This is a genomic window from Pseudoalteromonas sp. GB43 (assembly GCF_054923805.1).
Window position 1 is genome coordinate 576,715 of the sequence record NZ_JBPCHJ010000002.1, and the last position, 57,671, is coordinate 634,385.

Here is a 57,671-nt window from a genome sequence, read left to right on the forward strand (position 1 = left end):
TAATCGTTGGAGGGTCGGTTTTTAATTGCGTTAAACTCTGCTCTGCTGCTTCTGCACTTTCAAGGCTGGCGGTGAGTTGCGAAAGCGAGGTTTCGAATTGGCTGGCTTTTATTGCTTCATTAACGACAGCAGTAAATTTTTGTTCTCCAGCATCTTTTGATTCGGTCCAGCGTACATCGGTGACTGTCATATTGCGAACGGTGACGGTATCGTTTTCGCGGTCAGTATCTAATTTAGCTCTAAACCAAAATACGCCAAACACTGCGTCATTACCTGAAACCGAAAATGACATTGCTGCACGGGCTGTTAAAGTATTACCGTTTAGTTTCTCGGGTTGTGGCTGGTAAACAATGAGTGTGCCTTGGTTTGTTTTTACTTGTTGAGGCCACTCAATAGCTTTGCTAAAAAATGAACATAAACATAAAGAAGAGAGTATTAATACCCTGAAGGCAGTGATAAAAGGTAGGAAGAGTTTCATGGTCAATCCTTGGCTAACGTAACTCTTTAAAGTATAGCCAATGGCATCGAAAACGCTTGAAAACAGCGCCTATTTTTAAAGCGTTAGCTTAGGCGACTTGAGTTAAAAATTGCGAGCCCGCATTTAAGCCCATTTCATAGCCTGCACTGAGTTTTTCAAATGATTTCGTTGTTCGACCAACAGCAAAGTCGGGTGGTGGTGCAATAATATTAATTTTACAATCGCTTGGTGGGTTAGTAATAAAATCAATACTTTGATTGTAATTTTCTGCACGTCTTAAGGTGGCTTCTGCTAATGCCGGGGTGTTCTTATAAAGACGTTTAACAAACCACGGCGCTTTTGAAGGCTTTTTCTTATAGCCAAGAGGTTGAGATAAAATCACGGTGATTTCTTTATTACCCATTTCGTATGCTTTACGAATTGGAATCGAATCTGCCACGCCGCCATCAGTGAGTTGTAAATTATCGATAACGGGAAATTCTCGATAAGCAATGGGTAGTGCGCATGAGGCTTTTAATTGCTCTTCAAGAAGTGTTGTACTTGCTTTTAAATACTCAGCCTGACCAGTTTTTATATTGGTTGTGACAATATAAAACTCACTAGCTTGTTTTTCGAAAGTGTCGAGATCAAGGCGAATATCCTGCATGGTTTCTTGCCACAGCCAGTCTAAATCAAATAGGTGGCCACCTCTAATAAATCGAACAAAGTCGATGAACTCAGGTCTGCAAGAGTAATCGGTGATCACCGCATGGTTACGTTTGTATTGTGCGCACAAATAAGCGGCAATGTTAGTGGCTCCGGCAGAAACGCCATAGCATTGAGTAAAAGGTTGGTAATTAGCTTGAATAAAAGAATCCAGTACGCCAGTGGCAAAAATACCACGCATTGCGCCACCTTCTACAACGAGAGCCCTGTTATTGTTCATTTTCGCAACCTTGCTTGTAACCGTGAATGCTTCTAACCATAGCAAACACGGTTACAAAACGAAATAGAGTTTTGACTCTAAGTGAAGTTTGACGCTAGCTGAGTTATATCGCCTCTACCCAAAGTACACCGACTTGTTTATCGGTGACTTTTACTGTGCTACCCGCCGCAATGGGAAAGTGACTTTTCAATTGCCATGTAATACCCGAATATTGATGCGTGGTTAATCCTTTATCATCCACATCAGCGTTAACGACAAAGGTGAGCTCAGCAAAGTCACTATGTATCGGCTTAGTATCGGTTTTATCTTGCATGCGTTTGAGTGGTTTCCAAAGCACGAGTGCAAAACCAAGAGTAAACACGATATTGCTCCAAAGCGCGGTAGTGTAACTCGTATCAAGTAGACCTATATTCATTAGTAAGCCACTGGCAAATAAAGATAAGCCTAAAAACAGTAATACATAGGTACTCATACCCAGTACAGCAACTTCAACAATTAGCGCGATAATACCTATAATCATCAGTGCTTCGGCTAAATGGGTATCTAAAAATGCCATTAGTTCACCTAACTTTGTTGCTTTTTATTCAAAGAGTTAATAATAGACATGCCTTGAGCTACAAGCGAGCTTGCATCTGTGCCACTCTCTGGCAGTAATACTACAGATGACTCACGGGCAATGGCCTCTTTAGCAGCAATAGCTTTAGTAGCAAGGTCAAGTTGAATTGCTTTTTGGTCTTGCTCTGTATCGGCGGCTTCACCTACTTTACGAAGTGCATCAGCTTGTGCTTCAGCAACGGCGATAATCGCTTTTGCTTCACCTTCAGCACGTAAGATTTGCTCAGCTTTTTCAGCTTCAGCTGCAAGAACTTGGGCTTGCTTTTTACCTTCTGCCACATTGATAGCAGACTGACGATCACCTTCTGATTCTAAAATTTGTGCACGTTTTACACGTTCTGCTTTCATTTGTGCTTCCATCGCTTCCATGACAGAGTTAGGTGGCACAATATCTTTAATCTCGTAACGTAAAACCTGAATACCCCAAGGCTCAGAAGCTTGGTTAATCGCGGTAACTATGTTGGTGTTTAACATGTCGCGCTCTTCAAAGGTTTTATCTAGCTCCATTTTGCCAAGCTCGGAGCGCATTGTTGTTTGTGATAGTTGAGTAACCGCAAACACATAGTCATCAACACCATAAGTAGCTTTATATGGGTCAAGCACGCGGAAATACAGCACACCATCGACGATGAGCGAGATATTATCTTTCGTGATCGCAGACTGCGAAGGCACATCTTGCGCTTGTTCTTTTAAACTGCGATCAGCGGCAATACGGTCGATAAATGGAACAATAAAGTTTAAGCCGGCTTCTTTAGTTGAATGGTACTTACCAAAACGTTCGATTAACCAAGCACGGTTTTGTGGCACAAATTTAACGCTGCTTTTAAGAAGCACTAAAACAAAAATTAGAAGAAAGACCTCTACATTTAACAACAGGTCTAAAATGCTAGAAATGGGATCCATGTACTTTCCTTAATACAATTAATATTATTTTTCACAGCTCAGATTACCACCACAAAGCAACCTGCGCCAATGATTTGTAAGGCTAAATTAGCGAGTAATAGTAACTGCATATGTCACTACATTCAGAAAGCTATACATCAGATAGATAGATTTTCAGCAGTTTATAGTCATTAACTACATTGGTACTTTGCTCGCATATCTGCCACAACTTTAATTAAGAATTGCTCAAGCGCATTTAGATCTATATCGCTGAGTTTATTAATGTAAAGGCATGATTTAGCTTGCTTTATTTTTCCTAGCGTTAAAAGTTCATCGCTGTAAGTGCTAAACCCTTGCATTACATATAGGGTTAAATTGCTTTTTCGCGGCGAAAAGCCAGTCATCAACCAGTTGTATTCCCCTTTCGAGTTGCGATAACTGTAGTTACCAAAGCCAATGATTGAGTCGCCCCACATGACGGGAGTTTGTTTGGTTACTTTACTAAAGAGTTCGAGTAACACGTTTGCATCTGCCTTTCTGGTTGGATGTTCAATACGGCTAATAAATGTATCTACATTGGCATCATTGGGCTGTGTTTTTAATTCGCTCATTAAATTTTTGTCCTAAAAACTAACAATTAGCATGGTGAGGCAAAGTTCGTTTTATAAGGTACATTTTTTGGTCAGCTTGTGCGACAATTTCATTGGCCGATTTCTGAGTTCCAAAAAACATAGTAACCCCAACACTCGCAGAGCCGAAGTAATTGACATTTTGGTATATAAATTGGGTTTCAATTGCTGATTGTAGTTTATTGGCAACACGATGAGCGTTTTTTTTGGCGGCTTGTTCATCACGGCCAAGCCTTTCAAGCATGATTACGAATTCATCCCCGCCGATGCGCGCTAAACAGTCTTTGTCGCGAACGACCGCTTTCATCCTGTTAGCAACTTCTATAAGGTATGCATCTCCAATGAGATGACCATATTGGTCGTTTAACTCTTTAAACTTGTTAAGATCGATAAAGATGACAGCACCATAGTTTAGGTCTTGTTTACTAACTTGTAACGCAAGTGATAGGCGAGAATAAAAATATCGGCGGTTTAAGAGTTTTGTTAAAGGATCTGTAGATGCATCATAGAGGAGCTGTTTTTCAAGTTGTTTTCGTTCAGTAATATCTGTCGAAATACCTAAAATCCCAATAACCTTATTTGGCTCTGTGTCACAAAAAATTGGAGTTTTTACTTCCCAAAAAATATATTTGTTTCCATCAGGGAAATTTAACTCCACTTCTTCTCGGGTTCGCTCTCCTTTGATCACACGCGAATCGATTTTAGCTAGTTTCTTAACATCATTAAGCGCAAAGAAATCTTTATCGCTTTTGAATTGAAGTTCCTGCTCTGTGCACGCCAGTAGACTGAGTGTAAGTTTATTAGCATATACATAATGGGATAGTTCGTTTTTTATATAAACGTATGCAGGTACGTTATCAAGTGCAAACTTTAATTCAGCAATATGGACAGGCAGTTTAGTGTTAGTAAGTTCGGCCACAATATGTCCTTATATGACAAGCCATAAATTGATAGTGAATGAAAAAATGCTATTAAACAAGACTGACCACAGTGTTAATCTCACAACTAATAATTTAGGTATAGTTTTGAAAAATAAATAGAAAGTTATTAGTTAAGATGGTTGATGAACTTTGTTATTACTTTTGGGTGATGTGCTCTTCATGCTAAAAACATCCTTGTTTTTAGTCATCACTTTTGGCTTTTAAGCTTTGTTGAGAATGGCAAGCTGCTTTGTATGATGCGCGCTAAATAAGCGACAAAAAATATAACCCGTTACAAACATTGATAAGCTATAGGTTGCACCAGGAATTGCCATAGCGGCATTATTGATTAAGGTACTCGCAATTAAAATGGCAAGAGTGCCATTTTGTAGCCCAACTTCAACCGCAATGCTCATTTGTTGCTTGTGATCTAAGCCTGATATTTTTGCAAAAAACAACCCTAGTAACAGCGTGCTGAGGTTTAATGTCAACGTTGCAATGCCGCTAGTCGCAAAATAGCTCAGCATTTGGTCGGCATTTTTATGAATAATGCTAAGCACTATCACAATTAAGAATACACTCGAAAAACGACGTATAAAGGGTTCTATTTTCAAGCTGAAATGGGGTTTAAAGTGATTAAATACCATTCCTAAGCAAACAGGAAGTACCGTTATCATCAGCATTTGCACTATGGTTTTAATCACTGGCAAAGCAAATTCGTGGCCCGGCACACTCAAAGTTTGCATGGCAAAATGCATAATTAATGGCAAGGTAAAGGGTGAGATAAATGTGGCTAGCGTTGTTAGACTTATTGACAGCGCAACATCCCCTTTGAATAAATAGGTATAGAGATTTGAAGTCACACCGCCTGGGCAGCAAGCCACTAAAATCAAACCTATAGCGAGCTCTGGGGTCAAGGTAAAGCTCATTGCTAATACAAACGCAACGCTTGGCAATAACAGTAGTTGGCAGCTTAAGCCTATTGAAAGTGCTTTGGGGCTAATAAATAATGCCCCAAAGTCTTGCTTTTTAAGCCCTAACCCCATGCCAAACATGATGATAAATAGTGCTAAAGGCAGCACTATTTTAGTCATGATATCAATTTGCATGGTGTATCCTTATTGATCGTAACCCGGGCTTTTATTGTCGAGTAAGCGCAGCAGGGCAGGCCAAGCAATTGCGCCACCCAATCCCTTTGTAGCAACTTCAGTTTGCCCTTTGATACCCTCAATAATCGCGCTAGGTACTAGTACGAGGTGCTCGGTATTTTGTGAAGTACGAGTTTGTACAGCACATGCAGCTTCAAAAACATACATAAACAAAAATGCATCAGCGACCGTTTTACCCACAGTTAATAAAGCCATGATTACGTAGCATTAAAAAGTTATTAGAACCTAGGTCATTCACTAAACGGTCTTGTTCTGCAGGATTAAGAGCAATGCCTTCGTAGTCGTGATAACCCAGACCTGAGTGCACAACAACAGCTTGCTGAGAGATAGGCAATAAGCCGTCTTTGTTGGCAGACACTGCCGTGCCATTGAGTGAGTGGGTGTGAATAACGCAATGGGCATCATCACGCGCCATATGAATACAGCTATGAATATTAAACCCCGCAGGATTAACTGGGTATTCGCTCTCATGCAGCTTATTACATTGTTGATCTACTTTAATAAGACTAGATGCGGTAATTTCGTGAAACATCATGCCATACGGGTTTATCAAAAACTCGTTGTCTGTGCCGGGAACGCGCATTGAAATATGGGTAAAAATTAAATCATCCCAGCCATATAAAGCCACTAGGCGATACGCGGCAGCGAGCTCAACACGGGCTTGCCATTCTTGTTCTGATACTGTGTGTTTCATGGTCATGGTGTTTTCCTAAAATGGTACTTTGCGAATAATAATGTCTTTAAACATCACCCAATCACCAATAAAGCTATAAAAAGGGTGTGTAAAAGTAGCGGGGCGATTTTTCTCAAAAAAGAAATGACCAACCCAAGCAAAGCCATAGCCCACAACAGGGCATAAAATTAACCAGCTATATTGCTGCTGATAAATAGCGGTAAACAAAATAGCCAAAACAACCCAACTGCCAAAGAAGTGTAAGCGTCGACAGACTTTATTTTTATGTTCTTGTAAGTAGTAAGGGTAAAACTCTTTAAAGCTCGCGAACTCGCGTTTACTTGCTACAGTGCCCATATTGTTGTCTCCGTTGTTAATTACAGGTTAACAATAGGCTTTTATTCTTTTATTTACTTGATAGTATAGGTCATTAAATTGTTTATTTAGGACGCGCATGAGAACCTTATCAAGCTGGTGGCTTCGTGCTATGGCTGAGTCGTTTAAGTGGCAGGGCTTACCAATTAATGAGTTGTTTACAGCGGCAAATATTCCTTTAGCAGAGTTAAGTAGCCAAACAGCCCGTTATCCACAAGCCAGTGTCAGTATGCTTTGGAAGCAGGCGCAAGCGATGTTACCAAACACCCATTTAGGTCTTTATGTTGGCAGTAACATGAATGTACGTGCAATTCCCGTAGTAGGCATGGCGATTATTCAGTCAACACAGTTATTGAGTGCTTTTCGGTTGATATTGCGTTATCAAAAATTGATGGGCGATACACATAATGTGTCTCTAATCGATCACGGTAGTGAGTATGAACTTCGCTTTAACTTTAGTGATGGCGAGCGGGATATGTCACTGCTAAGCTACGAAGCACCCATGGCGTTTTGTGTGAAAATAGCGCGCACTGTGAAGGGAAAAGATTGGCACCCAACGCGAATTTGCTTGCAACGTAAAGAGCCTCATAGTGAGATTAATGCGCACTTTAATTGCAAAATTGAATACGGCGCTACGACCCATAGCCTATTTTTTAGCGAAAAAACCGATAGTGAACCAGTGTTGTCAAGCCAGATGAAACTGGTGACGCAAACGAATGTGACGCAGGTGCTGAGAATTTTACTTGAAGAGCATTTAATTCAAGGCCAAACCACCAATAAAGCAATGGCAAAAGCACTTAATATGAGTGAAAAAACGTTGCAACGGCGTCTTGCAAAAGAGGGCACAAATTTTAGTAAAGAATTGGCAAGATTAAGACAGCTAAAAAGTGTGTCATTGTTAAACGAAACAGACTTATCAGTCACAGAAATAGCCTTTTTATGTGGCTACTCTGAAATTAGTGCATTTCATCATGCATTTCATCGCTGGTATGGCATGTCGCCAAAAGTGTACAGGCAAAATAATTAATGCCATAAGTCGAGTGCATTGCTGCACTCGACAAGGTTTTAAAAACTAATTAGAAGCTATAACTAATGCTTGCAGAAATACTACGACCAGAACTTTCGAGCCCTTCTAAACTATCTGAAGCTGAATGGTTCGCAAGGCTGCCATGCTGATAATAAGTTTTGTCGAACAAGTTACGAATAGCTAAGTTTAGATTAGCTTGACCAAAGCTTGCTCGTGCTAACCAATCAACCGTACCATAGCCTGGTGTTTCGTAATTGCCTTCGTTCACTTTGGTCATTTTTTTAGCAAAGTTAACGATTAAATCACTACCCAATGTGTCACCTTGGAAGCTAACACCCAAGTTACCTGATAGAGGGTTGATTGAGCTGATGTATTCATCGGTTTCGTCATTTTTACCGTCTTGATAACTGGCATTTAAAAACACAGAAATAGCATCTGTTGCATAGTAAGTTGTAGAAAACTCTGCACCTTTGATGGTTACTGAGTCAATGTTCTGATACTGATATTTATCGTGGATATATCCAAATGAGCCGTCGTCATTAAATACGGTTTCACGATCTATTAATTCGGTTGCTAAAAAGTCATCAAACTTATTGTGAAATACCGCTGCTGTAACCGTAAAATCGCCTATGTGGTCACGTAAACCAAGCTCGAAAGTATCGCTTTTCTCTGGATCTAAATCATCCGCAGGTAATACTTCATAAATGTATTCAGCGGTAGGTTGGTTATAATGCTCAATGTAAGCTAGGTCATAAGCAGGTACTTTAAAGCCTTGCCCGTATTGCGCATAAGCGCTCAACATATCATTGATATAATATAAGCCACCTAAATTAAATGAGAGGTTGCTTTCATCAATTTTAGCGTATTCTTCACCATCTGTTTTTAAAGCGCCGTTTGGATCCATACTGTAATAATCTAAACGAACACCTGGCGTTACCACCAGTTTGTCGTTTAGTAATGAGATTTCGTCATTGATGAATAAACCAGCACGAAGAGTATCATTTTTAGGGAACTTATTGGTGGTATCGTCTTTGGTTGTTTCGCCTTCAACTTCACGATATTCATGCACAGTGCGTAAGCTTTCGGTTGTTTCAACATCAATACCATAACCAAGAGTGTGTTGTTTGTTTAAGGCTTTACTAGCATGGGAGATCAGGCCATAGGTTGTTTGCTCGTAGGTGCCTGTTTTCCACATGTCACGCATTTCAACGGTACCAAACATTGGCGCATTGATGTCTAATAACGCATATTCTTGGTCGTCTTGGCGGTTATTAGTATAGTAAAGGTTAAACTGAGCGCTATCCCATAAGCGATTGGCTGAATTATTGTTGTAACTAAAGCGATATGAGTCGCTGTCTTTTTCGGTTTGCGTGTTTTCGGTGGCAATATTGTAGCCATATTCTGCTAAGCCACGGAAATAGGTAAGAAGGCCATCAGCACTGTCGCCGTTGACATCTTGGCGCCACAGATCAGCAGAGAAGTTAATGTAATCTTTATCGTTTATGTTGTATTTAAGTTTGTAAAGAAGGCTTTGTGAATCAATTTCGAATGGCGCATTGCTTTGGTGTTTATTTTGCTCTTCCTCGCCATCACGAGCGGTTACACTTAATAGGTGATCAAAGTTACCATGCTGAGCATACAGTGTTGCACCTAAACTGGTTTGATCATCTAAGTCGCTGTAACCTAATTTCACACGGCCGCCAAACTGCTCACCGTCTTGTAAATAGTCGCTTGCATCTTTAGTTGTAAACACCACGATTCCGCCCAGTGCATCTGAGCCATAAAGCGAAGATGCAGCACCCTTTGCTACTTCTACCTGCTTTAAAGTATCGGTATCAATAAAGCCACGACCCACAATATCGTTCAAGCCGTTTGCACCGTAGCCTTCGTTCATTCGCATGCCGTCTTTAATCATCAGAATACAATCAGAACCCATACCTCGTACTTGAATGTTTTGTGCACCGCCAACACGATCAGTTACCTGAATACTTGGGTCATATAAGAATAATTGACTCATATCAGTAACAACTTGTTTTTCAATATCGTCACTCGTGATTACAGAAATACTCGCAGCAACATCTTTTAATGGTTTTTCAGTACGCGAGCCACTAACAACAATTACTTCTAAATCGTCAGCTTTGATTGATTCATCGGCAATGGTAGGTGTTGCATAAGCTGCAAGAGTCGCAGCGATTAAAATGCGTAAAGTATGTGTTTTAGCTAGGCGCATTATTGGTTTCCTTAGGAGCTTTATATTATTTGTGTACAAAGAACTGTTTAATTTTTGCCAGAATAATACGCCTATTTTTATAAAGATCAATATAAATGCAAATTGTTCCTATTTGCATTGTTGTAATGGTGTGTGTTTTCACGTACATTTGAGCCCGTCAAATTTACTGGGGCAATAATGTGAATATCCAAATAATCGAACAACTTATGGCTGATGTGTCAGCTCTTCTAATGGCACCTGTGATTTTAGTGATTGCAGTGCTTTTCGTTTATGCGTTTTTCGCAGCAGGGAGGTTTGTATCTGAATATCTAATCAGAAGAAGAAATCAGCTTGCGTATCAGCGAGATATAGATACTAAAACGGCCACGAATTACAGAGGCTTTTATGTCCATAATTACTATGTAGCGAATCCAACTGCATCTGAGGATGAGCTTGAAGTGTTTGCGTTAAAACAACTAGAAGTACTTAGAGTTGTTACCCGTATCGCACCTATGCTTGGTCTAATTGCGACGATGATCCCAATGGGACCTGCATTAAAAGCCCTTGCCGATGGCAACATTCAGGGGATCAGCGAAAATTTAATCATTGCCTTTGCAGCGGTTATTTGGGGCTTGGTTATTTCGACCCTAACGTTTTGGCCAGCTTCGGTTAAAAAACGTTGGTGCGCTCAAGAACTTATCAATATTCGTAAATTAAGAGGGCAATAACATGCGCTTTTTAGACGAAGATGAAGAATTAAACCCAATTGTCAGTGCCGTTAATCTGGTTGATGTATTTCTGGTGATTATTGCTGCACTTCTTATTGCAATTGCACAAAACCCACTCAGCCCTTTTACTGCAGAAAACGTGACTGTTGTTAAAAATGCCGGTGAGCCAAATATGGAAGTAATTGTTAAAGAAGGCAAAGAAATTAAACAATATAAATCTAACGGTGAAATCGGTTCTGGCGAGGGCATGCGCGCTGGTGTGGCTTATAAAATGGCAGACGGTAGCTTTGTTTATGTCCCCGAAAGTGATGGCTCAGCAACGGGCAAACAAGAGAATACACAATGATAAGAATAATAACGTTTGCGCTGCTTTTGTTGAGCGCACTGACTTCACATGCAGCACAAAAGCCTGAAGTGCTTATAATGATGTCGGGTCATGTGGCTAAATCGAAAGGGGCATTGCTAACAAGCCTTGCTGAAGATCAACCGTTCACCTTTACTAACTTTAGTACTAAAGGCAAAACAGACGAAGAGATTAAACAAGCTTGGCAAAATGCCGAGCTGATTTTGTTGGATGGCATCAACCCTGCGCTTTCAAAATATATGTTTGCTAAGTATCAGCCATATTTAACTGAGTACCCCAATGTGCCAGTGATCTCACTCGGTGATATGGAAAACTCAGCAATGAATAGCGGTTTATCTGAGCAGCAACATACTCACCTTGGCGGTTATTACAATAATGCTGGGCGCGATAATTATCGTAATATGATGCTTTATATTGCAAATGCCATTTTTAAACTCTCTGATGTGCCAGCAGAGCCAGTTAAAGTCATTCCAAACGTTGGTTTATATCATCCTGAGTTTGACGGTCATGTTAGTGCTGATGAAACGCAGTTTTTTAATTGGTTAGATGCTAAGCCAGCTCAACCAGTTATAGCGATAGCGATTCATCGTTCAGTCATTGATTACGAACAGCAACAAATAGTTGATGCATTAATTACAGGTCTTCAGAACAAAGGTGCGAAAGCATTGGCGTTTTTCTTTGAAGGCAATGACGAAGCACTAACTTACCCAGAGTTACTAAGTGATGAAACCGGTTCACGGGTAGATTTAATCATTAACTATCGTTCATTACACTATGTTGAAAAGCGTCGCGCAGAGTTTATGCAAATTGGTGTGCCTGTTATTCATGCACTTAACTATACCGAAGGCGATGAACAGGCTTTTAAAGAAGATCATGCGGGTGTATCACCAGCACTCACTCCGTTCTTTCTTGTAATGCCAGAAGATACGGGTAGCACCGACCCAATTATTATTGCCGCTAATGAAAAGGGCAGTAAGGTGGCAATGCAAGCGCAACTTAATGCGTTGGTTGAGCGTGCATTTAACCATGCCAATTTAGCGCACATTAAAAACACAGATAAAAAAGTCGCCAGTTTTATATGGAACTACCCGCCGGGTGAGAAGAATATTGGCGCTGCATTTTTAGATGTACCGAGTTCGATTGCTAACATCGCAAAAGCGATGAACGACAAGGGTTACCAAGTAAAACAAACGGATACAGCCACGTTAGTTGAGCAAGCGGGTAAATTGCTTCGCCCTTATTATCGTGGTGAAGATGCTGAGGCTTTGGTAAAACTCGGACTCGCAGATTATTTACCGCTAAGTATCTATCAAACTTGGTTTGATAGCCTACCTCAGCATGTCACTCAGCCAATTATTGATAAATATGGTCAACCAAGTGAAAGCGCTATGTTGCGTATGCACAATGGCGAAATGATGTTTGTCATTCCGCGCATGGAACTGGGTAACATGATTGTACTTCCTCAAGGTGTGCGTGGTGAAACGGCAAAGCAGCATGCTGCCCAGTATCACAGCACTAAATCGGTCATCAATCATAGTTACTTAGCTATTTATCTATACGCACGTGATGTTTTTAATGCTGATGCGGTGGTGCATTTAGGTACTCATGGTTCACAAGAGTGGCTAAGTGGTAAAGAGCGTGGCTTATCGGTTTTTGATGCGCCAAACTTAGCGATAGGCAATATTCCTGTTTTCTATCCGTACATTATTGATAATGTCGGTGAAGCGATGCAGGCAAAGCGTCGTGGTCGTGCCACCATGATCAGCCACTTAACCCCAGGCTTTGCAAAAGCAGGGCTATACACTGAAGTGGCAAAATTAAACGAACTGATCACCAACTATTTAATGTTGGATGAAGGGCAAACAAAATCAAATACGCAGCAAGAAATAATTAAGCTTGCTAAGCAATTGAATATGTTAAAAGACCTTGATCTTGATGAAGCTACTTTAGCTGCTCAATTTGCTGACAAGATTACCGTCTTACAAGAATCACTTGAACACACTGGCACAGATGAGCCAGCCGCTGGGAGTTCATATTTTTGGTGAGCTACCAATCAATGCCCATCTTTACAGTACTATTTTGCAAATGCTTGGTGATGATTTCACTAAACAAGCAGGTGAATTTGAGCGAGAAATAGGTATTGCTATTGGCGAGTCTGAACGTGAAGACGAACGTAAGGTTGTAAAGTTAGAGGCATTAGAAGGATTTCAGTTACTAGCGCGAGTGCTGGGTGAAAATAGTAACTTAGCCATCCCTGAGTCGTTACAAAGTGATATTGCGACAGCAAAAGAGTACTGGCAAAACTTTCACAAAAGTGAAGAAATCACCGGTTTGCTAAATGGTTTAAATGGTCAGTATATACCAGTAAGCCACGGTAATGACCCTATCCGTAATCCGGCGGCTGTACCAACAGGTCGAAACTTAATAGGCTTTAACCCAGCGAAAGTGCCTTCGAAAGAAGCTTATCAGGCGGGGGTTAAGATGCTTGAACAAACTGTACAGCAGTATCAAGCGGAACATGACCGCTACCCACAGAAGCTTGCTTTTTCACTTTGGTCACTTGAAACAATGCGTCATCAAGGTGCATTAGAAGCACAAATTCTCCATGCAATGGGGATAAAGCCGAAGTGGAATAATCAGGGCAACATTGTTGGCACTGAAGTGATCCCATACTCAGAGCTTGGCAGGCCACGTATTGATGTAGTGGTTTCTGCGACAGGCTTGTACCGTGATGCATTTCCTAATGTCATGCTTTGGATTGCCGAGGCAATAGATAAAGTGGCAAAGATGAAAGAAGACAATAACTTTGTTTATCGTCACTCAATGACCCTTAAGCAAACACTATTAGACGAAGGTAAAAGTGAAGAAGATGCAGATTACTTATCTTCTGTGCGTATTTTTTCTAATGAAAGTGGAGCATACGGTACAGGGCTTGCGGGGGGAGCGCTTGACTCTGATAGCTGGGAAAATGACAGTAAGCTGGCTAATTTGTATTTAGAACGAATGGGCTTTGGTTTTGGTAAAGATGAGGCTCGCTGGAGCGAAAATTTATCAGAAACAGGGCTATACAAAAAGGTGTTGTCGGGCACTGATGGGGTGGTGTTTTCTCGTTCAAGTAACCTTTATGCACTCATGACAAATGATGATCCGTTCCAATACTTTGGTGGCATCGGCCTAGCGGTTCGTAGTATTGATGGTAAAACACCACAAATGTATGTCTCTAATTTGCGCCGTAAGGGGCAGGAGAAAATTCAAACTTTAGATCAGTTTATCAGTAACGAGATGCGCAGTCGTTATTTTCACCCTCGCTGGATTAAAGCGATGCAAGATTCAGGTTATGCTGGGGCTACTGCTATTTTAGACCGTATGAACAACATGTGGGGCTGGGAAGTTATGACCCCCGACGCGGTAAGAGATGATCAATGGCAAGAATTCTATGAAGTGTATGTTGATGATAAATACGATATGCAAATGCGAGAATTTTTTGAGCAACATAACGCTGAAGCATTAGCACAAATCATTGAGCGAATGTTAGAGGCTGTTCGCAAAGGTTATTGGCAAGCTGATGCCGAGACACTTAAGAAAATGCTTGAAACCTACACTGAAATTGCTAATCGACATGATGTTGTTACAGACAATGAAACATTTACTGAGTTCGTAAAAGAGCAAAATTCTGGCTTTGGTCTTGCACCTTTAGTACCTGGGCAAGCGGCACCAGAACTTGCCAACAGTGTAAGTTCAGCTAGCCAGCAAGTGAGTGGCCAAAAACTCGAACAGGTTGAACAAGGTAAACCGACAGAATCTGACTATACATTATGGTGGCTATTAGGCGGGATTTTCTTCACAGGGATTATAAGCCCGCTATTGCAAAGAAAGGAATAGTCTAGGTTTGGCAAGGTAGTAAGTGATGGCGCTTATTACCTTTGTTTTTATTTGTGCCCGCAGTGGGTGCAAATATGACGCTTAGCATAACTCATATTATAGTTTTTGTACTTTGTATTGGTTTTTTCAATTATTAAGCGATTAAAAGCTTAAATAGCAATTGCTTAACACAGACTTGTTACCTAAAATTACAGATAGGACGCAAGGATGATCTAAAACCAAAACTCCACTATTAAGTATGAGGCTTGCTGAATGCGAAACCTATCGCTGCGCACTATTTTTATTAGTTTTGTGTTAATTGCATTGTTTGTTGTCACTGTGGTTAGCGCCTTAATCAATACCAGCCAATTCTCTCGGCTTTATTACCAACAAACAGAAAAGCAGTTATTGCCTGACGCGGTGGGTAAAGTTGCTGCCGAAATTGACGCTCAAATGCGTTACCCCATCTCTGTGTCACAGTCGTTAGCTGAAAACCAAATTCTGCATACGTGGATGAGTGAAGGTGAGAAAAGCTCGCCAATTCATCAACGTGTTATGGCGTACTTTGCTGACTTACAAAGAAAAAGCGGTGCGTCATCGGTGTTTTGGGTAAGCAAAACCTCAATGAGTTATTACACACAAGACGGCTTTTTCAAATCAATTTCACAAAGTGAGCCAAGAGACAGTTGGTTCTTTGACTTTATTAGCTCAGATAAACGCCAAGCGCTCGCTTTAGATGTGAGTGAGCAGGGTGGACACCTCACTTTATACGTTAACACGCTAGTTGAAATTGCAGGGCAACGACTTGGTGTTGCGGGGCTTGGTTATGATATTTCAGATATTTCTAGCATTGTCACCTCGCGTAAAATTGGCGAGCAAGGGTATTTATTCTTAATTGATGACAGCAAGCGAATTATTGCACACGCAAATGATGCTTATATTGGTAAACAAGTCACAAGCGTGGCGTCATTAAGCGCATTACAAGGCTTTTTGAGCAGTAAACACACAGGCTTTACATTATCGCAAGTCGAGCTCGCAGATGAAGATGTTTACGCTGGTGTTATGCCAATCGAAGGTACGGGCCTTACTCTTGTGGCGGTTCAACCAAAGCAAGAGATCTCAAGTGCGATTAATACAGTCGTTTGGATGTCGATTATCGTGAGTGTCGTGCTTGCGGGTATCTTCTTAGTGTTGACGCTTTATTTTGCGAATTGGCTGAGTAAGAAAATACGCAGTGTGGGCGACGAGCTACTCGGTATGGCTGGCCACGGCGGTGACTTAACAAAACGTTTAGATGACAGTGTTGATAATGAACTGGGGCATCTTGCTAAGGGCTTTAATGCCATCATAGGTAAAGTAGCTGAGTTGGTAGATGAAATCAGTGTCACCGAGCAAGCGATGCGAGAGGGGATTGATGACCTTGCGAACTTTGCCAACAAAACCTTTGTTGCTACCGAAGATCAGCGGGCGCAAACCGATCAAGTTGCCACAGCTATTACAGAAATGGGGCAAACTATTAATGAGGTGTCTGATATTGCTCATCGCACCGCAAGCGACACGGAAGAAGCAGTACGAGAAACCGTGCAAACCAATCAAAGTATGGCTGCTACAGCACAAACCATGAATGAGCTGAATGATATTTTGATCACGGTTGATAAAAGTATCGGTGAGTTTGCTAATCAAGCCGCTGAGATCAACTCGGTTGTTGAAGTGATCAATGCAATTTCAGAACAAACTAACTTATTAGCACTGAATGCGGCAATTGAAGCGGCAAGAGCGGGTGAGCAAGGCCGTGGCTTTGCTGTCGTTGCTGATGAAGTACGCTCACTTGCAAAGCGTACGCAAACATCGACTTCTGAAATTAGAGAACAGATTTCGCGTTTACAAAGCTCATCCTTGCAATCACAAGAAGCAATTGGCGAAGGTACGCAAAGTAGTCAAAAGGTCACAGAACTTACGCACGTTGCAGTGTCTGCACTTCAGTCTATTCAGCAGAAGTTTGAAATTATCAGCCAAGGGAATCACCAAGTTGCTGCTGCGACAGAAGAGCAGGGCACGGTGGTTGATCATATCAATCAGTCGGCTCATGATATTTCAGACAGTGCAATGCAGATACATGATAATGCTGAGCAACAACAGCGTGGTACGCAAAGCTTGTTATCGCGTGCTCAGCACCTCAAAGATTTAGTCAGCCAGTTTAAAGTTTAATTGCCTGCTTTTTAAATCTGCTTCGAGTAAAAAGCGTTAACAACATGTATTGTTAACGCTTTACTGCTTTTTAGCTTACAAATGAGTGTTTCAGTTTACTTGTTTGCTGCTAATTCCTTTCTTATTACTAACACATCGTGCAAAAAACTTTCAAAAAGGGACTATTAACTAAGTTTTTAGTGCGTTTAAGTGCGCTGCGTATTACAATTGAGACTTTATATCATTACCGCACTTCCAGCTGATAGGTTTTTCACTTCTTCATGACAGATATTACAACACACCAAGCTTCTAGACGCCGCTTGTTAATTGCTTTAGCCATAACGTGCTCGTTTATGGTTATTCAGATCATTGGTGCCTATTATTCTAATTCGCTTGCTGTACTTGCTGATGCTGGGCATTTGTTTGTTCATAACAGTTCTTTATTTATTGCACTTATTGCTTCAAGCATGGCGATTTACTTTGCAAAAAACTTTAACGATGGTTACCAACGAGCTGAACTGACCGGTGGCTTGATCAATGGTGTTTTGTACTTAAGCATTAGCTTAGTTATTCTTTACGAAGGTGGAGAACGTTATTTCCATCACAGTGATGGGCATGAACTACAAATCAATAGCTATTTGATGTCAGTTATATCTGCTATTGGATTTTTGTTTCATGGCGCAGCTGCATGGGTTTTGTATAAAGGGCGTAAGGCAAGCATTAATGTATATGCGGTATTTCTCCATTCGTTCTTTGACTTAATTTCGACAGTTTCTACTTTCTTTGCTGGAATTTTAATCTACTTAACCGGGTGGGCAGAAATCGATATTATTTCGAGTATGCTCATAGCGATCTTTGTATTGTTCACTGGGGTTAAAGTGATTATTCGCTGTATTAAAGGGTTACTGGAAAACCGTAGTAAGCTTCCTGATGTAGCAGCTATTGAGCAAAGTATTGCATCAATAGAACACGTTCAAAATGTGCATAATGTAACGGTAATGCGCCAAGACAAAGATATTGTTGTGGGAGCACATGTGGTGTTAAAGCAGCATTGTACCGTGGAAAAGCATGATGAGGCGTGTCGACTTAAAGTAGAACAGCTATTGCTTTCACGCTTTAAAGTAAACAAAAGTGTTTTACAAATCGAAAGTCATGAATGCCATTATGTTAATTAAAGTGGCAAAATGTTTAATTTTCTTTTAATTTAAAGGTATCGCTAGGGTGTTAGGATGCCTTTTTTGCTTCAAAATAAGCCATTTTATATTAACTTTTTAGCTGCGCTGTTGCTTGGTTGCATTGCAGGTCTAGTTAATTTATTGCCAGTATTTTTTTTGGATAGCTCTGAGTTTCTGCTTGGGCAATTTTTTGTCATTTTAAGCCTGCTTTTACTCGGTTGGCGCTATGCAATTATCACCTTTATCATTAGTACTGGCTTCATATTTTATCGCTGGGGCCATGCTTGGGTCATCCATTGTTTTTGCCTTAGAGCTTATATTTTTACAATTATATTGCCTGTCTAAGGCGCGTCCTGTCTTTTTGAGAGGGATGCTTTTTTGGTTTGTTATAGGTTCACCCATTCTTTGGGTATTTGGGCACTATTTTTTAGCATTACCCACACTCACTCTGTTGATAGCATTGGCTAAGTACTGTTTAAATGCAGTTATTTACTTGTCTGTAATAGATTTATTGAGCTTTTTCTTTAGTCGATACTCTTGGCACAAATATTATTCCTCTTTGGATAAAATACTTAATTACGTGGTTAGCTTGTTAGTCATTTTAGTGGTAATACTCACTTCAATTGTTTTGACTAACAATCACTATGCTCGCATAGAGTATGAGGTTAACGCTCAACTTAATGAAAAAGCGAATGAAATAGCGCGAGTTATCGATTCGCATTTAGAGCACCATAAAAAAGGAGTGGTTCTAACCGCAAAAAGTATTGCTCATGGGCTACCCAAACAGGTTGCACTTGAGAATATGGCTAATCTGTACCCAGATTTTAGAACTCAAATCATCACTGATGCTTTTGCAGATGTTACTCATTTTTACCCCCAATCATTAGCTGTAAGTTTGCAGCAGTCAAACATTCGCGCAAATGTTTCAGATCGTGATTACTTTATTCATGCACCGTCCAATAAGCAGGGTTATATCTCGACTATTTTTAAAGGGCGTGGTTTTGGTTCTCTGCCCATTGTTGCGGTTTCAGCGCCTATTTATATTGAGGATACGTTTACTGGCGTGGTCGAAGGCTCGCTGATGTTTGATTACTTTGCTAGTTTACGTCCAAGTTTATTTAGTCATCAAGGTGATTTACTAATACTCGATGCGGCTAATAAAGTTGTGTTTAGCACCATCGATGATTTCAAAGAGATGCAACAACTAAGCAATGAAGAGATTGATTCATTTGCGAATGAAGAGCGTTTTATCATATTTGATGCACAAAATGAGCAGCAATATTATGCTAAGCAAGCGCGCTTAGCTGACCATAATTGGATGGTTATGACCATGCTAAACCGAAAACACGCGAATGATGTCGCTGTAAATGCATGGGGACAATCATTGGTTATGATCATTTTTATTATTTTACTGACAAGCGTTTTTATCACTCAACTAAGTCGTTGGCTCACAACTCCGATACGCAAACTTGCTGAACAAATTGATAAATTTGAGCCAGAAAATGCTGATACTGACACGTATTTACCGCAAACTTGGTTAGAAGTGAGCCGCTTGCAATCACAATTTTCGAGCCTTGCGAATAAGCTCGCACTGAGCTTCAATCGTCTACATCAAGCGAACCACGAAAATGAATTACTAAACGTAAGACTGAAAGACTTTAATGCACAACTAGAAAAACAGGTTGATGATAAAACCAATGAGTTGGTTGAAGCAGTACGGGCTGCAAATAATGCTAACCGCACTAAATCTCAGTTTTTGGCTAATATGAGTCATGAAATTCGAACTCCGCTAAATGGTATTTTAGGGATGACTCAGCTGTTACTAGATAATAAAGATTTAGCAGAAGAAGAACACGAAGAATTAGTGATAATCCATCAAAGTGCGAATAACTTACTGCTGATTTTAAATGATATTTTAGATTTCTCCAAAATAGAGGCGGGTGCTTTAAAGTTAGAGTATCGTGCAGTTGAAATAACTAAGTTACTTGAACAAATTGCCAAGGTGTTTAGTAGTACAAGCGTAAAAAAAGGGGTGACATTTAAGCTTAACATTAGTGACTCTGTACCAAGTTGTATCAGTTTAGATCCTTTAAGGTTTAGCCAAGTTATAAATAATATCTTGAGTAATGCCGGCAAGTTCACAGAGTCGGGCGACATTACCATGAGCTGTACTATGGTTAATGACCGAATGCAGATCAGCATTCGTGATACAGGCATCGGGATTTCAAGTGAGCAGCAGGCAAAACTGTTTACCGAGTTTACTCAAGCCGACATTTCTACCACACGTAAATATGGCGGAACGGGACTTGGGCTAACCATTAGTAAGCGAATTATTGAGTTAATGGCAGGGGAGCTTAAGCTAACAAGTCAAGAAGGCGTTGGTAGTGAGTTCACCATCACGATGCCTGTAATTATTAGTAATTCAGCCTCAGTGGATAACCAAAGCGCTACGACGCCCCAATTGGCAGGTTTGAATATCTTACTAGTTGAAGATAACCCTGTTAATCAAATTGTATTGAAAAAGATGCTGCATTCCACTGAGTGTAATCTCAAACAAGCAAATGACGGCCTTGAAGCACTTGAGATACTGCAGAGTTATCAAGCTGATATTATCCTTATGGACTGCCAAATGCCAAATATGGATGGCTATCAATGTACAAAAGAAATAAAACAGAACCCGCACTTGTATGGTCAGGCTATAATCATTGCCATCACTGCGAATGCATTTGAAGAGGATCAGCAGCGTTGCCTTGTTGCTGGCATGGATGACTTTATCTCAAAGCCAATTAATAAAGACCAATTATATGCGTGTTTAAACAAATGGCTTAAAGTTCTTTTAAACGAGCAACAATAGATTGCAAGTTTTGTTCTGCAAGTAGGTCTTCAGAAAGCATAGGTTTTGCAAAGTAGTAACCTTGAAAGTCATCACAGCCCATGTGTTGTAAAAATTTAATTTGCTCAGTAGTTTCAACGCCTTCGGCAATACAATAAAGGCCTAAATTAGCGGATAACGCATGGATTGTTTTGATAATTGATTCGTTACTTCGATCATGCCCAATATTGCGCACAAAACTTTGGTCTATTTTAATGACGTCAATTGGAAACTGACTGAGGTAAGTCAGTGAAGAATATCCGGTACCAAAGTCATCAAGTAATAGTTTAAAACCCGCATTTTTTAACTTTCGTAGCTGCTTTGAGGCTTTATCTTTGTCTTCTAGTAAGGTGTTTTCAGTAATCTCTAAGCGCAATTGCGCAGGCTTAATGCGAAAATTATTCAGGATCAACAAGAGTCTTTCGGTTAAGTTCGCCTTTAATATGTGCGTTGGCGATACATTTAAAGAAAGGTAAAACCGAGGGTTTGATCTTAAAATTGGCTGCAATTCTGTTAAAGCTCGATTTAAAGCCTGTTCTGTAAGTACATCGATTAAACCAATTTCTTCTGCAATAGGGATAAACTCAGCAGGTGAAATAAAACCTTGTTCTGTCTTCCAGCGCATTAATAATTCAACACCATTAATTTGCTTCGTTTTAGCATTAACAATTGGCTGATAATTATTAAAAAGCTCATCATCTTTAAAGGCATCTTTTAACGCATTTTCGAGTAATAACTTTTTAGTGAGCTGGTTATTCATCTGCTCGGTAAAGTATTTGAAATTGTTTCGCCCAGATTGTTTGGCATGCATCATGGCAATATCAGAATTGCGTATTAACTCATCAGCTGTTTTAGCATCAAAAGGATAGAGTGCAACCCCAATACTGGCTGAAATATTGATAGAAAAATCGTCAATAATGACTTTATTTGCTAATTCTTGTGTAAGTTGCTTAACTAATTCGCTCAACGTTTGAGGCGAATGAAGATCTTTGACTAACACTAAAAACTCATCGCCACTTTGTCTACCAACCGTTGCATTATTAGGTAAAAGTAAACTTACACGTTGCGTAATATTGCACAGCAATTGGTCACCAACAGCATGACCAAAAGAGTCATTCACTGGCTTAAATTTATCTAAATCAATAAATAACAAGGCTGCTAACTTGTTATGCTTTTTAGAATGATTTATACAATTATTGATTTTTGAATGCATTAATGAACGATTTGGTAAGCCCGTTAATGGATCGTAATTCGCTAAATAACGTAACTCATCTTCAGCACGCTTTTGTTCTGTAAGATCTGAAATAACAATCACATAATGACTAATCGCTTGATTATCTTTCGCAACTGCAGTAACACTGATATGAACAGGGTGGGATGGATTTTTTTGAGTGTGTATATAAGCTTCTGTTTTCCAGTTTTGTTTTGGTTTTAATGTTTTTAACACATTGATGTATCTTAAGAACTGAGCCCTACCTATTGTGCGAACAAAGTCCTTAATTGTTAGATCAGTTATATTGCCTGTAATATCAAATGTATCACTGAAGCTTGTATTTGCTGAAAATGGTTTTAACTGGCTGTCTAAAATTAAAAGCCAGTCATTTATCTGGCTGAAAGCTTCACCGAGCACACTTGCTTGTAGTGCATTTGCTCTTTGTTCGGTAATGTTGGTATAGATACCTGTTACTTTTATTGGCTTATTTGCTTCATCAACTTCGACGACACGGCCAATGTCCTGATACCATAACCACTTACCATTTTGATGATTTAAACGGTAGGTGATATTCCATTGTTCTTGATTTGATTGTTTTGCAAAGGCATTCCAATGGTTTAAGTAGGCACTACGGTCTGCTGGATGAATAAAATCAAGGAACTCAATGAGGGCTAAACTCTCGTTACTCTTGTGGTAACCCAGCTCTGTCACAAAGCGATTATTTAAAAGCGTTTGCTGGCTTAAATTGGCTTCCCATACCCCACTTTTGTTACTGCTCAGTGCTAATTCAGTTTGTTGTTGCGATTTAACAACATCAGCATGCGCTTTATTCAGTACTTGTTGACGTGCTCTGTATTGCCAAAAAAAGAAAAAGAGTATGGCAAAAATGAGCAGCACATAACCTGTTATCGCAACTGGTGAAGACCAAGGTGCATAGGCAATATTAAACTGTAGTTGTCTTGTTGCTGAACTGACTTTGGAGCTCTCGGAGTTAGAAGCAACAGACAAGATATATTGTCCGGGAGGTAGCTTGGTAAAAAATACTTTGTTAGTGGTTAATTTGTCGTAATTTAATGACGTTGGTCCCTCTAAAGTTACTTTATAAGTTGTTTTATCCTTATTGATAGTATCAAAGTTAGAAAAGCTAACCTCAAGACCGATGTCTTCAGCAGTCATTTGAAGAGGGTTATTGATATATTTGTATGGATGATAGTTCAGCTCGCGAGAGAGCAAAGAAACATGAGTAATTTCAGTATTTATCGCATCTAATTCTGTTGGTGAAGTTAAAAAGTCTTCAGGTGCGATTAACAATAAGCCCCTTGTCGAACCAAAGCCAATTTGGCCATTGTCTAGCGTTGCATCGGCATCAACATTAAACTCATTAGCTGAAAAACGCCATCACGGATAAAATACGAATTGATACTTCTTGAACTTAAATCAATTCTATACAGGCCATTTTGCGAACTAGCCCATAAAAAACCAAAACGGTCGATTTGTAAGCCATACACTGATTTTGCATTGAGACCAGATTGAGTGCCTAAGCGATGTTTAATAGCGTAGGAGTGAGAGTCAACAGCAATTAACCCTTCGTTAGATGAAGCCAGCCAAAGTGTATCATTGTGGTCAATAACCCAATCATCAATCACAGAAAATGTGAGTGGATTAAAGTTTTCGACTTGATAAACAAGTGTCAATTTTTCAGTTTGCTCATTATAACGATACAAATGGCCAGACATACTTAACAAATAGTCGTTAGGGTGACTCGAGAGTGGCTTTAAAAAAGAGTGCGCATTGATAATATCGACTTGTTCTTTTAGTCCCTTAATAGTTCGTAATTCACCTGTTTTACCATTGTAGCGATAAAAATTTTCTTGAGTAATAAATGCAAATTGATCTGAACCTAAAGTATGAAAGCCCCAACTTGGCTCATTTTCTAATATATTAATCACTTCTTTACTGCCTTTTAAAGGCACTAAATCACCGCTGATTCTTATCAAAGAGCGCTAAGCCTCTGTACTTCATAAGCCACAGAAAGCGTTCAGATGGTTCTATTTCTGCCTGTGCAATGCCATATACAGCATGTTCTCCATGAAAGGCTTTTATATCGTCATTAACTAGGTAAGGGCTGATGGAGTTTGTTAATTGGTTATACTTCAGCATGCCATTTTCGGTGCCGATCCAAATAATGTTTTCGCTGTCTTGCAATACCGCCCAAACACTATTGTTGACATTACCAGAAGTAGACGTTGATTCGATATGCTTAAAACGCCTTGCTAAGGTGGACCATGTAAAAACTCCCTGCGAACGAGATGCAAGCCATAGCAATCCTGTTTTATCAATCATCACATCGACAATTGTATTGTCGGTCATTAAAAATTTACTTTGCTCATAGCTCAAAATAAATTCGGCGGATAGAGTTTCCCTATTAAATTCGAATAAGCCTTTTTCAGTGACAATATACTCACCAAATTTACTAGATGCGAAATCCCAAATATTTAATTCAGGAACCAATAGTTTGGTTTTATCTACTGCGAGAAGTTTATCTGCATTAAATGGAATGTTGTACATTCCTTCGACTGTACCAACTAACAGACCTAATTGAGGATCAAGGTGCAAAAATTTTGCGTTTTTATTATCGTTATTTAATTTATTTTCATCAGCAAGCTCAATACGAGAAACATGATCATCCACTAAGTTTTTTGAAAAAAGTCCTGCGGTTGTTCCAATGTATAAAAAATTATCATGCAGAGCTAAAGCACGAATAAAGTCATCTTGCTTATCGATTGAAAACTCATGCAAAAACTTTTTGGTTTGCTTATGGTAAGAATAAAGGTGCTGATTGATTGCGAAAAAGAAATGGTTGTCATCTTCTTCGAGTGCAAGAATAGGGGAAAAATAAACATCTTCAGGGGTTAGTTTTCCTGAATATACTTTTTCGACACTGAGTGTTTTTGGGTTTATGAAGTAAGCACCTGAAAACTCAGTACTCACAAAAATCTTGCCATCACTGGTTTTAGTCATAAAAGTGATCTGTCGTTGATCAAGCATATATTCGCCAGCAAAAGCGGCTACTTGATAGCCGTCATATCTATTTAATCCTTGATAAGTGCCAACCCAAATAAAGCCTAAATCATCTTGCACGATTTTAGTTACACTACCTTGGGTTAACCCTTCATCTGTAGAGATCCGCTGCATTTGCAAAGCATAGTTTTGTGCATTCACTGAAAAGGTGAGCGTGAAGAACAGCAAATTGAATATCAAAAGAAAAAGTTTAGGCACCGACTGATTAACCCTAAATTATTATTTGCATATAATTTTTAACAAAATATAGCACAATTATGAATGTTATTGAGTCAGCTGAAAAGATAAATTAGTAAATGTTTAATTAAGGTACAACATAGTGTTAGCTGTGCTATAAATAGCCCATAGGCAACCTAAGGGAAAGTTATGCGTCATTCATTTATAAGTCAAAAGAATCATGCCTTGTTATTAATTATTGACCTTCAAGCAGGGCTTGAGCCTGTCATAAGCGACTTTGGCCAAGCTGTTAATTACACCGAAAAGTTGATAAATGCAGCTAAAGCTTTAGACATTCCGTATTTATTTACTGAACAAAACCCAACCAAGTTAGGTAAAAGTAGTGAACAGCTTTTACCCTTCATAAATGGTAATAATTGCTATCACAAAATACATTTTAGCGCATGCCAAGAAGCGCAATTTAACCAACAATTAGCTGGCTTCAATCGTAAGCAAATAGTGGTGACGGGTACAGAATCGCATGTGTGTGTACTGCAAACCTGTTTAGACTTAATTGCCAAAGGTTATCAGGTGTTTGTGGTTGAAGATGCCATTGCATCACGCAACGAAAAACACAAAGAGTTAGCAATTAAGCAGTTATTGGCAGCAGGTGCTATTATTACCTGTGCAGAAAGTGTGATATTTCAATGGCTAGAAAAAGCAGGGACCGATCAATTTAGAGCATTATTGCAATTAATAAAGTGAACCACGATGCGGTTCGAACCGTATTGGCTCGATTAATTGTATTTTTGTAAATTATTTAATAATTAAGGCTTTATCTATGACGAGTGTGCGCCGCCTTTTTACTTATTTGTTCCTTTTATTGTTTGTTGAGTCTTTGGTTTTAGGCTTTATCTATTCGACCCTAATTACCGGTGTGGTAACGGGTTTATTATTGCTGTCTTTACCACTTTGGATGCTCCATCAATACCCAACGAGCAAATTAACGGCTCATGTTGTAGCTGCCGGTTGCATGATGTTTTCGTTTTTACACATCCAACAAAGCTACGGCCTCATTGAAGTACATTTTGAAATTTTCATTTTAATGGCCGTATTGATCATGTTTGTTGAATGGCGCGTGTTTATAACTGCACTTGCTTTTGTGGCCGTTCACCATTTGAGCTTTTACTTTTCACAGATTAACGAAGTAGGCTTATACGTTTTTGACCCAGACAGATTATATTTTAGCACCGTACTTATTCATGCCGTGTATGCCATTGTTGAAGCAATTGTAGCGGGTTACATTGCTAAAACCCTTCACCGCGAACGCAGTTCTGGCTTATCGTTAAGCACAACGACTGAGCAGATAATGGCTGACGAAAACAGCATTAATATTAGTTTAAGAGCGGATGATAGTCACAGTGAAGCTGTAGCGGGTTTTAACCGTTTACTGGGTTTTGTATCGAGTGTGATAGGTGATGTTCAAAGCCAAAGTAGTGTTTTAAAAAATCAGTCTAAACAATTACTTGAAGTACACGACGAGTTACATGAGCAAGCACTTCATCGTGAGCAGTTATCGACGGATATCGCACAGTCGGGTGAACGTGTCGCCGAAGGCTTTGCCCATGTTGAACAAGAAAGTAATGAACTACAAACACAGTTTGAGCAGCTCCATTTAAGTGCCACAGAGGCACTCAATGAAGTGGCGAATACCGACAGCAAAACGGCGGAGCTTGCTAATAACCTTCAAGAGGCTGACCAAAATATTAGCCAACTGGTGAGTGCATGTTCGCATATCTCAGAATTACTCAATGAAATATCGTCAATTGCTGAGCAAACAAACTTACTTGCACTAAACGCTGCAATTGAAGCTGCGCGTGCTGGTGAACAAGGCCGTGGCTTTGCGGTGGTGGCTGATGAAGTGAGAAACTTAGCAACACGCAGCAAAAACACCACAGATAAAATCACCAATACGCTTGAAAGCTTGATGCAAAACAGCGCCTCATCAACCAAGTCGATGCAAGGTAGTGTTGCGCTTATAGAGCAGTTATCAGCAATTAGTTCGCAGATGAAACTGCAAATTACCGAGATGACAGAGCAGGTGAATGTTGCTGCAAGCAGCTCACAATCGGTTGCACATGTAGTGCAAAATCAAGCGGGTAATACGCGTGCTATTGCCGATAATTCACAAGCCTTAATTGCTAACCAAGCCAACGACAACTTGATGATTGAAAAACTCACCGATCGCGTACAGTTAATTGATGTAAGTATCGATGTACTGGAGCAAGGTATTGCTAAATTCAAATAGCAAATGGCTGATAATGGCAACTCTACTTTGGGTTGCCTCTGTGGCATTAGCCTTGGTATTTGCTTATTATCAACAAGCAAGCACCTTTGATCCAGATAAAAAGCTGGCAACAGCTAACTGGCTGACTACATTTCAACAAAGTATGGGACTTGGCATCACAAATACAGATACCTTGTACATTATTGATGAAAATACCTGTGTATGCTCAGAGCGCTCACAACCGCACATAACAAGCCTTAGCAGCTATGCAGCAGAGCAAGGTATTGAAGTAATAAAACTTAAACCAACATCTGCGGTTGCTGCAATATTACCCGCTCAACCTGCCGCAGTACTTGTTTCTGAAAATCAACAGCTTGTGTATGCAGGGCCATTATCAAAAGGACTCGCGTGTTCAAGTCAAAATGGCTTTGTTGAGTTAGTAATTGCAAACTTACGAGCGGGTTTTAATAGCCAGTTTATTAATTCAGACGCCGAGGGATGTTATTGTGAAATTAATTGAGCTTGAAAGGTAAGTAAAAGAGGCCAAGTATGTTGGCCTCTGTATTTAATATTTATTGAATTTGGCCTCGTATCTCACCGCTTGGGTTTGCAGGGGTATGAATGTTTACATAATGACCGCCTGAGGCTAAAACTGAAAAGATATCGGCGTCTATCATTAAGCCTGTGCTACTCATCCAGCGATTCATATCATCACTGTCTTGTACAAGTGGAGTTAACACAGGGCCATTTTCACCTGCTACACCGGTATGAATATGGGCAGCAGTTGCATCGCTTACACCTGATGTAAGCACTTGCAACTCAACACTGTAATCATTGGTATTCACTAGCGCATAACCATCGCCAGATGCATCCGTTATGACCGCAGGTACTTCTTGTTCACCACTTAGCGGAAAGGTGACAAACACATAGTTGTCGGTAAGGATTTGACCGCGAAGTTCGCCACTTGGGTTAGCAGGAGTATGCACATTAACGTAATGACCACCTGATGCAAGTACTGCAAAAATATCTGCATTAATCATGGTATTTTCAGGTGTTTGCCATAAGTTCATGTTATCGCTTGATTGCTCTAACGCAGCAAGAACGTCGCCATTGGTGCCTATACGACCCGTATGAATGTGGGCTGCAGTGGCATCACTCACACCTTCGGTTAACGCTCTTAATTCTAGATGGTAGTTATTCATGTTAACTAATGCATAACCACTACCTGATGCCATCGTATCAACCGCTGGAACTTCTTGCATACCACTAAGTGGGAAAGTAACGAGTTGATAGTTATCTGTTAGGATCTGACCTCTAATTTCGCCACCCGTGTTAGCAGGTGTATGTACGTTAACGTAATGACCACCTGATGCAAGTACCTCGAAGATCTCTGCGTTGATCATGGTATTTGCTGGCGTCATCCACATGCCTGCATCAGTTGTTGACTGCTCAAGCGCTACTAGAACGTCGCCATTGGTGCCAATTGGTCCAGTATGAATGTGTGCACCTGTCGCATCATCAACACCCATTGTGTTTACTAATAGCTCTAAGCCATAGTTATCCATGTTAATTAATGCATAACCTTCACCACTTGCATCAGATTCGACAGCAGGAACTTCTTGCTCACCGCTTAGTTTAAAGCTCGTAAAACCATAGTTACTGGCTAGGATTTGCCCACGAAGCTCGCCGCCAGCATTAGCAGGTGTATGAACATTGACATAGTGACCGCCAGAAGCCAGCACTGCAAAAATATCCGCGTTGATTTGTGTGTTGCTTGGTGTCATCCAGACGTTACTGTCGTCCATTGATTGTTCAAGAGCCACTAATACATCGCCATTAGTCCCGATACGACCTGTATGAATATGCGCAGCACTTGCATCGTCTAAGCCTGATGTTACAACAGTAAGCTCTACGCTGTAGTCTGTTGTATCAACAAGGGCATAACCATCACCATCAGCCATGGTGCTGACCATAGGCACTTCTTGATTACCACTTAAGTCAAAGGTCGCAACTGCATAGTTGTCTGTTAAGATTTGGCCGCGAATTTCGCCACCGGCAAATTCAGGCGTATGAACATTAACATAGTGACCGCCGTCTAGAAGTACTGCCAGAGTGTCGCTGTCTATCATGGTATCTTCTGGTACAACCCAGTCAGTCATGACTTCGTCGTCTTGCTCTAAAGTTACGAATACGTCACCATTTGAGCCTAATTTACCCGTGTGGATATGAGCTGCTGTTGCGTCATCAACACCCATAGTCACCGCGCGAAGCCGTAATTCTGTCGTGGCGCTATCATAAGATGCATAGCCATAACCCATTGCGTCACTGTCGTTCATAGGCACTTGCTGATCGCCATTTAAAACAAACGTGATGATACTCGTTGTATCTGGCACAATTTGCGCACGAAGTTCACCGCTTGCATACTGTTCAGTATGAAGGTTTATATACCAATCGCCATCCATTAAATCAGCAATTAGGCTTTCATCAAGGTCGGTAATTGCGACTTCATACATACCATCGGTAGTGGCTTCAAATGCAAAAGCAACATCACCATTAGCGCCTAAATCGCCGTCGTGTATGTGTGCTGCGCTAAAACCTTCGACTGAGCTTGCATCAAGTGTTGCACGAAATTGCATTAAACTTTCGTCAAGCTCTACCGTTGCAGTCGCTGTTTGCATTGAGCCATTCATTGGCACTTCTTGTTTGCCACTTAAAGTTACAGAATAGGTTTTACTTGGAGTGAATTCTTGAACTGGGGGTGGGGTAACAACTTCGGTATTATCGTCATCATCATCGCTACACGCGGTGAGAAAAAGTAAGCTGCTAGCCAGGAGTATGTATTTCATCGTTGTTCCTTATATCTTTGTATGTTCGGACGTTACGACGTGTCCACTTCAATAAGGCGTACGGGCGGTGTTTAAAAAAAGAATCAAAAAAGGTTGTTTAAAAGTTAAAAAGCAGTTCTTTAGTGTTGGTTTATTTGAAATGAGGATTCAAAAGTTAAAGTTTAATAACGCTAACTTTAGAGGATTTTACATATTTAGCCGTATAATGGCTTTTGGGTTTCAAATGGGTACGGATCGTGCATCTAGTTTGATTTTAAAAAGTTTATAGCTAAACGCCAAAAAATTAACGATAGGAAAACTATGCAGCTAACTTCGTACACATCTTCATTCCTAAAAGAGCCATTATTAGATCAGCAAAATAAAAATGAGCTAAACCCAGCAAGTGAAAGAGCAACAAACCTTCAAGGCTCTAAACAACAAGAAGCGGGCGTTGATTCTGAACCGGAAGTTGAGGCTCAACCAAAGACATCACAAACACAACAAGAGCTAGTAGTAAAAATAAAGGAGTTACAAAATAAGATTAATAGTTTAAAAAGCAATAAAGACCTAGCTCCAGAACAACGAGAAAGTGAGTTACTAGAGCTTAATAAACAACTTGATGAAGAAATAAATGCAGTCCAGCTTGCCGTAAAAAGTAATGTTTCTACGATGATAAACTCATTGTTTGCTCCTACTTCTAGTAATCACTCTGGTATGCTGTTTAACAATAAAGCGTAAGTTTAAGGCAAAGCGCTTGTTCGCAGTTACTTTGCCAATTGCATATTTATAAGTCCGCTAAATTACATACTTTATAAGTGAGTAGATGAGAGTACATATAAAGGTAAATAGGAAGAACCATTTTATGTGAACTGTTATTGGTGACCCGCGTTTGGCTGTTCTGATCATAGTTACTGGGTAATCATACTCAACAAGTGTCTTGAAAAGCTCAGGATGTTCTAAGCTCCAGTCATTTAAAGGAATTGAATCACCATAGCGAGTTTTAAAAATAACAGAAAATAGATAGGCACGCCTAGGTTGTGGATCGTTAATATCGTACCCGCTTTTGGTGCGTGTAAAATTCCATACGTCCTCAACATTAAGTAAATCTTCTCTTTTAAGTGTTCGTGCTTTTCTGTCATCGAATAAAAGTGCAGGCAGGTAAACCTCTTCTTTGTTTATTTTAATTTCGCACAAGGGAGATTCATGGATGAAATAACGCTTATTGGCAATAAACATCTGAATTAAAAAATAACTGAGATAAGTAATGACCACAGCGGCAATTGCACCTGCACCGGATTGTGTTTTCCAAACAAGGTGACATGCAATAATGAAAATAACGGCAGTAATTAATTTTGCCTTGAATTTCTGTGCTTTCGGTAAAGGCACTGCGCATCTTATGATAGGTATTTCAGGTTGCACTTTCGTTTTTATGAAAGTCTGAAAAAAGATTGAGTTAAAGTTATCACGGGTTAATTCAAAAGTAGGCGCTTCCATGTGTCCTCGATTACATATTTAGTATTAGGGGTAAAATAGCAAACGCAGTGCCTTATTACCAACTAAAGGGTTGGCTTTGTTGTGTTATTTAAAAATGGTTTATTTATCATAACGAGTAGCCAACAGGCTCAGGTCTTTCTTTTTGCCCTTTAGCATATTGAAGCCTAATTTTTAGTTATTAACTAACCAAGATTGATACGTGCAAGGATGGCTAGGCTACTACGATTAGAGTTTGCAGGTGCTTTGTATCATGTTACACCGTAAGGGAATGAGCGCACACTCAGCTAGCTGAGGTCTAGACAAGTCCCCCCTTACAGCATTAAGCAACTTGAGTATTTTCTAGCTCATTTTTAAAGGGTAATGCATTTTCATTGCCTGTTCGTTCGTACTAAAATCAAAGCTGATGAAGCAAATAAAAGACAGAGGTTGTTATGGCACAAGTTGTTTTAGAAACTGAATCAACATTGACAGACCGTTTTCAAACTACGGTGCCTAGCCCTGTTCGTAAGGCGTTGCACTTAGGTAAAAAAGATAAAATTAAATACACGATTCAATCTGATGGCAGCGTTGTTATTTCGCGTGCAGCAGTGCAAGAAAGCGATCCTGTACTTGGCGAGTTTTTATCATTCATAGCGCGTGATATGCAGGCTCATCCTGAAAGAATAGAACCGTTATCAGCAAGTATGCGAGAAAACGTTGATGTGTTGATTGAAGGTGTAGAAATCGATTTAGATGCTCCGTTATTGGATGAGGACGAGTAAGTTTGCAAAAAACGATACCAATGGTCGTAAATGGTTAGACACTTTACACTCATCCATTGTTTAAAGAGCAATACATAAGCCTTAAAACACAAGTTGAGGCTCTTCGGAATAAAGATCCAAAGGGCACCTTAAAAAAAATGCAACGAAACGATTAGCCGCTATTCAACGGTTAATCTTTGAACTCATACCGCATGATCCTACCAGCCCTGAGTTTCGCCAAGGAAGCACATTAGGTGATGATAACAAGCACTGGTTTCGAGCAAAGTTCTTCCAACAATACCGTTTGTTTTTTCGATATCATTTAGGGTCAAAAATCATCGTTTATGCATGGGTCAATGATGAAAATAATAAACGTGCATACGGTAGTAAAACCGATGCCTACAAAGTATTCGAAAAGATGTTAAATTCTGGTCATCCACCTGAGGGATGGGATGAACTTTTAAAAGCAGCTAAGGACGAGTTGCTCTTCCCATAATCAAGGCGCGTGTTTTTCCAGTTGTTGAAGTGTTGGGTTCTTTGTTTTTTCATCGCCTAATGCTCTGTATCTGAGCCATCCTCTCTTTTTCTTTCAACTGCAACACTAACCACCCCTCAAAAAAGTTAGAAATTTTTTCTTTACTCGCCTTTAACTAACTGCCCAAATCATAAGGGAAAATTTTTAGTTGTGTGCCATTTATGAAATTTCAGTATAAAAGTTATGCAAATATTGCCTATAACACTATTGCGAACTATTACCGTTTAGATTAATATGCTGACCATCAAGAGAAATGAGAGTGGTTTGCATTCATGTATATCTGTTTATGTCATGGTGTGACTGATAAAAAAATCGAACAAACAATTGATGATGGCGCTATGACGATGCGCGATTTATCAAAAGAGCTGCAAGTGGGTAGCCAGTGCGGCAAGTGTTGCGGTTGTTGTAAAAAAATTCTTAATCGCAAACTGATCGAAATTGCAGATATCACTGAGCAAGTAGCGTAATTACTTGCTCTTAAGCATGCGTGCTTAACAATTTTTCCTTTGTTTAATTGTTCTAATTAATCCCCATACTTACGAGTTTTTATTTGCTTTTAACCCCTTCATTTATTAGGGTTATAACAAAGCAGATACGTGTATCACACGGTCATTGGTAGGAAGCCATGATAATAGACTCTTCAAAATCACTTTTTTGTGCAGTACTCATTTTAATCACCGCGGGCTGCGCGCAATTACCTTCACGAGAGTCCATTCAACCAAGCTATGCCATTGCAGCAGATACACCCAGTACCATAGGAGATGCAGTGGGTAATAATCATCCTGGGTTATCAGGGTTTTATCCTTTAGCAGATGGGGTCGATGCCTTTGTAGCTAGGTTGGCGCTCATTGATTCTGCAGAGCACACCATTGATGTGCAGTACTATTTATACCACAGGCAGCAAACCACCATTTTATTTACGGCCTTTTTATTAAAAGCCGCAGATAGGGGGGTAAGAATTCGCTTGTTGCTCGATGACTTATCGCAAGCCGACAGTGAGCTTGATTTAGCCGCACTGGCTGTACATCCAAATATTGAAGTTCGATTATTTAATCCATTTCCTAACCGTCGTTTTAGGGCGCTCGGCTTTATTACCAACTTTAGACAGCTTTCTAGGCGCATGCATAATAAGAGCTTTATAGTCGATAATCGTATTTTTATTACTGGTGGGCGAAACATTGGTAATGCGTACTTTTCGGCTGAAGATCATTCTGAGTTTATTGATTTAGATGTTATGAGTGTTGGTGAAATTGTTCCAAATGCATCAAAAGCATTTGATTTATATTGGAATCATCAATTGTCTTACCCAGTTGAAGATTTACACGGTAAACGTGATGAACAATCACTCATAGATATCACTAAAACATTGTCGAGCTATGTTGAACAAAACCGACAGAGCAATTATGTTCAGCAGCTGCATGAAAGCGAGTTTGTTAAACGCTTACTTGATGACGAAATTACATTTGACTGGCAAACCTCAGAGCTGTTTTTTGACCATCCTGATAAGGTTTTAAATGATGTGCGTGAAAAGTCGTCAAATATGTCGCCACGTTTACTTCAAAGGCTGGGGCAACCAGAGCAAAGAGTTATTATTATTTCGCCTTACTTTATTCCCAAAGAGCAAGGCGTTAAGTTGCTAACATACTGGGTGCGGCAGGGCGTTAACGTTACTGTGCTAACAAATTCACTAGCCGCCACGGATGTCTCAGCTGTGCATGCAGGATATAAAAAGTACCGCAAAGATTTAATTTCTGGAGGGGTAAAACTTTGGGAATTAAAGCCAAGTGACTTGATGACCGTTAAGCGCAAAGCAGGGCGTAAGGTTACTGGGTCATCACAAGCAAGCCTACACGCAAAAACCATGACCTTTGATGATGAAAAGATCTTTGTCGGTACCATGAACCTTGACCCTCGCTCACTTGATTTAAATACTGAAATGGGTGTATTGATCAACAGCTCTAAATTAAGTCGATCACTATCAAAGTGGGTTGATACTGATATGGCTGAGTATGCTTGGAAAGTTGATTTAAAGGATGATGATTTAGTTTGGCTCGACACAGTGAGTAATGAGCAATTTGATGAAGAGCCACAAACGTCTTCTTGGCGACGTTTTCAAGTGTGGTTTATTTCGTTATTCCCTATCGAGGATGAGCTATAAAGCATTCCTTCAGCATTTACACCTAAGCCCAACTTTTTAGTTGGGCTTTTTATTGTCAGCCTTTAGTTGTTAACCATTTTGGGATAAAAAATAGCGTTTGAGCTTACACGTGTAAACCCATTGTATTCAAGTGCTTAGCATGCAAAGAAAAAATAAATATAAAAAAATGTTAAAAAAACTGGTTGGACCAATTGATCTATTGCTTATTTTATGACGTAATGTAGGTATTACTATCTGGTCGGATGAGTTTATTATGAGCTTACGTACAAAATTAAAAAAAGTATTACCTAGTATTTCAATTACAGAACAAGAAGCGTTAGATGCGGGTGATGTTTGGTTAGAAGGTTCAATCTACCAAGGTAAACCTGATTTCGATGCACTTCGTGACGTGCCAGCAGCTAAGCTGAGCGCTGAAGAGCAAGCATTCTTAGATGGCCCAGTGAAAGAATTATTATCAATGATTGATGATTCTGAAATTCAAAATGGTGTTCATCTTCCTGACTACATTCTTGATTTCTTGAAAAAAGAGCGCTTTTTCTCGCTTATCATTCCTAAATCATTCGGCGGTTTAGAATTCAGCCCATATGCAAATTCAACAATCGTTGCGACTATCGCGACTAAGAGTTCTGCGGTTGCGGTAACCGTGATGGTTCCTAATTCATTAAATTACAGGTGAGCTATTACTTCACTTTGGTACTAAAGAGCAACAGAATCACTACTTACCACGTCTTGCAAATGGTCGCGACATTCCTTGTTTCGCACTAACTAGCCCAGAAGCGGGTTCAGATGCGGGTGGTATTCCAGATATCGGTGTTGTTAAACGTGGTCAGTTTAATGGCGAAGAAGTGTTAGGTTTAGAAATTACCTGGGACAAACGCTATATCACACTTGCGCCAATTGCGACAGTATTAGGTTTAGCATTTAAAGTAGTTGACCCTGATGGTTTACTCGGTGGCAAAGAAAACCTCGGTATTACCTGTGCGCTAATTCCTAAAGATCACCCTGGTGTTGAACTTGGTAATCGTCATGATCCTATGGGTATCCGTTTTTACAACGGTACGACTCGCGGTGAAAAAGTATTTGTACCAATGGACTTCATCATTGGTGGTCAAAAGAACATCGGTCGTGGCTGGCAAATGCTGGTTAGCTGTTTAGGTGCAGGCCGTGGTATTTCGTTACCAGCACTAGGTGTTAGCTCATCACAAGTGGCATTCAAAGGTGCTTCTGAGTACGCAGCAGTGCGTGAGCAGTTTGGTCTGGCGATTGGTCAATTCGAAGGTATCCAAGAGAAGCTTGCTGATATCGCAGGTAAAACTTACCTTCAAGAAGCAATGCGTGTATTAACAACAGAAGGTTTAGGCATGGGCTTAAAACCATCTGTAGTCACTGCGATTGCTAAATACCACATGACAGAAATCGGTCGTAACGTGCTTGATTCAGCAATGGATATTCAAGCAGGTAAAGCAATTCAAAATGGTCCGCAAAATACATTAGCAAGTGGTTATGTTGCACAACCAATCGCAATCACGGTTGAAGGTGCAAACATTCTTACTCGTAACCTTATGATTTTTGGTCAAGGTGTAATGCGTTGTCACCCTTACCTGCAATCTATGGTTGAGTCTATCCACAGCGAAGACAAAAATGCAGATAAAGAATTCAACAGCATTTTACGTAAAACAGTGGGTTACAGCGTAGCTAACAGCTTACGAGCTTTCCGTTTAGGTGTATTACCGTTTACTGCGGGTGCTAAATCGTCACTACCAGAAGTACGTGCTTACGAAAAAGCAGCGCACAAACTATCTGCAAAACTTGCAGTTTACGCTGACTTCTCGTTATTGGTTCTGGGCGGCAAACTTAAGCAAGCAGAAATGTTATCTGCACGTTTAGGCGACGTAATGAGCTTCTTATACGCTGCTATGGCATCAATTAAATACTACGAGCAAAAAGTAGCAAGCAGTGAACGTGAGCAAGCTGCGCCTTACTTCCACTATGCGACTCGCTTTGCACTACAAAGCGCTGAAGAAGCATTGCATAAGTTCTTAGATAACTTCCCTGCAAGTGGTACTCGTAAGTTTATGCGTTTCATTACGATGAACTACTCAATGAAAATGCCTAAAATCAGCGATGATTTAATCCGTGAACTAGCGACTCAAGCGCAAATGGATACGGCATTTAAAGCGCAAATCACTCACTTGGTTAACCCAATTGAAGGTGATGGTCATTACATCAATGAGCAAGCGTACAAAGCGAAAATGGCGTGCCTTGATTTACTTGCAAAAGTTAAAAAAGCACTGCGTGCTAAAACTATTAAGCCGGGTGTTCGTTTTGCAGAAACGCTTGATAATGCACTTGTTGCAAGTGTTATCAACGAAGAAGAGTATGCAAAACTGATTGATTACAACAAGAAACGTGAAAAAGCGATTCGTGTTGATGAGTTTGACTTTGACATGAACTTACTGGATGACAATGCAAAGCCAGTAAACCCACTTAAAAGTGTGGTAAACGAGTAATTCAACAATGCAAGTCCTGAGCAGTATTAGGACTTTATCTTCGAAAACCCGTGCTTAGCACGGGTTTTTTATTGCTTATAGGTCGTTGTACCAATAGCCAATATCACCTACCATTGCCATCGGTTTATATAAATTACAGAGCGTTATGGATCTTAGGCAATTTGTTACTTCTCACTTTTCAAACATTACAGAGCTACAGCAAGCGGCATCAGTATGGAGCGGATGCGGTGAGATTATTCGTTGCCAAATGGATGGTGTGGCTAGGGTAATTAAAGCGATTGAAGTGCCTAGCCAAATTAGTCATAGTCGTATAAAACAAAGTGATTTTGCGCTTGCCAGAAAGCGGCAATCTTACTTAGTCGAATTTAATTGGTATCGGCATTACGCTAAGCAATTGCCCCATGAAGCTGCGGCTATTCATTGTATTGAGGCAATCCAAGAGGGCAGTAAGCAAGCGCTGTTATTTAGTGATTTCAGTGCACTTGGCTACCAGCAAGCAAGTGCTACACACCGCGACATTGAAGCAATTATAAACTGGCTTGCACACTTTCATGCTTTTCATTTAGCAAGCTCTGCCGATGGCCTTTGGCCGCGAGGTAGTTATTGGCATTTAGCAACACGGCCCGATGAGCTAAAGCGTATGAGCGATTTAAGCTTAAAAGCGCAGGCACACGCTATTGATACTGCGTTGAGTGAGTCACCTTATCAAACGTTAATACATGGTGATGCTAAGCTTGCCAATTTTGCGATTGCACCACAAAACCAACATGTTATTGGCTATGATTTTCAATATGTTGGCAAAGGTGTTGGGGTGATTGATGTCATGTATTTTTTAGGCAGTTGCTTAGATGATACTGCATTAAAATCAGTTGCAGATGACTATTTAAATCGCTATTTTGACACCCTCACACAGGGACTAAAACGTTATCAGCCGAGTGTCAATCCAGCGCATGTCGTTAGCAGTTGGCGAGCGCTTTGGTGTTACGCATGGAGCGATTTTTATCGTTTTTTAGCCGGTTGGAGCCCAGAACATGCAAAAATAAACGGCTACATGCAGCAGCAATTTGTAACGTATTTAAAAATAAAGGATTAGCAATGAATAAGCCAATGCGATTTGCCATTATCGGCTGTGGTGCTGTAACCGAAGTGAAAAGCGGCCCTGCTTATCAACACGCAGAAGGTATTGCGCTTATTGGGATAACACGCCGCGACTTAGAAAAAGCCCATGATTATGCTAAACGCCACAATGTTGCAAAGGTGTTCGCATCGCCGAGCGAACTCATTAACGATAACAGTGTTGATGCCGTGTATATTGCCACGCCGCCAGATAGCCATAAAGCGTTTGCTCTTGAGGTTGCTGCGGCAGGTAAACCGTGTTGTATCGAAAAGCCACTGGCGCCAAGTTATCAAGATAGCCTTGACATTGTTACAGCATTTAAAGAGGCTAAACAGCCGCTATTTGTCGCTTATTATCGCCGTTCATTACCACGCTTTAATCACGTTAAACAATTACTTGAGCAAGGTGCCATTGGTAAGCCTCGTCATGTAAGTTGGCATTTAAGTAAAGCACCTAACGCCCTTGATTTATCGGGTGAATACAACTGGCGCACAGATCAAAACGTGGCTCGAGGAGGTTACTTTGACGATTTAGCCAGCCATGGTCTTGATTTACTTGCTTACCTTTTAGGTGATTTTAATAAGGTGCATGGTTTATGTGCTAATCAACAAGGCTTATATTCAGCATTCGATGCTATTACCGCGCACTGGCAGCATCAATCGGGTGTTACAGGCACTGGGAGCTGGAACTTTGCTTCATCTAATCGTTTTGATGATGTGATGATTTTTGGCAGTGAAGGCGAGCTTAGCTTTAGTGTTTTTGACGAAAAACCGATTTTGCTTAACAACGCACAGGGCAAACAAGAGTTCGTAATTGATAACCCCGCGCATATTCAACAATATCATGTTGAAAACATGGCGAACTATTTTCATGCTCAGCAACCACACCCATCAAGCGGTGAAAGCGCACTTCATACAAGTTGGGTTATGGAGAAAATACTATCGGGTTGAAGAAGTTATACAGGTATGTTTGCTTTTTATTGAATAAAATTAAGTCATTTAAAAGAATTAATGCAAATGTTGTGCATTTTTTGCAGTAGAGCTCATTAATTTACGCTAAAATAGGCGTAATTTATTTCATTTAGGTTCTACTTATGTCTATCCATGTAATTACTCATCCGTTAGTTCAACACAAACTTGGCCTTATGCGCGCAGAAGGTATTAGTACTAAAAGTTTCCGTGAGCTAGCGTCTGAAGTAGGTACCTTGCTTACTTACGAAGCAACAAAAAACCTACCATTAGAAAGCGTACAAATCACTGGATGGGATGGTTCAACATTAGATGTAGAGCATATCAAAGGTAAAAAAATTACTGTTGTGCCTATTCTTCGTGCCGGCCTTGGTATGATGGATGGTGTAATGCAGTTATTACCTGCGGCAAAAGTAAGTGTTGTTGGTCTTCAGCGTAACGAAGAAACACTTGAGCCAGTACCTTACTTTGAAAAACTAGTGGGTAAAATTGATGAGCGCTTAAGCCTCGTTATTGACCCAATGCTGGCAACTGGTGGTTCAATGATCGCAACTATCGATATGCTTAAAAAAGCTGGCTGTAAAGATATTAAAGTGATTGTATTAGTAGCAGCGCCAGAAGGCGTAGAAAAAACCCTTGCAGCGCACCCTGATGTTGAAATTTTCACAGCATCATTAGATAGCCACTTAAACGAAAAAGGATACATCATTCCAGGCTTAGGAGATGCCGGTGACAAGATTTTTGGCACAGTGTAAGGCGCTCACGTGGAAAATCATCAAACATTTTCGTTAAAAACCATTCTAACTGGCGCGCAAATGCTGTTTGTTGCATTTGGCGCCTTGGTACTTGTGCCGCTACTGACAGGCCTTGATCCTAATGTGGCTTTATTTACCGCAGGTTTAGGAACCTTGTTGTTTCATGTGGTTACCAAAGGCCAAGTTCCTATCTTTTTAGCATCGTCTTTTGCTTTCATCGCACCTATTATCGCCTCGGTACAAATGTGGGGCATTCCCGCAACTATGGGCGGTTTGATGGTGGCAGGCTTTTGTTATGTTGCGCTTAGCTTGATTGTAAAATTTAAAGGCGTGAATGCACTGCACAAGGTGTTACCGCCTGTGGTTGTTGGCCCTGTGATCATGGTGATTGGTTTAGCATTAGCCCCCGTCGCTGTGAATATGGCAATGGGTAAAACAGGGGATGGCAGTGCACAATTAGTTCCTTATGATCAAGCAATTTGGGTGTCTGGTTTATCATTACTGGTTACGCTGATTTTTGCGGTATGGGGCAAAGGTGTATTTAAACTTATTCCTATTCTTGCTGGTGTGGTAGCAGGTTACCTTGCTTCGTTATTTATAGGTATTGTTGAATTTAATGCGGTCACTGAAGCAAACTGGCTAGCAGTGCCTGCATTTACTTACCCTGAGTTTAAGTGGCAAGCTATTTTGTTTATGGTGCCTGTAGCCATTGCACCAGCAATTGAACATATTGGCGACATGATGGCTATTAGCCAAGTAACAGGTAAAGACTATTTAAAGAAACCAGGTTTACACCGCACTTTACTAGGTGATGGCTTAGCAACCTCTGCGGCATCAATTTTTGGTGGTCCACCGAATACAACGTACTCTGAAGTAACGGGGGCGGTAATGTTTACGCGTAACTTCAACCCTCGCGTGATGCTTTGGACCGCTATCATCGCTATTGTGCTGGCGTTTGTGGCAAAAATGGGCGCGGGTTTACAAACTATTCCGGTTCCTGTGATGGGCGGCATCATGATTTTGCTATTTGGCTCTATCGCCGTTGTTGGTTTAAATACCTTAGTAAAATCAGGTGAAGATCTTACCGCGCCTCGCAACTTGACTATCATCGCACTGATTTTAGTGTTTGGTATTGGTGGCATGCATATCGGTGGTGATGAGTTTAGTTTGCAAGGTGTGAGCTTATGCGCAATTTTGGGGATTATCTTAAATGCTGTTCTCCCCAAAGCAGTGCAACAAGCTGATTAGAACTTAAAAACAGCTTGAATATTGCACCAAAAAAGCGCATTTAATATGCGCTTTTTTTGTAACTAACTAAAATTTAAGGAATTATAAAACTGGTCTACTAACTGCATTTATCTCTATGTCATACTGGTAGGAGCGATTATGCAAGAGGCAAATGTTGTGGATATTACCCCGTTTTTAGCGAAGCATCAGTTACCACTCAAGTATCAATACTTAAGTGAGCAGTTTTTTATACCCCTCGCGCACGATATCTTAAGCGCAAAAATGACCGGCCAACCTATGCTGGTGGCGATTAACGGCTGCCAAGGCTCAGGTAAAACGACCCTCGCTGACTTCTTAGTGACTTGGGTTAATAGCAATACCGAATTTAATGGCGTGTCATTATCAATCGATGACTTTTATTTAAGTCGTGATGCACGCAACGAGCTTGCTAAAGATGTTCATCCTTTGTTTGCGAGTCGTGGTGTACCGGGTACGCATGATACGCAATTAATGGAGCAAACCTTATCAGCTTTGTTGGCTGGTAAAGTGGATGTGCCATTACCTCAATTTGATAAGCTAACTGATGATCCGGTGCCAAAAGAGCAGTGACATCAGTAACCAAAAGCCGATTGATATCGTGTTTTTTGAAGGCTGGTGTGTAGCCAGTACGCCCCAACAGCCTTATCAACTGCAAACTCCGGTAAATGAATTAGAGCAACTAGAAGATGCTGACGGCATTTGGCGCCGCTGCGTAAATAGTTGCTTAGCGAATGAATATCAACATGTATTCGCAATGGCCGATTACACCATTATGTTAAAAGCGCCTTCATTTGAAGATGTGTATGCGTGGCGCTTGGAACAAGAGCATAAACTAATTGCCAAAAAAGGCCAGGGGCAGGGCACGTTTGACGAAGTGAGTTTAAAGCGTTTTATCTCTCATTTTGAACGTATTACGCTGGAAAACTTAGCCACTCTTGCGCACAGCGTGGATGCGTTACTATTACTTGATACTGAGCGTGATATCACCAAGATGGAACTTCTCGCAGACCAGATTGCTCAACCACTTATTTTTACTGATTTAGACGGCACATTGCTCGATCACGACAGTTACGAATGTGAAGTGATCAAACCATTTTTGGCAAAGTTGAATGATACCGGTGTCAATGTGGTTTTTAATACCAGCAAAACCTTTGCTGAAGTCACTGATATTCAAAAAGGTTTGGATCATCACCAACCCTTTATTGTGGAAAATGGTGCGGCTGTTTATATCCCGAAAGACTATTTTAAAGTAAAGCCAATTGGCTGTGATGAATATAAAGGTTATTGGCGCTTTGCCATGACGCAAAGTACCGATAAATTGCATGACGACCTTAAACAATATGCCAGTCAATTTAGCCATTGTGTACGCTTATTTAGTCAATTTAGTGCACAAGAAATAGCCAAATTAACAGGGCTCCCCGTCGATAAAAGTGAATTGGCTCTACAAAGACAGTACTCAGATCCGGTTTGTTTTTCGGGCAGTGATGAAGAAAAGCAAGGTTTTATAGATGCAATGAGCCAAGCAGGCTACGAAGTGCTTGTTGGCGGGCGTTTTATCCATTTAACTAAAGGTAACAATAAAGGACTTGCACAAAAGTGGCTGTTAAATCAGTTCAAAAAAGCCTATCGCAATCCTTTTACTGTGATAGCGCTTGGCGACAGTCAAAACGATGTAGCCATGCTAAAGGCGGCCGACACCGCTATTTTAATCAATAACCCTGGCAGCCAAGTGCAATCACAAATATTACAAAAAGCATGGCAGCTCAGCGAAAAACCAGCCCCAGCAGGTTGGGTTCAAGAAGTTTCTGCGTTAACTATCATCAAAGCGCGTTTTGCAGCAAAACAGGAGCAATCTCATGGCTGATTTTTATCAAAATGGCATTATCACGACCTTACACAATATTGCTGACCGCCCAGTAGAAGAACTAGAAAAAGAGTTGTTGGGCTTTTCAAAACAACGCCCAATGGGCCTAATTTTACCCTCGCTTTACAGTGAACTAGAGGGGCCCGCTTTGCAAAATATAATTGCAGAGCTGAAACATGTGCCTTATTTATCGCAAATTACCATTGGTCTAGATCGCGCCGATGAAAGCCAATATCGTCATGCTCTGCAGTTTTTTGCGGAGCTTGATCAGCCTCATAAGGTACTTTGGAATGATGATCACGTTTACAAGCGCTCGATAAAGAACTACAAAAATTGGGCGTTGCGCCACGAGAGCTAGGTAAAGGTCGCAATGTTTGGTATTGCATGGGTTATAAGTTGGCAACCTCAAAAGTAGAGTCAATTGCACTGCATGACTGCGATATTTTGACTTACGACAGAGCGCTTTTAGCACGCTTAATTTACCCTGTTGCTCATCCTCGCTTTAACTATGAATTTTGTAAAGGGTTTTATCCGCGCACCGCTGAGGGCAAAATTAATGGTCGCGTGTCACGATTGCTGGTAACGCCGTTATTGCGTTCATTTAAAACAATATTAGGTAGCAACGATTACTTAGAATATATGGATTCTTTTCGTTACCCGCTTGCGGGTGAGTTTTCATTCCGCCGTGATGTACTTAACGATATTCGTATTCCAAGTGACTGGGGCTTAGAAATTGGCGTGTTATCAGAGATGTATCGCAATTACTCGCATAACCGTTTATGTCAGGTCGATATTGCTGATAACTATGATCATAAACACCAAGATTTATCGCTAGAAAACCAAGCGGCGGGCTTGTCGAAAATGTCGATTGATATCACCAAAGCTTTATTCAGAAAGCTCGCTACCCAAGGCGTTACCTTTACGACAGAAACGATTCGTTCATTAAAGGCAACCTATTACCGAATTGCACTCGATTTTATTGAAACCTATCACAATGATGCGTTAATGAATGGCTTAACACTTGATATTCATCATGAAGAAAAAGCCGTTGAAATGTTTGCTCAAAATATTATGAATGCAGGTCAGCACTTTTTAGAAAATCCAATGGAAGCACCCTTTGTGCCGAGTTGGAACCGAGTAGCTTCGGCAATGCCGGAGGTGTTTGCTCGCTTAGAAGAAGCCGTAGAGCTTGATAACAAAGAATATATTTAACGGGGAAGGCACGTGACTTTAGAGCTTTTGCAACAAAGGGTTATTCAGCATTTAACCTGCATCTACGGCGAGGTTGTGCTATCAACAACGCTTGAACAACTCGCAGATAGATTAATCAATACCATGTTAGGTGATGATCCTGTTCGAGACCCAACGCCGCATAAAAACCGTTGGGATGAGCAAGATATGATTTTAATTGCCTACGGTGATTCGATTATTCGTCATGCTAATACGGATGACGCGGTTGCTAAGCCTGAAGAGCCGCCTTTGCATACCTTGCATCGCTTTGTTAAAAACCAGTGTTTGCCTGAACTCAATGCCCTGCATATTTTGCCGTTTTACCCATATAGCTCCGACGAAGGTTTTGCGGTGATGAACTATGTACAAGTGAATGAAGCGCTTGGCAATTGGCAGCATATTCGCGATATATCAGCGGATGTCAGGTTGATGGCCATTTAGTGATTAACCATTGTTCAAGCCGAAGCGTCTGGTTCGAAAACTTTATTCAAGGTAAAGAGCCGGGGAAAGGGTACTTTAAAACCGCGAGCCCAAGTGACGACCTTGTGCAAGTTGTTCGCCCGCGTACATCGCCTCTTCTACAAGCGGTTGAAACAAAAGATGGTTTGCAACATGTGTGGTGTACCTTTAGTCATGACCAAGTCGATTTTGATTTTGCCAACCCAGATGTGCTTAATGAATTTGTGGGGATAATTCGCCATTACTTAGATAATGGTGTACGTATTTTTCGTCTTGATGCAGTGGCATTTTTATGGAAAAAGCTTAATACCCGCTGCATCAACTTACCTGAAACTCATGAGGTGATCAGGTTACTTCGTACCCTTATAGAGCATGTTGAACCTAATGTGATTATTATCACTGAAACCAACATTCCTAACCGCGAAAACCTGTCGTACTTTGGTAATGCCAACGAAGCGCACTGTATTTACAATTTCTCACTGCCACCACTGTTATTGCACACTTTGCTCAGTGGTGACAGCACCGCATTAAAACATTGGATGATGAGTATGCCGCCAGCCCAACAAGGTACGGCTTACTTTAACTTTATCGCATCTCATGATGGCATTGGTTTACGCCCCGTTGAAGGCCTGCTCGATCAAGCGCAAATAGCGGAAATGGTAAGTACAACTGCAAAATATGGCGGTAAAGTCTCATTACGTACTGCACCAGATGGTACCAATACCCCTTATGAGTTAAACATTGCCTTATTTGATGCTCTGCAAGGAACGCATCAAGGCCCTGATAAGTGGGGTGTTGCTCGCTTTTTATGTGCGCATGCCATTATGTTTGCGCTTGAAGGTATTCCTGGTTTGTATATTCATAGCCTACTTGGTACTACCAACGATTATGATCGCTTTGAAAATAGCCAGCATAACCGAGCGATTAACCGTCACCGTTGGCAGGAATCTGATTTATTGGCAAAGCTGAGTAACGAAAATGCTCATCATCGTACTGTGTTTAAAGCGATGAAAAACCTAATGGCTATTCGTAAGGCACAAAGAGCATTTCACCCTAATGCAACCCAATATACGTTACATTTAAGCGAAGGGCTCTTTGGTTTTTGGCGACAAAGCATCAATCGTTCGCAAAGTATGTTTTGTGTTTATAACATTAGTGACGAGCAACAAACGCTTACGCTTGCCGACTTAAATTTGATTGGTACCGAACAATGGCGAGATTTAATTAGCGGTGAGCAAATTACCGAGCAGACAAAAACAATGTCGCTAACCCCATATCAAGCTGTATGGCTCAGTAATAAGTAATGTAAACGCCCTTTACAGTGCGCTTTTGGTTGCTTCTAACAGAAGTGATTCAACACTGAAGGGAAGGGGATTTTCATTTGATTTACTGAAAACGCGAAAGTTAATTGCTAAGTTATCACTGTGAATTTGTTCAACAAGCTTGAGTGTTTGTTCGTTATGTTGGCTGAAAATAGCCACTTCATGATGCATAGGTGCGGTTTCGTGTTTATTCAATAAATCATAAATATTTACCAAAGCAAACGCCCCCAACGTAACATGGTCGCCGATAGTGACGTCTATCTTCTCTGCTACGGCTCTGAGCGGCCAATTTATTGCGCCAACTAATACATCTTTGCGTTTGTTTAACTCATCAAGCGCAGTAATTGCTCCTAATGCCATAGCATCGTTGGCAGCCCAGACAATATTCATGTTTGATTGATGGCTAAAGTAGCCAAGACTATGGCGATACGCTTGTGTTGCTGACCAGTTGGCAACCGTTTTTGCGGTGATAATAGCATTCTCATGCGTTTGAACACTTTGCTCTAAACCTTCTTCTCTATCAAGTGCTGCATGGGTGGTGTAATCGCCATTTATAGCGAGAAAATTGGCCGCGTACTGAGCTTTTTCAATCAGTTTATCTGCGAGTAATTGCCCTGCTTGTTTGTTGTCGGGTTCCACACTACCTGCGATTTTAATGCCATGATCAATCAAACGTTTTAGTTCTAATTCTGATGGGCGGTTAAGTAGAAAATAAATAGGTGTAGAGGTGCTATTTAAGCTTAAAAGTTGTTGGGTGAGCACGCTTTTTTCGTCAACTAAAATCAGCATATCAGGCTTTGCTTTAATCGCCTTAGCTACTAATGACTTCATTTCAATATGATTTCGATTGGCATAATGAATCGTTAAATCGAGATCAAAGTCTTTGGCAGCATCACGCATCAACTGAGACACTTCAAACCAAAATGGGCCTGTGACATTCGTATTTTCATAGCCAGGGTTTATAAAAATAATACTTTGTTTGGCAAAAACACTTGGTAAGTAAAATAGCAAGATAATGAAAAATACTGTTCTTAGCATAATCTGATTAGGTTAAAAGGTTGGTATGGTGAAGTATAGCGCGAATTGGTAGGTTTGAGATTGGGTTTATTATTTGTTTCGCTTTATAATGGTCCATAAATAGCATTTGGTTGAGGGTGTATGAAAGCCATTATTATTAGTATTTTAATCATTTTTTCGAGTGTGAGTGTAGCCTCTGATATTGATCTTGAGGCCAATATGAAAAATATGGGGCTTGCTTATAAAAACACCGTACGGGCTACTGATTTAGCTACCTTTAATGCCGCTATTGATGAGTTTATTGTGTTGTTAGAGACAGCTAAAACAGCTGATTTTAAACAGCATAAAACAGCGTCTCTAGAAGGGCTTAATAAAGTCATAAATCAAGCAAAGCAAGCGAAGCAACTTGCAACAACTCGTGGCCTTGAAGCTGCAAAAGCGCCGCTTAAATCTATTGATGAGTTACGTAAAAAATACCATGAGCTCCATGAGCCGCCAGGCTTTTGGGAGTTGTTATTTGGCAACTAAGCTATTGAGTTAGATTTACTTTAATTCAAAAAAAAGGTGCCGGGGCACCTTTTTTAACGCTTTTTCTTTTTACCTTGAACTGCTTTAAAACGCGGGTTGTCTTTATTAATAACATAGACACGACCTTTACGTTTTACGATTTGGCAGCCCGGGCGGTTCTTCGCGCTTTTTAATGAACTTAATACTTTCATGTTCTTTCCTTATAGCAACTATTTGCTCGCCAAGTTTTTGAAACGACGATTAAACGCTGCAACACGGTCATCGCTCGCAACGGCTTTTTGTTTACCGGTATAGAACGGGTGCGAATCGCTTGATACGTCAATTGGTACATAAGGATAAGTTTTTCCTTTAAGTTAGATCGTACGTGTAGTTTTGATTGTCGAACCAATAATAAAGTAGCTGTCTGCCGCTGTATCATGAAAAGCGACTTGCTGGTAATCAGGATGGATATTTGGCTTCATAATGCACCTATTTGTTATGTGATAATGTAGCGATTATAGGGTGGTTGACTATTTAGATCAAGATAAAAATGATTCTTATTTATATCGCGTTGTCTTAAATTTGTACAAGCTGAACAATCAATAAGCAGTTAGATTTAAAAAGCTGGATATTGTTGATAAGGCTGTTATAACTAGGTATGCGTGCTTATTTTTAAGAGGGATATGGAAGTGAATGATAAAACTAGCCGTGAAGAACTAGATCAAAATGTAATGAACACGCTTCGCGATAAAGACCATTCTGTTTTAGCTAATCATGTAGACACCTTGTCGTGTACTCACAACGATATTATTGAATTATTGGCCCAGTATTTAGCGTTAAGTGAACAAGATGATGATGAGCGTTTCGATACCTGGTTTGATAATCTAAGTAAAGAGCAACACACTGTTGTGAAGACTTTTGAAGTGTATCGAGGTCAGTACGAGCATTTAGATTCTTAATACTTGATCATGTTGTTTTTACATGAAAAAAGCCACCCGAAGGCGGCTTTGCTGATTAGCGCTAACTAATTAATCTAACATGTAAGCTCGCATGGTAATTTGCTCAGCTTGGCTTGAACCATAATCAGAAACAATCGTACGAATATGGACAAAGTCACCAACGTTTCCAGTATTAGGGATCGTAGCTACCCATTCACCGTCAATGTGTTCAACTTGTGCATCTAACCAGTTTTCGCTTGAGAACTTCGTTGATACAGGGCAATAGATATAAGCAGCCACGTTAGCAATCGTACATTCTTGGCCGTATGCATATTGTAACTGTACATCTGCCAGCGCCACTTCACCTACACCGTCTAGTAAACCCGTTAACTTAACTTGAGCGGCTTCACCTGCTTTCATGCTGTTGTTAATATCAACCGGTAAATCAACCATAGGCACTAAAATTGGCTGAACACCTTGTTGCTGCTCGTCAGCGGTAAATGTATAGAAACCTTGGTAAAGAGAACCTAGCTTATCATTTATTGGAGAGCGCTCACCAACACCACGGGCATAAGAACGCATTTCTAAGGTAATTTGATGAGAGCCCGGCTCAAGTGTTAACGTACCTTGATACGGAGATGCTGGCTCACTATTTACTTTTAAACCAAAGGCTGAGCTACCCATAAAGCCAAAAATACCATCATGGTTTGCGGCATCGCCAAACGAAGCAAGGTTAAAGTAAAGGACATTGGTATCGCGGTTAATAATCGCCGAGCCACTGCTGCCTAAGCTACCAGCACGTGGACCTTTAAACCAAGTGGTACTTTGCTCAGCACCTTCAGTCATAGCGCGTGGACCATCAAAATAAGCGCCTGCGCTTTGAATTTGATAGTTTGGCATAACGACATTCGTCCATGCATTTTTTGTACTTGCTGTGTAATATTCATCACGCTGATGAGGTAACATAATTAACTGTGAGCTACCTGTTGAGTAGAACTCCCCTGTACTGTTGGTCATTGCCATAACATCAGTCCATGCCGGGCGCTCATCATTTTGCGAGTGATAAGACGCACTTATTTTATGCATTTTATGTTCAGCAATATTGATTTGCCCAGATTGAATTCGGTCATCAACAATATGGTTTATTGAATAAGCATAAGGTGAGCGTTCAGCCGCAATACCAGACCAGCTAACAATATTGTTGCCAGCCTCTATTTCTGCCATTAAGGCTTCACCTTGTTCGGTACTAATACCAATCACGGGGACTTTTGGTGTGCCTGTGATTGCCCCTTTATATCGGCCGCCACGACCAGGACGATAAAAAATCACACCGCTGGCGCCATGTTTCATCGCATTACCGACCATGTAAGACGTGAGGTAATTAGGGTTAGCAATAAGCGCAATTTTTCCGTCTAACTCAAATTGACTCCAGTCAGTGCTGTAGCCTGCATCACCTACAGGTACGACTTCTGCAGAGCCTTCACCATGAAAAGACAGTGCTAAACCTTGTTTGATGTAATCAAGTTCAACCCCGTTTTGCATAGTGACGGTTGTTTCTGGAGCTACCGCGCGGGTGGTGATAAATGAACGAAAACGGTCGTCATGACCTTGTGACCATGCATACATATCATTTACGTAATCAGGTGCCATTTCGATAGCAGCAAGCTTCGCAACTTCTTGATCGTCAATCGCGTAAGTAAAGCCAAACGAATAACCTTGTGGCTCAAGAGGCTGGTCAGCTTTAAAGGTAACAGGCTGAGCGTTACGTGCATCAAAGTTAATCTCTGTTTTGCCATCAATCTTACGATTTAATACAGCCATTTGTGCCGCTGATTCAACTAAACCAGAGCTGGTTTGCGGGTTATCGTAAGTCATAATGTTAGCAATCAACGTATAGTAACCAGCAGGTACATCGATATTGGCTTTACCGCCAGTGAGCCTAACAAGACTGCCCCAATCATCTTCTTCATTAATTAAGTAAAGCTTAGATGGAGAGCCTGCTTGATTACCCCAGCGATCAGTCAGGTTTACCGTTAAATTAACGTGAGGCTGGTCAATCCAAAATGACACTGGTACAGTCACTTGCTGATCTGTATTGCCAACGGTTGTGCCTGTGATACGACCTGTAATTGCACCATAAGCACTGTTATTAAGTGCCACACTTGGGTCAATCCACATAGGAACTTGAGCAACACCTTTGGCTGGGATTGTAACAGATTTAATATCTAATCCTGCTAGAGTTGCTGGCAATTGTGTTTTGCCATCTTCGCCAATTAAGTCTAATTTCAATTTTAATTTAATACTCTCATCAGACGTATTTGTCAGCGTGATCTGTGTTTCGGTAAATTCATTATTAGTAGCGCTATCAAAGTAGCCAAGTTCACGGTTTGCAGGGGCTACAATAGCTTGATCAATGGCACGGTCGATATTCATGGCACCGGCACCTTGCTCAAGTACGTGAGAATCACCACTAAATACAGATGATGTAAGCACGTCTTTAATTTCTTTTGGCGTAAGGTCTTGGCGAGCTTGCATAACAATTGCAGCACCACCGGCAACATGAGGGGCTGCCATCGAAGTACCTGAATAGACGCGGTAAGCCGTATCACCTAAGCCACCAGAAGCCGCAGCAACAACAGATACACCTTGCGAGGCAATATCCGGTTTTGCTGAATGGCCATCTGGCGATGGACCGCGTGAAGAGAACGACGCCGTATTGCCATCACGATCAATGGCACCTACGGTTAATGCACTTGGCGCGCAGCCCGGTGAACCAATCGTTTCACGGGTAAAGCTATTACCTGCAGAGATAACAAATAAGGCCTTATCGCTCAGCGCTTCAACCATCTCAACCAATGGACACTACAGGTTGTTGCTGTGCCACCCAACGACATATTTACAATGTCAGCGTGCTCTGAAAGCACCGCCCATTGCATGCCATTTAAAATACCGTAAGTTGATCCTCCTCCTGTATTGCCAAGTACTTTACCGATTATTAAATCGGCAGCAGGCGCCACACCGACCCATTTACCTTCTGACTCATGGCCATTGCCTGCAACGGTTGAGGCTGTATGAGTACCATGACCATTTAAATCATCTACACCGTTGCTTGAGTAAGTAAAGTCTCGTGATGCTATTACTCGCCCCTGTAAATCAGGGTGCTCAATGTCGTATCCTGAATCGAGTACGGCAACTTTAATACCTGCGCCATTATAGTTAATCGCTGACTCACCATATGCGCCGGTAAGCGGGACTGTTGGATTCAGTGTTTCTGACTGGGTAACCTTGTGAGCATGAACGACAGCATCAAGCCAAAGACCTTCAACGTCAGCTTGTGCAATCAAGGTTTGCCAAGTTTGCGCTGCTTTGTCTTTGCTGATTGCAAATGCAGCGCTGTCGATTAGCTCAATTTCACCGGTTAATGACATACCAGCAAGCGTTGCTGGGACTGCCGGTCCTGCAAGGGTACCGTCGCGGTATTCAACAATGACGGGGAGCGCGTCTGTTGATGCATCATCGTAACCCGATTCATATAACTTATTAATGTTAAATAACTCTAAATCAATCGCATTTGAATCAACTAAGGCTTGAGCATGGTTTGGAACAACATAGGTGTTGTTACCACGTTTAAAGATACTGGTGAATGTATCTGAACCATCTGCATTCACTAATCGAATGCCGCCTAGTTTGCCGTCTTTATTGACAACAGCCGATACTTTGTCCCCAGTGATCAAAGTGAATGTAAGGGCATCTGCTTTACTTTGTTGTGTAACAAATGATTCTTCTGCGGTTGCTGGCTGGGCAATCGATAAGCCGAGCATGGCTAAGTAGGTCGCCTTTAAGCGACCAAGCCTTGGAAAAGGTTTCATTTTTTCATCCTGTATTTTGATGTAATTAGTTTGGAAGAAAGAAGTTATTGCTAGGTGTCAAAATAACAAATATGACAAGAGCAATAACTCGACCAGACCAATCTATCGATCAAGCAGATGAAAACCTACAAAACAAAAGTAGCAAATTGTATTAACCTATTTACAACAAAATAAACATTGTTGTAACTTTGTTCGGCCATTCAGTTTCGCTTCATTTTAAGCGCAAAAATGAGAGGTTATTTTACCGATAGATCGTACTTTGCCACTACGTCATCAATATAACGATGGCGTAAGGTGTTTTTACCTTCGTTGCCCGTACCATGGCTTAACGCGCGATTTATTAGTTTTAGTGCCTTATGCAAGCTTTGACGTTCATCCATGTTTAAACCTGTTTTAGTGCGCATTTCAGTAATATCATCAATCAATAACTTGGCCACATCTAGCTGAACGGCTTCTTCAACTAAGCCATTTTGTGTGAGCACACCGTATTTACTGCATAAAAACTGTTGCCAAACTTGCTGTAAGTGCTCGTCAATTTCACTGCCAAATAATTCTTCATTGATAGCAAAGCCTTGCTCGGCAAGCTTACTAAGTTGATTCGAATATTGCTGAGCAAAATAATTAAACGCTTGGCAGGATGAGGTTATGTCATGTTTGATAATTAATTGCCCCCAACTAGCGGCGCCACGAGGGTAATAGTCTTGATATTCTTCGCATTGATAAATGCCCGAATACGAACTGCATTCTAATTGACTCTGCAAACAGTAACTCGGTTTTGGAAATAAACTACTTTGTTGCCATGCCGATAGCGTTTCCTCATCAATTGATAGGGTATGGCACAGCTCTTCGGTAGTATAAAAGTAGGTTGCCAAAAATTTAGAAAGTTGCATTATCAAATACTCACAATAAATACTGTTAATTTATACAGTATTTGATTTTGGCTTAACTTTGATTTTTTCTCAAGTATTTTTATTTATTGCAGCTCATTACTCGGAAAATGCCTGTGTTTATGATACAACTAGCGCAAATTTTCCAAACATTAAAAAAGTTATGCGCAACCTAGAAACAATTAAACAAGCAAGTTTGATCACCGCTATAAAAACACCGTATTTAACTAATGGTGACATTGATCTTGCATGTTATGACGACCTTGTTGAGCAGCAAATTGCAGCTGGTGTTGATGGCATCATCGTCGGAGGTACCACAGGTGAAAGTTAATTAATGAATTGGGAAGAACACTTAATGCTAATTGCACACAGTGTTAGTAAATTCTCTGATCGTTTATTAATTGTTGGTAATACAGGTAGCAACAACACGCGTGAAGCGATTAAAGCAACCCAGTATGGTTTTGCCACCGGTATGGATGCCGCGCTACAAATCAACCCTTATTACGGGCGCACGTCACTGGCGGGTGTGAAAGAGCACTTTAACCGTTTACTTGATATTGGTCCTGCGTTTATCTACAACGTAGCAGGTCGTACAGGCCAAGATTTAACACCAGATATCATTGAGCCACTCGCTAAGCACGAAAACTTTATCGGTGTAAAAGAGTGCGGTGGTAATGAGCGTATTGCTCATTATGAACAGCAAGGTATTGCTTGTTGGTCTGGTAATGACGATGAAGCACATGATGCACGGCACATTCATAATGCTCACGGTGTTATTTCGGTTACATCTAACATTATTCCAGGCTTATTCCGTCAGTTAATGGATGAGCAAAATGATGCACTTAATGCAAAATTACAGCCACTTATGGGCTGGCTATTCTGCGAACCTAACCCAATCGCGATTAATACGGCGCTGATGATGACAGGCGTGGTAAATCCTGTGTTCCGTCTTCCTTATGTGCCACTAACAAGTGCTCAGCAAGAAATCGGTTTAGGTTACATTAACGAACTTGATGTTGCTGATATAGTAGGCGAAAAAGCTCAACTTTTAGACGAAAAAGACGTTATTTTACGATAAAGATGAATGGGTGCTTAATTTCACTACAATTAAGCACCATTATTTTACTTTTTTATGCCTTATGGGTAAAATTAGCAATCGTTTGGCGCTAAAAGAATAATATTTGTGAAATTTGTTGTTAATAATTTGTGTGTATGGGTTGCGCCCGAGCAACAAATTGCAGAATTAAGCCATCTTGATCACCCTGACCTTGATTTAAGCTGGGTTGCACCAATGCAGCGCCGCCGTCTAAGCCCGTTTATGAAAATGGCACTTCATACTATGCATCAAGCGCAAGGTGAGCATCACCAGTTAGCCGTTAATTTTTCATCTCGTCATGGCGACTTACCTAAAACAGCGCAGCTATTGCATTCACTTGTTGAACAAGAACCGCTTTCTCCGACCGCATTTGGTTTGAGTGTACATAATGCTGCAACAGGCTTGTTCTCGATTATTGCAAAAAACAAAGCACCGATGAATGCCATAGCAGGTGATCAAGACAGCATTATTTCAGCCATGATTGATGGTTTTGCACGTGTCCAGAGTGGTGTTGAGCAGCAAATTTTGGTTGCCCATGCCGAAAGTGTATTACCTGATGAATACTTACCATTTAGCGATGAGCAACAAATCGCTCATAGTGTGTCGTTCATATTATCCAAAGTTCAGGTAGACAAACCGTATTTTGAATTAACAAAACTTCCTGAATCTGAACACTCTCAAAGTGACTCGTGCTTACCCTTGAGTCTACAGTTAGCAGCTGCTTTAGCAAGCAAAGGATCACAATCGCTGCTGACACATCAACAATCAGCTTGGATGCTACAGTACCATGGTGGCTAATTTATATAAAAAGCTGAACAAAATTTGGCGGATACTGGCAACCGGGTTTTGCTTTGCTGTTTTTGGGTTTGGCGGTATTTTACTTACCTTGTTGATTTTACCTATTCAACGATTTTTGGAACCTTGTGAATTTAAACGTAAGCAGAAAGCCCGTTTAACTGTTCACTATAGTTTTAAATTCTTTGTTGCTTTAATGCATTACACCGGTGCTATCCATTTTTCTGTGCAAGATAAACAGAAATTTCATGATCTTAAGGGGCAGCTAGTGCTTGCCAATCACCCCTCATTAATTGATGTTGTAGTGCTGATATCTGTGATTAAAAATGCTGACTGCGTGGTCAAAGCACACCTATTTAAAAATCCATTTATGCGCGGTGTAATTAAAGGCACAGGTTATATTAGTAATGAAGACCCGCAAGAGTTACTGAATGAATGTGAAGCGTCACTCGCTGCTGGAAATAATCTGATTATCTTTCCTGAAGGCACCCGCACAACCCCTGGTGAACAGTTAAAATTTAAGCGTGGTGCGGCAAATATTGCTGCGCGTTGTAAAGCCCCAATTACTTCAGTGCTGATTAGTATGAAACCCAGTACTTTGACCAAAGGCACACCATGGTATTGCGTTGCCGCAACAAAAGCGCATTTTGAGATGCGCTTTGCCACTGATCCATTTACGTTTAACGACACATTTAATAATGAACAACCCGCCATGCAAGCACGACAATTAACCCGTGATTTGCAACATTACTTTTCAGAGGAACTCAGGCACCTATGACTGAACTAAAGAACAAAATAAAACAATTAATCATTAGCAGCTTAGATCTTGAAGATATTACCGTGGATGATATTGAAAATGACCAACCTTTGTTTGTTGATGGTTTAAATTATAGATAGCATCGATGCGTTAGAGCTTGGCTTAGCCATTAAAAAAGAGTTTAACGTTAAAATTGACGCAAACTCAGAACAAACAAAAGCCCATTTTGCATCAGTAGATGCACTGGCAGAATTTATTAACCAACACCAATCATAATACAGACTTAGAAGTAGGAATAAGCATGAAAACCGCTGCTGACATTTACAACGTTTTACAGGGCATTTTAGTAGATGAATTTGAGATTGATGCTGATGATATCAGCCTAGATGCGCACCTGTATCAAGACCTAGATCTTGATAGCATTGATGCTGTTGATTTAGTTGTAAAACTACGCGAAATCACTGGCAAGAAAATTGAGCCAGATGCATTTAAACAAGTGCGTACTGTGCAAGATGTTGTAAATGAAGTAGAAAAACTCGTTTCATAAACATTACTATGCTCAAAGCGATAACCACAACACTGCTTTTAGTGTGCTTATCTTTATACCCATTTATTGTGTATTTTGGATTACAGCATATCTCAATAAGGCAAGTGAGCTTGGTACTGATGGTATTGTTAGGTCTAAGGCTTTTGCTGAGCAAAAAGCTGCTCACATCTATGCCATGGATAAAGCCAG

Annotated in this window: 45 protein-coding genes and 9 pseudogenes (2 of these 54 only partly in view); 33 read left to right on the forward strand and 21 right to left on the reverse strand. The window is 40.6% G+C overall.

The window, feature by feature from the left end; all coding sequences use genetic code 11:
• The 9 genes and pseudogenes from ACRWSG_RS20020 to ACRWSG_RS20060 form a co-directional block, all read right to left on the reverse strand.
• A protein-coding gene (locus tag ACRWSG_RS20020) for a carbohydrate-binding family V/XII (protein ID WP_462167353.1) crosses the window boundary here: on the reverse strand, positions 1-478 show its beginning. The gene continues 1,157 nt to the left of window position 1, outside the view; the window shows 478 of its 1,635 coding nt (coding positions 1-478); it begins with the start codon at positions 476-478; its stop codon lies beyond the left edge, outside the window.
• Between the two features lie 88 nt (positions 479-566).
• Positions 567-1,403: a patatin-like phospholipase family protein gene (locus ACRWSG_RS20025; protein ID WP_462167354.1), complete on the reverse strand. Its 837-nt coding sequence runs from the start codon at positions 1,401-1,403 to the stop codon at positions 567-569.
• Positions 1,404-1,506: 103 nt separating this feature from the next.
• Positions 1,507-1,959 carry an NfeD family protein gene (locus ACRWSG_RS20030; RefSeq protein WP_462167355.1) on the reverse strand — a complete coding sequence of 151 codons (453 nt, stop codon included), beginning with the start codon at positions 1,957-1,959 and terminating at the stop codon, positions 1,507-1,509.
• Between the two features lie 8 nt (positions 1,960-1,967).
• A complete protein-coding gene (locus ACRWSG_RS20035; RefSeq protein ID WP_462167356.1) occupies positions 1,968-2,921 on the reverse strand; it encodes an SPFH domain-containing protein in 954 nt (317 codons plus the stop codon).
• 170 nt (positions 2,922-3,091) lie between these two features.
• On the reverse strand, positions 3,092-3,511 hold the full coding sequence (locus ACRWSG_RS20040) for a DUF1801 domain-containing protein (protein WP_462167357.1): 420 nt from the start codon (positions 3,509-3,511) through the stop codon (positions 3,092-3,094).
• A gap of 19 nt (positions 3,512-3,530) precedes the next feature.
• Entirely contained in the window at positions 3,531-4,448 is a 918-nt protein-coding gene (locus ACRWSG_RS20045; protein ID WP_462167358.1) for a PAS domain-containing protein, read from the reverse strand.
• 222 nt (positions 4,449-4,670) lie between these two features.
• Positions 4,671-5,558 (reverse strand): bile acid:sodium symporter family protein, encoded by an 888-nt coding sequence (locus ACRWSG_RS20050; RefSeq protein ID WP_371351624.1) that lies wholly within the window; start codon positions 5,556-5,558, stop codon positions 4,671-4,673.
• Positions 5,559-5,567: 9 nt separating this feature from the next.
• Positions 5,568-6,318, reverse strand: a pseudogene (locus tag ACRWSG_RS20055) (class II aldolase/adducin family protein).
• A gap of 9 nt (positions 6,319-6,327) precedes the next feature.
• Positions 6,328-6,648: an Mpo1-like protein gene (locus ACRWSG_RS20060; RefSeq protein ID WP_054553946.1), complete on the reverse strand. Its 321-nt coding sequence runs from the start codon at positions 6,646-6,648 to the stop codon at positions 6,328-6,330.
• 97 nt (positions 6,649-6,745) lie between these two features.
• Here ACRWSG_RS20060 and ACRWSG_RS20065 point away from each other — a divergent pair, with 97 nt between their 5' ends.
• On the forward strand, positions 6,746-7,693 hold the full coding sequence (locus tag ACRWSG_RS20065; protein ID WP_462167359.1) for an AraC family transcriptional regulator: 948 nt from the start codon (positions 6,746-6,748) through the stop codon (positions 7,691-7,693).
• A 49-nt stretch (positions 7,694-7,742) separates the two neighbouring features.
• On the opposite strand, the gene ACRWSG_RS20070 is transcribed toward ACRWSG_RS20065, so the two are convergent.
• A complete protein-coding gene (locus ACRWSG_RS20070; protein WP_462167360.1) occupies positions 7,743-9,923 on the reverse strand; it encodes a TonB-dependent hemoglobin/transferrin/lactoferrin family receptor in 2,181 nt (726 codons plus the stop codon).
• A 179-nt stretch (positions 9,924-10,102) separates the two neighbouring features.
• Here ACRWSG_RS20070 and ACRWSG_RS20075 point away from each other — a divergent pair, with 179 nt between their 5' ends.
• The 8 genes from ACRWSG_RS20075 to ACRWSG_RS20110 all read left to right on the forward strand — a co-directional run bounded on the left by ACRWSG_RS20075 (position 10,103) and on the right by ACRWSG_RS20110 (position 21,071).
• Positions 10,103-10,630 carry a MotA/TolQ/ExbB proton channel family protein gene (locus tag ACRWSG_RS20075; protein ID WP_235377254.1) on the forward strand — a complete coding sequence of 176 codons (528 nt, stop codon included), beginning with the start codon at positions 10,103-10,105 and terminating at the stop codon, positions 10,628-10,630.
• A 1-nt stretch (position 10,631) separates the two neighbouring features.
• Positions 10,632-10,976: a DUF2149 domain-containing protein gene (locus ACRWSG_RS20080; protein WP_054554591.1), complete on the forward strand. Its 345-nt coding sequence runs from the start codon at positions 10,632-10,634 to the stop codon at positions 10,974-10,976.
• A complete protein-coding gene (locus tag ACRWSG_RS20085) occupies positions 10,973-13,039 on the forward strand; it encodes a cobaltochelatase subunit CobN (protein WP_462167361.1) in 2,067 nt (688 codons plus the stop codon). The genes ACRWSG_RS20080 and ACRWSG_RS20085 overlap by 4 nt, the downstream gene beginning before the upstream one ends.
• Positions 13,005-14,876 carry a cobaltochelatase subunit CobN gene (locus ACRWSG_RS20090; RefSeq protein ID WP_462167362.1) on the forward strand — a complete coding sequence of 624 codons (1,872 nt, stop codon included), beginning with the start codon at positions 13,005-13,007 and terminating at the stop codon, positions 14,874-14,876. The genes ACRWSG_RS20085 and ACRWSG_RS20090 overlap by 35 nt, the downstream gene beginning before the upstream one ends.
• A gap of 252 nt (positions 14,877-15,128) precedes the next feature.
• On the forward strand, positions 15,129-17,063 hold the full coding sequence (locus ACRWSG_RS20095) for a methyl-accepting chemotaxis protein (protein WP_462167363.1): 1,935 nt from the start codon (positions 15,129-15,131) through the stop codon (positions 17,061-17,063).
• A gap of 260 nt (positions 17,064-17,323) precedes the next feature.
• Positions 17,324-18,217: a cation diffusion facilitator family transporter gene (locus tag ACRWSG_RS20100; RefSeq protein WP_054554589.1), complete on the forward strand. Its 894-nt coding sequence runs from the start codon at positions 17,324-17,326 to the stop codon at positions 18,215-18,217.
• Between the two features lie 54 nt (positions 18,218-18,271).
• Entirely contained in the window at positions 18,272-18,562 is a 291-nt protein-coding gene (locus ACRWSG_RS20105; RefSeq protein WP_462167364.1) for a hypothetical protein, read from the forward strand.
• 244 nt (positions 18,563-18,806) lie between these two features.
• On the forward strand, positions 18,807-21,071 hold the full coding sequence (locus ACRWSG_RS20110; RefSeq protein WP_462167365.1) for a response regulator: 2,265 nt from the start codon (positions 18,807-18,809) through the stop codon (positions 21,069-21,071).
• Here ACRWSG_RS20110 and ACRWSG_RS20115 read toward each other — a convergent pair.
• The 3 genes from ACRWSG_RS20115 to ACRWSG_RS20125 are packed head-to-tail and all read right to left on the reverse strand — an operon-like array spanning position 21,043 to position 25,497.
• On the reverse strand, positions 21,043-23,613 hold the full coding sequence (locus tag ACRWSG_RS20115; protein ID WP_462167366.1) for a sensor domain-containing protein: 2,571 nt from the start codon (positions 23,611-23,613) through the stop codon (positions 21,043-21,045). The genes ACRWSG_RS20110 and ACRWSG_RS20115 overlap by 29 nt on opposite strands.
• A 38-nt stretch (positions 23,614-23,651) precedes the next feature.
• The gene (locus ACRWSG_RS20120; RefSeq protein WP_462167367.1) at positions 23,652-24,299 is read right to left on the reverse strand and encodes a hypothetical protein; all 648 of its coding nucleotides are present in this window, start codon (positions 24,297-24,299) and stop codon (positions 23,652-23,654) included.
• Positions 24,280-25,497 (reverse strand): ligand-binding sensor domain-containing protein, encoded by a 1,218-nt coding sequence (locus ACRWSG_RS20125; protein WP_462167368.1) that lies wholly within the window; start codon positions 25,495-25,497, stop codon positions 24,280-24,282. The genes ACRWSG_RS20120 and ACRWSG_RS20125 overlap by 20 nt, the downstream gene beginning before the upstream one ends.
• Before the next feature lie 252 nt (positions 25,498-25,749).
• Between ACRWSG_RS20125 and ACRWSG_RS20130 the strand changes: the two genes are divergently transcribed.
• From ACRWSG_RS20130 to ACRWSG_RS20140, 3 genes are all read left to right on the forward strand, one after another.
• Positions 25,750-26,304, forward strand: a complete 555-nt coding sequence (locus ACRWSG_RS20130) for an isochorismatase family protein (RefSeq protein ID WP_462167369.1) — start codon at positions 25,750-25,752, stop codon at positions 26,302-26,304.
• Between the two features lie 76 nt (positions 26,305-26,380).
• Positions 26,381-27,847: a methyl-accepting chemotaxis protein gene (locus ACRWSG_RS20135; RefSeq protein WP_462167370.1), complete on the forward strand. Its 1,467-nt coding sequence runs from the start codon at positions 26,381-26,383 to the stop codon at positions 27,845-27,847.
• Positions 27,848-27,860: 13 nt separating this feature from the next.
• A complete protein-coding gene (locus tag ACRWSG_RS20140; RefSeq protein ID WP_462167371.1) occupies positions 27,861-28,346 on the forward strand; it encodes a DUF6436 domain-containing protein in 486 nt (161 codons plus the stop codon).
• 52 nt (positions 28,347-28,398) lie between these two features.
• On the opposite strand, the gene ACRWSG_RS20145 is transcribed toward ACRWSG_RS20140, so the two are convergent.
• Positions 28,399-30,672 (reverse strand): CHRD domain-containing protein, encoded by a 2,274-nt coding sequence (locus tag ACRWSG_RS20145; RefSeq protein WP_462167372.1) that lies wholly within the window; start codon positions 30,670-30,672, stop codon positions 28,399-28,401.
• A 300-nt stretch (positions 30,673-30,972) separates the two neighbouring features.
• On the opposite strand from ACRWSG_RS20145, the gene ACRWSG_RS20150 reads away from it, so the two are divergent.
• Complete coding sequence (locus ACRWSG_RS20150) at positions 30,973-31,389, forward strand: hypothetical protein (RefSeq protein ID WP_199529021.1); 417 nt, start codon at positions 30,973-30,975, stop codon at positions 31,387-31,389.
• 57 nt (positions 31,390-31,446) lie between these two features.
• On the opposite strand, the gene ACRWSG_RS20155 is transcribed toward ACRWSG_RS20150, so the two are convergent.
• On the reverse strand, positions 31,447-32,145 hold the full coding sequence (locus ACRWSG_RS20155; protein ID WP_462167373.1) for a hypothetical protein: 699 nt from the start codon (positions 32,143-32,145) through the stop codon (positions 31,447-31,449).
• A 431-nt stretch (positions 32,146-32,576) separates the two neighbouring features.
• On the opposite strand from ACRWSG_RS20155, the gene ACRWSG_RS20160 reads away from it, so the two are divergent.
• The 12 genes and pseudogenes from ACRWSG_RS20160 to ACRWSG_RS20215 all read left to right on the forward strand — a co-directional run bounded on the left by ACRWSG_RS20160 (position 32,577) and on the right by ACRWSG_RS20215 (position 47,051).
• Positions 32,577-32,906 (forward strand): type II toxin-antitoxin system PrlF family antitoxin, encoded by a 330-nt coding sequence (locus ACRWSG_RS20160; RefSeq protein WP_462167374.1) that lies wholly within the window; start codon positions 32,577-32,579, stop codon positions 32,904-32,906.
• A 56-nt stretch (positions 32,907-32,962) separates the two neighbouring features.
• Positions 32,963-33,381, forward strand: a pseudogene (locus tag ACRWSG_RS20165) (type II toxin-antitoxin system YhaV family toxin).
• A gap of 311 nt (positions 33,382-33,692) precedes the next feature.
• Positions 33,693-33,887, forward strand: a complete 195-nt coding sequence (locus ACRWSG_RS20170; RefSeq protein WP_054554573.1) for a (2Fe-2S)-binding protein — start codon at positions 33,693-33,695, stop codon at positions 33,885-33,887.
• Positions 33,888-34,045: 158 nt separating this feature from the next.
• A complete protein-coding gene (locus tag ACRWSG_RS20175; RefSeq protein WP_462167375.1) occupies positions 34,046-35,578 on the forward strand; it encodes a phospholipase D family protein in 1,533 nt (510 codons plus the stop codon).
• A gap of 253 nt (positions 35,579-35,831) precedes the next feature.
• A pseudogene (locus tag ACRWSG_RS20180) lies at positions 35,832-38,088 on the forward strand (acyl-CoA dehydrogenase).
• A gap of 145 nt (positions 38,089-38,233) precedes the next feature.
• On the forward strand, positions 38,234-39,181 hold the full coding sequence (locus tag ACRWSG_RS20185) for an aminoglycoside phosphotransferase family protein (protein WP_462167376.1): 948 nt from the start codon (positions 38,234-38,236) through the stop codon (positions 39,179-39,181).
• 2 nt (positions 39,182-39,183) lie between these two features.
• Positions 39,184-40,155, forward strand: a complete 972-nt coding sequence (locus ACRWSG_RS20190) for a Gfo/Idh/MocA family protein (RefSeq protein ID WP_462167377.1) — start codon at positions 39,184-39,186, stop codon at positions 40,153-40,155.
• Between the two features lie 143 nt (positions 40,156-40,298).
• Positions 40,299-40,928: a uracil phosphoribosyltransferase gene (gene upp / locus ACRWSG_RS20195; RefSeq protein WP_054554568.1), complete on the forward strand. Its 630-nt coding sequence runs from the start codon at positions 40,299-40,301 to the stop codon at positions 40,926-40,928.
• A gap of 9 nt (positions 40,929-40,937) precedes the next feature.
• Positions 40,938-42,176, forward strand: a complete 1,239-nt coding sequence (locus ACRWSG_RS20200; protein ID WP_462167378.1) for a uracil-xanthine permease family protein — start codon at positions 40,938-40,940, stop codon at positions 42,174-42,176.
• A 138-nt stretch (positions 42,177-42,314) separates the two neighbouring features.
• Positions 42,315-44,058, forward strand: a pseudogene (locus ACRWSG_RS20205) (HAD-IIB family hydrolase).
• Positions 44,051-45,270 (forward strand): annotated as a pseudogene (locus ACRWSG_RS20210) (glycosyltransferase family protein). Before ACRWSG_RS20205 ends, ACRWSG_RS20210 begins: the two co-directional pseudogenes overlap by 8 nt.
• Before the next feature lie 12 nt (positions 45,271-45,282).
• A pseudogene (locus ACRWSG_RS20215) lies at positions 45,283-47,051 on the forward strand (sugar phosphorylase).
• A gap of 12 nt (positions 47,052-47,063) precedes the next feature.
• On the opposite strand, the gene ACRWSG_RS20220 reads toward ACRWSG_RS20215, so the two are convergent.
• Positions 47,064-48,107 carry an ABC transporter substrate-binding protein gene (locus ACRWSG_RS20220; RefSeq protein WP_462167379.1) on the reverse strand — a complete coding sequence of 348 codons (1,044 nt, stop codon included), beginning with the start codon at positions 48,105-48,107 and terminating at the stop codon, positions 47,064-47,066.
• Positions 48,108-48,227: 120 nt separating this feature from the next.
• Between ACRWSG_RS20220 and ACRWSG_RS20225 the strand changes: the two genes are divergently transcribed.
• Entirely contained in the window at positions 48,228-48,614 is a 387-nt protein-coding gene (locus tag ACRWSG_RS20225; RefSeq protein ID WP_462167380.1) for a cytochrome b562, read from the forward strand.
• Between the two features lie 53 nt (positions 48,615-48,667).
• Here the strand turns inward: ACRWSG_RS20225 and ykgO are convergent, their stop codons facing one another.
• Positions 48,668-48,805: a type B 50S ribosomal protein L36 gene (ykgO, locus tag ACRWSG_RS20230; protein ID WP_054554561.1), complete on the reverse strand. Its 138-nt coding sequence runs from the start codon at positions 48,803-48,805 to the stop codon at positions 48,668-48,670.
• A gap of 18 nt (positions 48,806-48,823) precedes the next feature.
• Positions 48,824-49,075: pseudogene (locus ACRWSG_RS20235) on the reverse strand (type B 50S ribosomal protein L31).
• Between the two features lie 249 nt (positions 49,076-49,324).
• On the opposite strand from ACRWSG_RS20235, the gene ACRWSG_RS20240 reads away from it, so the two are divergent.
• Positions 49,325-49,552 (forward strand): hypothetical protein, encoded by a 228-nt coding sequence (locus ACRWSG_RS20240; protein ID WP_220095044.1) that lies wholly within the window; start codon positions 49,325-49,327, stop codon positions 49,550-49,552.
• 69 nt (positions 49,553-49,621) lie between these two features.
• On the opposite strand, the gene ACRWSG_RS20245 is transcribed toward ACRWSG_RS20240, so the two are convergent.
• From ACRWSG_RS20245 to ACRWSG_RS20255, 3 genes are all read right to left on the reverse strand, one after another.
• Positions 49,622-52,378, reverse strand: a complete 2,757-nt coding sequence (locus tag ACRWSG_RS20245) for a S8 family serine peptidase (RefSeq protein WP_462167381.1) — start codon at positions 52,376-52,378, stop codon at positions 49,622-49,624.
• The gene (locus tag ACRWSG_RS20250) at positions 52,363-53,400 is read right to left on the reverse strand and encodes a S8 family peptidase (RefSeq protein ID WP_462167382.1); all 1,038 of its coding nucleotides are present in this window, start codon (positions 53,398-53,400) and stop codon (positions 52,363-52,365) included. The genes ACRWSG_RS20245 and ACRWSG_RS20250 overlap by 16 nt, the downstream gene beginning before the upstream one ends.
• Positions 53,401-53,636: 236 nt before the next feature.
• Positions 53,637-54,290 (reverse strand): DUF6058 family natural product biosynthesis protein, encoded by a 654-nt coding sequence (locus ACRWSG_RS20255; RefSeq protein WP_138616485.1) that lies wholly within the window; start codon positions 54,288-54,290, stop codon positions 53,637-53,639.
• Between the two features lie 160 nt (positions 54,291-54,450).
• Here ACRWSG_RS20255 and dapA point away from each other — a divergent pair.
• The 6 genes and pseudogenes from dapA to ACRWSG_RS20285 all read left to right on the forward strand — a co-directional run.
• Positions 54,451-55,365, forward strand: a pseudogene (gene dapA, locus ACRWSG_RS20260) (4-hydroxy-tetrahydrodipicolinate synthase).
• A gap of 105 nt (positions 55,366-55,470) precedes the next feature.
• Entirely contained in the window at positions 55,471-56,181 is a 711-nt protein-coding gene (locus ACRWSG_RS20265; protein WP_462167383.1) for a beta-ketoacyl synthase chain length factor, read from the forward strand.
• Positions 56,171-56,956 (forward strand): lysophospholipid acyltransferase family protein, encoded by a 786-nt coding sequence (locus tag ACRWSG_RS20270; protein WP_138599434.1) that lies wholly within the window; start codon positions 56,171-56,173, stop codon positions 56,954-56,956. Before ACRWSG_RS20265 ends, ACRWSG_RS20270 begins: the two co-directional genes overlap by 11 nt.
• A pseudogene (locus tag ACRWSG_RS20275) lies at positions 56,953-57,211 on the forward strand (phosphopantetheine-binding protein). The gene ACRWSG_RS20270 and the pseudogene ACRWSG_RS20275 overlap by 4 nt, the downstream one beginning before the upstream one ends.
• A 25-nt stretch (positions 57,212-57,236) precedes the next feature.
• Positions 57,237-57,482: an acyl carrier protein gene (locus tag ACRWSG_RS20280; protein WP_054554554.1), complete on the forward strand. Its 246-nt coding sequence runs from the start codon at positions 57,237-57,239 to the stop codon at positions 57,480-57,482.
• Between the two features lie 8 nt (positions 57,483-57,490).
• Positions 57,491-57,671 carry the beginning of a COG4648 family protein gene (locus tag ACRWSG_RS20285; protein WP_138599435.1) on the forward strand. The gene runs 386 nt beyond the window's last position, so only the first 181 of its 567 coding nucleotides appear in the window; the start codon lies at positions 57,491-57,493; its stop codon lies beyond the right edge, outside the window.

Coding starts and splice junctions, on each gene's coding strand:
- ACRWSG_RS20245 (WP_462167381.1), bottom strand. CDS start 52,378: ATGGTTGAAGCGCTGAGCGATAAGGCCTTATTTGTTATCTCTGCAGGT.
- ACRWSG_RS20190 (WP_462167377.1), top strand. CDS start 39,184: ATGAATAAGCCAATGCGATTTGCCATTATCGGCTGTGGTGCTGTAACC.
- ACRWSG_RS20080 (WP_054554591.1), top strand. CDS start 10,632: ATGCGCTTTTTAGACGAAGATGAAGAATTAAACCCAATTGTCAGTGCC.
- ACRWSG_RS20140 (WP_462167371.1), top strand. CDS start 27,861: ATGGCAACTCTACTTTGGGTTGCCTCTGTGGCATTAGCCTTGGTATTT.
- ACRWSG_RS20185 (WP_462167376.1), top strand. CDS start 38,234: ATGGATCTTAGGCAATTTGTTACTTCTCACTTTTCAAACATTACAGAG.
- ACRWSG_RS20100 (WP_054554589.1), top strand. CDS start 17,324: ATGACAGATATTACAACACACCAAGCTTCTAGACGCCGCTTGTTAATT.
- upp (WP_054554568.1), top strand. CDS start 40,299: ATGTCTATCCATGTAATTACTCATCCGTTAGTTCAACACAAACTTGGC.
- ACRWSG_RS20060 (WP_054553946.1), bottom strand. CDS start 6,648: ATGGGCACTGTAGCAAGTAAACGCGAGTTCGCGAGCTTTAAAGAGTTT.
- ACRWSG_RS20175 (WP_462167375.1), top strand. CDS start 34,046: ATGATAATAGACTCTTCAAAATCACTTTTTTGTGCAGTACTCATTTTA.
- ACRWSG_RS20125 (WP_462167368.1), bottom strand. CDS start 25,497: ATGCAGCGGATCTCTACAGATGAAGGGTTAACCCAAGGTAGTGTAACT.
- ACRWSG_RS20280 (WP_054554554.1), top strand. CDS start 57,237: ATGAAAACCGCTGCTGACATTTACAACGTTTTACAGGGCATTTTAGTA.
- ACRWSG_RS20170 (WP_054554573.1), top strand. CDS start 33,693: ATGTATATCTGTTTATGTCATGGTGTGACTGATAAAAAAATCGAACAA.
- ykgO (WP_054554561.1), bottom strand. CDS start 48,805: ATGAAAGTATTAAGTTCATTAAAAAGCGCGAAGAACCGCCCGGGCTGC.
- ACRWSG_RS20085 (WP_462167361.1), top strand. CDS start 10,973: ATGATAAGAATAATAACGTTTGCGCTGCTTTTGTTGAGCGCACTGACT.
- ACRWSG_RS20270 (WP_138599434.1), top strand. CDS start 56,171: ATGGTGGCTAATTTATATAAAAAGCTGAACAAAATTTGGCGGATACTG.
- ACRWSG_RS20160 (WP_462167374.1), top strand. CDS start 32,577: ATGGCACAAGTTGTTTTAGAAACTGAATCAACATTGACAGACCGTTTT.
- ACRWSG_RS20090 (WP_462167362.1), top strand. CDS start 13,005: ATGAGCCAGCCGCTGGGAGTTCATATTTTTGGTGAGCTACCAATCAAT.
- ACRWSG_RS20155 (WP_462167373.1), bottom strand. CDS start 32,145: ATGGAAGCGCCTACTTTTGAATTAACCCGTGATAACTTTAACTCAATC.
- ACRWSG_RS20065 (WP_462167359.1), top strand. CDS start 6,746: ATGAGAACCTTATCAAGCTGGTGGCTTCGTGCTATGGCTGAGTCGTTT.
- ACRWSG_RS20095 (WP_462167363.1), top strand. CDS start 15,129: ATGCGAAACCTATCGCTGCGCACTATTTTTATTAGTTTTGTGTTAATT.
- ACRWSG_RS20040 (WP_462167357.1), bottom strand. CDS start 3,511: ATGAGCGAATTAAAAACACAGCCCAATGATGCCAATGTAGATACATTT.
- ACRWSG_RS20150 (WP_199529021.1), top strand. CDS start 30,973: ATGCAGCTAACTTCGTACACATCTTCATTCCTAAAAGAGCCATTATTA.
- ACRWSG_RS20030 (WP_462167355.1), bottom strand. CDS start 1,959: ATGGCATTTTTAGATACCCATTTAGCCGAAGCACTGATGATTATAGGT.
- ACRWSG_RS20220 (WP_462167379.1), bottom strand. CDS start 48,107: ATGCTAAGAACAGTATTTTTCATTATCTTGCTATTTTACTTACCAAGT.
- ACRWSG_RS20035 (WP_462167356.1), bottom strand. CDS start 2,921: ATGGATCCCATTTCTAGCATTTTAGACCTGTTGTTAAATGTAGAGGTC.
- ACRWSG_RS20225 (WP_462167380.1), top strand. CDS start 48,228: ATGAAAGCCATTATTATTAGTATTTTAATCATTTTTTCGAGTGTGAGT.
- ACRWSG_RS20255 (WP_138616485.1), bottom strand. CDS start 54,290: ATGCAACTTTCTAAATTTTTGGCAACCTACTTTTATACTACCGAAGAG.
- ACRWSG_RS20070 (WP_462167360.1), bottom strand. CDS start 9,923: ATGCGCCTAGCTAAAACACATACTTTACGCATTTTAATCGCTGCGACT.
- ACRWSG_RS20130 (WP_462167369.1), top strand. CDS start 25,750: ATGCGTCATTCATTTATAAGTCAAAAGAATCATGCCTTGTTATTAATT.
- ACRWSG_RS20050 (WP_371351624.1), bottom strand. CDS start 5,558: ATGCAAATTGATATCATGACTAAAATAGTGCTGCCTTTAGCACTATTT.
- ACRWSG_RS20105 (WP_462167364.1), top strand. CDS start 18,272: ATGCCTTTTTTGCTTCAAAATAAGCCATTTTATATTAACTTTTTAGCT.
- ACRWSG_RS20240 (WP_220095044.1), top strand. CDS start 49,325: ATGAACACGCTTCGCGATAAAGACCATTCTGTTTTAGCTAATCATGTA.
- ACRWSG_RS20025 (WP_462167354.1), bottom strand. CDS start 1,403: ATGAACAATAACAGGGCTCTCGTTGTAGAAGGTGGCGCAATGCGTGGT.
- ACRWSG_RS20145 (WP_462167372.1), bottom strand. CDS start 30,672: ATGAAATACATACTCCTGGCTAGCAGCTTACTTTTTCTCACCGCGTGT.
- ACRWSG_RS20250 (WP_462167382.1), bottom strand. CDS start 53,400: ATGAAACCTTTTCCAAGGCTTGGTCGCTTAAAGGCGACCTACTTAGCC.
- ACRWSG_RS20135 (WP_462167370.1), top strand. CDS start 26,381: ATGACGAGTGTGCGCCGCCTTTTTACTTATTTGTTCCTTTTATTGTTT.